The sequence below is a fragment of the Ruegeria sp. AD5 genome (assembly GCF_056542345.1).
The window spans coordinates 1297638-1351062 of record NZ_JBQFZR010000002.1; the positions used below are offsets into that span (position 1 = coordinate 1297638).

The 53425-nt window shown below is 58.9% G+C and carries 62 protein-coding genes and 1 tRNA gene (2 of these 63 only partly in view); 29 read left to right on the forward strand and 34 right to left on the reverse strand.

Annotated features, from left to right (window positions below):
* The 4 genes from ACR0JG_RS15020 to ACR0JG_RS15035 form a co-directional block, all read left to right on the forward strand.
* Nucleotides 1–643, forward strand: partial view of a hypothetical protein gene (locus ACR0JG_RS15020; RefSeq protein ID WP_480570777.1) — the 3' portion only. The gene continues 617 nt to the left of window position 1, outside the view; 643 of the gene's 1260 nt are visible here — the last part of the coding sequence; its start codon lies off the left edge, out of view; it ends in the stop codon at nt 641–643.
* 77 nt (nt 644–720) lie between these two features.
* Complete coding sequence (gene gatB, locus ACR0JG_RS15025) at nt 721–2232, forward strand: Asp-tRNA(Asn)/Glu-tRNA(Gln) amidotransferase subunit GatB (protein ID WP_170511261.1); 1512 nt, start codon at nt 721–723, stop codon at nt 2230–2232.
* A gap of 153 nt (nt 2233–2385) precedes the next feature.
* Complete coding sequence (pepT, locus tag ACR0JG_RS15030; protein WP_480570780.1) at nt 2386–3624, forward strand: peptidase T; 1239 nt, start codon at nt 2386–2388, stop codon at nt 3622–3624.
* Between the two features lie 98 nt (nt 3625–3722).
* Nucleotides 3723–4169: a DUF4177 domain-containing protein gene (locus ACR0JG_RS15035; RefSeq protein ID WP_170424178.1), complete on the forward strand. Its 447-nt coding sequence runs from the start codon at nt 3723–3725 to the stop codon at nt 4167–4169.
* Nucleotides 4170–4441: 272 nt separating this feature from the next.
* Here ACR0JG_RS15035 and ACR0JG_RS15040 read toward each other — a convergent pair whose 3' ends face one another.
* Nucleotides 4442–4684, reverse strand: a complete 243-nt coding sequence (locus ACR0JG_RS15040; protein WP_170397150.1) for a glycine zipper 2TM domain-containing protein — start codon at nt 4682–4684, stop codon at nt 4442–4444.
* Nucleotides 4685–5048: 364 nt separating this feature from the next.
* Nucleotides 5049–5124: transfer RNA gene (locus ACR0JG_RS15045), tRNA-Thr, on the reverse strand.
* Nucleotides 5125–5303: 179 nt separating this feature from the next.
* On the opposite strand from ACR0JG_RS15045, the gene ACR0JG_RS15050 reads away from it, so the two are divergent.
* Entirely contained in the window at nt 5304–6179 is an 876-nt protein-coding gene (locus tag ACR0JG_RS15050) for a hypothetical protein (protein ID WP_170733218.1), read from the forward strand.
* Nucleotides 6180–6189: 10 nt separating this feature from the next.
* Here the strand turns inward: ACR0JG_RS15050 and ACR0JG_RS15055 are convergent, their stop codons facing one another.
* A complete protein-coding gene (locus ACR0JG_RS15055; protein ID WP_170397751.1) occupies nt 6190–6456 on the reverse strand; it encodes a DUF2312 domain-containing protein in 267 nt (88 codons plus the stop codon).
* A gap of 147 nt (nt 6457–6603) precedes the next feature.
* On the opposite strand from ACR0JG_RS15055, the gene ACR0JG_RS15060 reads away from it, so the two are divergent.
* Nucleotides 6604–6822, forward strand: a complete 219-nt coding sequence (locus ACR0JG_RS15060) for a hypothetical protein (RefSeq protein WP_170397154.1) — start codon at nt 6604–6606, stop codon at nt 6820–6822.
* Nucleotides 6823–6831: 9 nt separating this feature from the next.
* Here ACR0JG_RS15060 and ACR0JG_RS15065 read toward each other — a convergent pair whose 3' ends face one another.
* On the reverse strand, nt 6832–7047 hold the full coding sequence (locus tag ACR0JG_RS15065) for a hypothetical protein (RefSeq protein WP_170397156.1): 216 nt from the start codon (nt 7045–7047) through the stop codon (nt 6832–6834).
* Between the two features lie 242 nt (nt 7048–7289).
* Here ACR0JG_RS15065 and ACR0JG_RS15070 point away from each other — a divergent pair, with 242 nt between their 5' ends.
* The 4 genes from ACR0JG_RS15070 to ACR0JG_RS15085 are packed head-to-tail and all read left to right on the forward strand — an operon-like array spanning nt 7290 to nt 9470.
* Nucleotides 7290–8153: an MBL fold metallo-hydrolase gene (locus tag ACR0JG_RS15070; RefSeq protein WP_170397158.1), complete on the forward strand. Its 864-nt coding sequence runs from the start codon at nt 7290–7292 to the stop codon at nt 8151–8153.
* Nucleotides 8154–8172: 19 nt separating this feature from the next.
* Entirely contained in the window at nt 8173–8601 is a 429-nt protein-coding gene (locus tag ACR0JG_RS15075) for a YeeE/YedE family protein (RefSeq protein ID WP_170511517.1), read from the forward strand.
* Nucleotides 8601–9032, forward strand: a complete 432-nt coding sequence (locus tag ACR0JG_RS15080) for a DUF6691 family protein (RefSeq protein WP_480570785.1) — start codon at nt 8601–8603, stop codon at nt 9030–9032. The genes ACR0JG_RS15075 and ACR0JG_RS15080 overlap by 1 nt, the downstream gene beginning before the upstream one ends.
* Nucleotides 9033–9041: 9 nt before the next feature.
* Nucleotides 9042–9470 carry a protein tyrosine phosphatase family protein gene (locus tag ACR0JG_RS15085; protein ID WP_170397163.1) on the forward strand — a complete coding sequence of 143 codons (429 nt, stop codon included), beginning with the start codon at nt 9042–9044 and terminating at the stop codon, nt 9468–9470.
* Nucleotides 9471–9475: 5 nt separating this feature from the next.
* On the opposite strand, the gene ACR0JG_RS15090 is transcribed toward ACR0JG_RS15085, so the two are convergent.
* From ACR0JG_RS15090 to ACR0JG_RS15110, 5 genes are all read right to left on the reverse strand, one after another.
* On the reverse strand, nt 9476–10570 hold the full coding sequence (locus ACR0JG_RS15090; RefSeq protein ID WP_480570788.1) for a FliM/FliN family flagellar motor C-terminal domain-containing protein: 1095 nt from the start codon (nt 10568–10570) through the stop codon (nt 9476–9478).
* A 77-nt stretch (nt 10571–10647) separates the two neighbouring features.
* The gene (locus ACR0JG_RS15095) at nt 10648–13329 is read right to left on the reverse strand and encodes an ATP-binding protein (protein WP_170397168.1); all 2682 of its coding nucleotides are present in this window, start codon (nt 13327–13329) and stop codon (nt 10648–10650) included.
* Complete coding sequence (locus tag ACR0JG_RS15100) at nt 13317–13637, reverse strand: hypothetical protein (protein WP_170397170.1); 321 nt, start codon at nt 13635–13637, stop codon at nt 13317–13319. Before ACR0JG_RS15100 ends, ACR0JG_RS15095 begins: the two co-directional genes overlap by 13 nt.
* Nucleotides 13634–14014 (reverse strand): response regulator transcription factor, encoded by a 381-nt coding sequence (locus ACR0JG_RS15105; RefSeq protein ID WP_170397172.1) that lies wholly within the window; start codon nt 14012–14014, stop codon nt 13634–13636. Before ACR0JG_RS15105 ends, ACR0JG_RS15100 begins: the two co-directional genes overlap by 4 nt.
* A gap of 78 nt (nt 14015–14092) precedes the next feature.
* A complete protein-coding gene (locus tag ACR0JG_RS15110) occupies nt 14093–15388 on the reverse strand; it encodes a helix-turn-helix transcriptional regulator (RefSeq protein WP_170511509.1) in 1296 nt (431 codons plus the stop codon).
* 176 nt (nt 15389–15564) lie between these two features.
* Here ACR0JG_RS15110 and ACR0JG_RS15115 point away from each other — a divergent pair, with 176 nt between their 5' ends.
* From ACR0JG_RS15115 to aat, 4 genes are all read left to right on the forward strand, one after another.
* Nucleotides 15565–16101 (forward strand): helix-turn-helix domain-containing protein, encoded by a 537-nt coding sequence (locus tag ACR0JG_RS15115; RefSeq protein ID WP_170397176.1) that lies wholly within the window; start codon nt 15565–15567, stop codon nt 16099–16101.
* Nucleotides 16102–16250: 149 nt separating this feature from the next.
* Nucleotides 16251–16745: an acetyl-CoA carboxylase biotin carboxyl carrier protein gene (gene accB, locus ACR0JG_RS15120; protein WP_170397178.1), complete on the forward strand. Its 495-nt coding sequence runs from the start codon at nt 16251–16253 to the stop codon at nt 16743–16745.
* A 9-nt stretch (nt 16746–16754) separates the two neighbouring features.
* Nucleotides 16755–18101 carry an acetyl-CoA carboxylase biotin carboxylase subunit gene (gene accC / locus ACR0JG_RS15125; protein ID WP_170397180.1) on the forward strand — a complete coding sequence of 449 codons (1347 nt, stop codon included), beginning with the start codon at nt 16755–16757 and terminating at the stop codon, nt 18099–18101.
* Between the two features lie 51 nt (nt 18102–18152).
* Nucleotides 18153–18785: a leucyl/phenylalanyl-tRNA--protein transferase gene (gene aat, locus ACR0JG_RS15130; protein WP_480570791.1), complete on the forward strand. Its 633-nt coding sequence runs from the start codon at nt 18153–18155 to the stop codon at nt 18783–18785.
* On the opposite strand, the gene ACR0JG_RS15135 is transcribed toward aat, so the two are convergent.
* The 6 genes from ACR0JG_RS15135 to ACR0JG_RS15160 all read right to left on the reverse strand — a co-directional run bounded on the left by ACR0JG_RS15135 (nt 18749) and on the right by ACR0JG_RS15160 (nt 22491).
* Nucleotides 18749–19108 (reverse strand): DUF2155 domain-containing protein, encoded by a 360-nt coding sequence (locus tag ACR0JG_RS15135; RefSeq protein ID WP_480570793.1) that lies wholly within the window; start codon nt 19106–19108, stop codon nt 18749–18751. The genes aat and ACR0JG_RS15135 overlap by 37 nt on opposite strands.
* A complete protein-coding gene (gene mlaD, locus ACR0JG_RS15140) occupies nt 19105–19557 on the reverse strand; it encodes an outer membrane lipid asymmetry maintenance protein MlaD (RefSeq protein ID WP_170397186.1) in 453 nt (150 codons plus the stop codon). Before mlaD ends, ACR0JG_RS15135 begins: the two co-directional genes overlap by 4 nt.
* 10 nt (nt 19558–19567) lie before the next feature.
* On the reverse strand, nt 19568–19951 hold the full coding sequence (locus ACR0JG_RS15145; protein ID WP_480570796.1) for an NADH:ubiquinone oxidoreductase subunit NDUFA12: 384 nt from the start codon (nt 19949–19951) through the stop codon (nt 19568–19570).
* A 79-nt stretch (nt 19952–20030) separates the two neighbouring features.
* Nucleotides 20031–20393, reverse strand: coding sequence for a RidA family protein (locus tag ACR0JG_RS15150; protein WP_170597022.1), 363 nt, complete (start codon nt 20391–20393; stop codon nt 20031–20033).
* A 62-nt stretch (nt 20394–20455) separates the two neighbouring features.
* On the reverse strand, nt 20456–21721 hold the full coding sequence (clpX, locus tag ACR0JG_RS15155) for an ATP-dependent Clp protease ATP-binding subunit ClpX (RefSeq protein WP_170397188.1): 1266 nt from the start codon (nt 21719–21721) through the stop codon (nt 20456–20458).
* A 137-nt stretch (nt 21722–21858) separates the two neighbouring features.
* A complete protein-coding gene (locus ACR0JG_RS15160; RefSeq protein ID WP_039534073.1) occupies nt 21859–22491 on the reverse strand; it encodes an ATP-dependent Clp protease proteolytic subunit in 633 nt (210 codons plus the stop codon).
* A gap of 309 nt (nt 22492–22800) precedes the next feature.
* On the opposite strand from ACR0JG_RS15160, the gene ACR0JG_RS15165 reads away from it, so the two are divergent.
* From ACR0JG_RS15165 to ACR0JG_RS15175, 3 genes are all read left to right on the forward strand, one after another.
* Complete coding sequence (locus tag ACR0JG_RS15165) at nt 22801–23142, forward strand: ArsR/SmtB family transcription factor (RefSeq protein WP_170397190.1); 342 nt, start codon at nt 22801–22803, stop codon at nt 23140–23142.
* 99 nt (nt 23143–23241) lie between these two features.
* A complete protein-coding gene (locus ACR0JG_RS15170; protein WP_010443271.1) occupies nt 23242–23379 on the forward strand; it encodes an entericidin A/B family lipoprotein in 138 nt (45 codons plus the stop codon).
* A 906-nt stretch (nt 23380–24285) separates the two neighbouring features.
* Complete coding sequence (locus ACR0JG_RS15175) at nt 24286–24636, forward strand: hypothetical protein (RefSeq protein WP_480570800.1); 351 nt, start codon at nt 24286–24288, stop codon at nt 24634–24636.
* Nucleotides 24637–24718: 82 nt separating this feature from the next.
* On the opposite strand, the gene ACR0JG_RS15180 is transcribed toward ACR0JG_RS15175, so the two are convergent.
* Nucleotides 24719–25168: a hypothetical protein gene (locus ACR0JG_RS15180; protein WP_480570803.1), complete on the reverse strand. Its 450-nt coding sequence runs from the start codon at nt 25166–25168 to the stop codon at nt 24719–24721.
* 130 nt (nt 25169–25298) lie between these two features.
* The gene (locus ACR0JG_RS15185) at nt 25299–25619 is read right to left on the reverse strand and encodes a hypothetical protein (protein ID WP_170397195.1); all 321 of its coding nucleotides are present in this window, start codon (nt 25617–25619) and stop codon (nt 25299–25301) included.
* 187 nt (nt 25620–25806) lie between these two features.
* Here ACR0JG_RS15185 and ACR0JG_RS15190 point away from each other — a divergent pair, with 187 nt between their 5' ends.
* A complete protein-coding gene (locus ACR0JG_RS15190) occupies nt 25807–26754 on the forward strand; it encodes an aldo/keto reductase (RefSeq protein WP_170564802.1) in 948 nt (315 codons plus the stop codon).
* A 28-nt stretch (nt 26755–26782) separates the two neighbouring features.
* Here the strand turns inward: ACR0JG_RS15190 and lepA are convergent, their stop codons facing one another.
* Both lepA and ACR0JG_RS15200 read right to left on the reverse strand, forming a co-directional pair.
* Nucleotides 26783–28582, reverse strand: a complete 1800-nt coding sequence (gene lepA / locus ACR0JG_RS15195; protein ID WP_170397199.1) for a translation elongation factor 4 — start codon at nt 28580–28582, stop codon at nt 26783–26785.
* 87 nt (nt 28583–28669) lie between these two features.
* On the reverse strand, nt 28670–29224 hold the full coding sequence (locus ACR0JG_RS15200; protein WP_480570806.1) for an RNA ligase family protein: 555 nt from the start codon (nt 29222–29224) through the stop codon (nt 28670–28672).
* Nucleotides 29225–29468: 244 nt separating this feature from the next.
* Here ACR0JG_RS15200 and ACR0JG_RS15205 point away from each other — a divergent pair, with 244 nt between their 5' ends.
* The gene (locus ACR0JG_RS15205) at nt 29469–29777 is read left to right on the forward strand and encodes a hypothetical protein (protein ID WP_170404173.1); all 309 of its coding nucleotides are present in this window, start codon (nt 29469–29471) and stop codon (nt 29775–29777) included.
* Nucleotides 29778–29842: 65 nt separating this feature from the next.
* Nucleotides 29843–30784, forward strand: coding sequence for a LysR family transcriptional regulator (locus tag ACR0JG_RS15210; protein ID WP_170404783.1), 942 nt, complete (start codon nt 29843–29845; stop codon nt 30782–30784).
* Nucleotides 30785–30890: 106 nt separating this feature from the next.
* Here ACR0JG_RS15210 and ACR0JG_RS15215 read toward each other — a convergent pair whose 3' ends face one another.
* Nucleotides 30891–31697: an FkbM family methyltransferase gene (locus ACR0JG_RS15215; RefSeq protein WP_170664615.1), complete on the reverse strand. Its 807-nt coding sequence runs from the start codon at nt 31695–31697 to the stop codon at nt 30891–30893.
* A 417-nt stretch (nt 31698–32114) separates the two neighbouring features.
* Nucleotides 32115–32564 (reverse strand): low molecular weight protein-tyrosine-phosphatase, encoded by a 450-nt coding sequence (locus ACR0JG_RS15220; protein ID WP_170612177.1) that lies wholly within the window; start codon nt 32562–32564, stop codon nt 32115–32117.
* A gap of 28 nt (nt 32565–32592) precedes the next feature.
* Between ACR0JG_RS15220 and ACR0JG_RS15225 the strand changes: the two genes are divergently transcribed.
* The gene (locus ACR0JG_RS15225) at nt 32593–33291 is read left to right on the forward strand and encodes an NAD-dependent deacylase (protein ID WP_480571131.1); all 699 of its coding nucleotides are present in this window, start codon (nt 32593–32595) and stop codon (nt 33289–33291) included.
* Between the two features lie 61 nt (nt 33292–33352).
* Nucleotides 33353–33961 carry a DUF308 domain-containing protein gene (locus tag ACR0JG_RS15230; protein ID WP_170511483.1) on the forward strand — a complete coding sequence of 203 codons (609 nt, stop codon included), beginning with the start codon at nt 33353–33355 and terminating at the stop codon, nt 33959–33961.
* Nucleotides 33962–34029: 68 nt separating this feature from the next.
* Here the strand turns inward: ACR0JG_RS15230 and ACR0JG_RS15235 are convergent, their stop codons facing one another.
* From ACR0JG_RS15235 to meaB, 5 genes are all read right to left on the reverse strand, one after another.
* Nucleotides 34030–34494: a copper chaperone PCu(A)C gene (locus ACR0JG_RS15235; RefSeq protein ID WP_480570811.1), complete on the reverse strand. Its 465-nt coding sequence runs from the start codon at nt 34492–34494 to the stop codon at nt 34030–34032.
* Nucleotides 34495–34539: 45 nt separating this feature from the next.
* Complete coding sequence (locus tag ACR0JG_RS15240; RefSeq protein ID WP_170397210.1) at nt 34540–34890, reverse strand: glycosyltransferase family protein; 351 nt, start codon at nt 34888–34890, stop codon at nt 34540–34542.
* 405 nt (nt 34891–35295) lie between these two features.
* Nucleotides 35296–35583: a 50S ribosomal protein L28 gene (rpmB, locus tag ACR0JG_RS15245; protein ID WP_008756960.1), complete on the reverse strand. Its 288-nt coding sequence runs from the start codon at nt 35581–35583 to the stop codon at nt 35296–35298.
* Between the two features lie 119 nt (nt 35584–35702).
* Nucleotides 35703–36896 (reverse strand): Hint domain-containing protein, encoded by a 1194-nt coding sequence (locus ACR0JG_RS15250; protein WP_480570814.1) that lies wholly within the window; start codon nt 36894–36896, stop codon nt 35703–35705.
* 170 nt (nt 36897–37066) lie between these two features.
* Nucleotides 37067–38044: a methylmalonyl Co-A mutase-associated GTPase MeaB gene (gene meaB / locus ACR0JG_RS15255; RefSeq protein WP_170663846.1), complete on the reverse strand. Its 978-nt coding sequence runs from the start codon at nt 38042–38044 to the stop codon at nt 37067–37069.
* Between the two features lie 120 nt (nt 38045–38164).
* Between meaB and hrpB the strand changes: the two genes are divergently transcribed.
* The 3 genes from hrpB (at nt 38165) to ACR0JG_RS15270 (ending at nt 42824) form a co-directional block, all read left to right on the forward strand.
* The gene (gene hrpB / locus ACR0JG_RS15260; RefSeq protein ID WP_480570817.1) at nt 38165–40603 is read left to right on the forward strand and encodes an ATP-dependent helicase HrpB; all 2439 of its coding nucleotides are present in this window, start codon (nt 38165–38167) and stop codon (nt 40601–40603) included.
* 194 nt (nt 40604–40797) lie between these two features.
* On the forward strand, nt 40798–41256 hold the full coding sequence (locus ACR0JG_RS15265; RefSeq protein ID WP_170404203.1) for an NUDIX hydrolase: 459 nt from the start codon (nt 40798–40800) through the stop codon (nt 41254–41256).
* A gap of 89 nt (nt 41257–41345) precedes the next feature.
* Nucleotides 41346–42824 (forward strand): inorganic phosphate transporter, encoded by a 1479-nt coding sequence (locus ACR0JG_RS15270; protein ID WP_170397220.1) that lies wholly within the window; start codon nt 41346–41348, stop codon nt 42822–42824.
* A 61-nt stretch (nt 42825–42885) separates the two neighbouring features.
* On the opposite strand, the gene ACR0JG_RS15275 is transcribed toward ACR0JG_RS15270, so the two are convergent.
* Together ACR0JG_RS15275 and ACR0JG_RS15280 are read right to left on the reverse strand one after the other, a co-directional pair.
* Nucleotides 42886–43860 (reverse strand): 2-dehydropantoate 2-reductase, encoded by a 975-nt coding sequence (locus ACR0JG_RS15275; protein ID WP_480570820.1) that lies wholly within the window; start codon nt 43858–43860, stop codon nt 42886–42888.
* A 65-nt stretch (nt 43861–43925) separates the two neighbouring features.
* Nucleotides 43926–44891 (reverse strand): pirin family protein, encoded by a 966-nt coding sequence (locus ACR0JG_RS15280; RefSeq protein WP_170424227.1) that lies wholly within the window; start codon nt 44889–44891, stop codon nt 43926–43928.
* Nucleotides 44892–45147: 256 nt separating this feature from the next.
* Between ACR0JG_RS15280 and ACR0JG_RS15285 the strand changes: the two genes are divergently transcribed.
* Both ACR0JG_RS15285 and ACR0JG_RS15290 read left to right on the forward strand, forming a co-directional pair.
* Nucleotides 45148–45636, forward strand: coding sequence for a peptidase associated/transthyretin-like domain-containing protein (locus ACR0JG_RS15285; protein WP_170397223.1), 489 nt, complete (start codon nt 45148–45150; stop codon nt 45634–45636).
* Nucleotides 45637–45642: 6 nt separating this feature from the next.
* Complete coding sequence (locus tag ACR0JG_RS15290; RefSeq protein WP_370644448.1) at nt 45643–46239, forward strand: ferric reductase-like transmembrane domain-containing protein; 597 nt, start codon at nt 45643–45645, stop codon at nt 46237–46239.
* Nucleotides 46240–46266: 27 nt separating this feature from the next.
* Here ACR0JG_RS15290 and ACR0JG_RS15295 read toward each other — a convergent pair whose 3' ends face one another.
* The 3 genes from ACR0JG_RS15295 to ACR0JG_RS15305 are packed head-to-tail and all read right to left on the reverse strand — an operon-like array spanning nt 46267 to nt 48809.
* Entirely contained in the window at nt 46267–46611 is a 345-nt protein-coding gene (locus ACR0JG_RS15295) for a 5-carboxymethyl-2-hydroxymuconate Delta-isomerase (RefSeq protein ID WP_170647577.1), read from the reverse strand.
* 56 nt (nt 46612–46667) lie between these two features.
* Nucleotides 46668–47594 (reverse strand): ornithine carbamoyltransferase, encoded by a 927-nt coding sequence (gene argF, locus ACR0JG_RS15300; RefSeq protein ID WP_170404219.1) that lies wholly within the window; start codon nt 47592–47594, stop codon nt 46668–46670.
* A gap of 27 nt (nt 47595–47621) precedes the next feature.
* Nucleotides 47622–48809: an acetylornithine transaminase gene (locus tag ACR0JG_RS15305; RefSeq protein ID WP_480561180.1), complete on the reverse strand. Its 1188-nt coding sequence runs from the start codon at nt 48807–48809 to the stop codon at nt 47622–47624.
* A 294-nt stretch (nt 48810–49103) separates the two neighbouring features.
* On the opposite strand from ACR0JG_RS15305, the gene ACR0JG_RS15310 reads away from it, so the two are divergent.
* The gene (locus ACR0JG_RS15310) at nt 49104–49994 is read left to right on the forward strand and encodes a DMT family transporter (protein ID WP_480561179.1); all 891 of its coding nucleotides are present in this window, start codon (nt 49104–49106) and stop codon (nt 49992–49994) included.
* Here ACR0JG_RS15310 and ACR0JG_RS15315 read toward each other — a convergent pair.
* On the reverse strand, nt 49976–50779 hold the full coding sequence (locus ACR0JG_RS15315) for an ABC transporter permease (RefSeq protein WP_170511463.1): 804 nt from the start codon (nt 50777–50779) through the stop codon (nt 49976–49978). The two genes, ACR0JG_RS15310 and ACR0JG_RS15315, sit on opposite strands and share 19 nt — an antisense overlap.
* A 126-nt stretch (nt 50780–50905) precedes the next feature.
* Between ACR0JG_RS15315 and ACR0JG_RS15320 the strand changes: the two genes are divergently transcribed.
* On the forward strand, nt 50906–51475 hold the full coding sequence (locus ACR0JG_RS15320; RefSeq protein WP_170397240.1) for a GcrA family cell cycle regulator: 570 nt from the start codon (nt 50906–50908) through the stop codon (nt 51473–51475).
* Between the two features lie 53 nt (nt 51476–51528).
* On the opposite strand, the gene ACR0JG_RS15325 is transcribed toward ACR0JG_RS15320, so the two are convergent.
* Nucleotides 51529–52620, reverse strand: a complete 1092-nt coding sequence (locus ACR0JG_RS15325) for a Hint domain-containing protein (RefSeq protein ID WP_480570823.1) — start codon at nt 52618–52620, stop codon at nt 51529–51531.
* Nucleotides 52621–52730: 110 nt separating this feature from the next.
* A protein-coding gene (locus ACR0JG_RS15330) for a DUF2235 domain-containing protein (RefSeq protein WP_480570826.1) crosses the window boundary here: on the reverse strand, nt 52731–53425 show its 3' portion. It continues 382 nt past the right edge of the window; the window shows 695 of its 1077 coding nt (coding positions 383–1077); its start codon lies beyond the right edge, outside the window; its stop codon occupies nt 52731–52733.

Here is a 53425-nt window from a genome sequence, read left to right on the forward strand (position 1 = left end):
TTTGCTGGCAGGACACATTGATCCGCGCACCCGCGTTGCTGATAAATACGAGGCCCTGATCACGCTGGATCCCCGGAACCATCGCCACATGCGTGCGATGGGCAGCCACCTGCTGCCGCGCTGGTTCGGCAGCTATGAACAGCTTGAGGTGCAAGCCTTGCGAAACGCCGCACGGACCCAGAAAAATTGGGGTGCGGGTGGGTATACCTGGGTGCAATTCGACGCCATCGCGCTGGATGACGAGGCCTGCGCGCGGGTAGATGTCGAGTACTTCCTTGAAGGTTTGCGCGATATCGTTGCACGTCGTCCGGATCAGCAGACAATCAACCTGCTGGCGGCCTATTGCTCGGTCACATTGCAGAACAGAATGGGCCAGAACCCGCGCGCCGATATCGCCCGCAAACAGATTTGCGAGGCCGCAAACTGGCTGATCCGCGATCACATGACCGAACTGCATCCGCTGATCTGGGCCCACGCGGCGAACGGGTTCAATAACAGCCTTCGCGTCAACTCGGCCGAGCGTTTTGCCGCCCGTGGCCGCCGCGATGCGCTGAAGGCAATCGCCAATCTGTTGCGGGATGAGTTGCGCAGTGGGCAGAGTGTGACCTTTACACCGTCGGGTCTGCAGTTCTCGGGGAACTAAAGCGCCATTGCCCCTTGCCCCTTTGGCGCGCCGGGCCTAATACGCAGGCTTAGACTTCTGCGGAAATGAGGCGCGCCATGCTCGACCTGACATACGAAATGCCTAAACCCAAAACCATAGCCGGGGCCAAGCACGATTGGGAACTGGTGATCGGGATGGAGGTGCACGCTCAGGTCTCATCCAATGCTAAGCTGTTCTCGGGTGCATCAACCCAATTCGGGGCCGAGCCGAATTCGAACGTGGCCTTCGTGGACGCCGCAATGCCGGGGATGCTGCCGGTGATCAACGAGTATTGCGTTGAACAGGCCGTGCGCACCGGGCTGGGTCTGAAAGCGGATATCAACCTGAAATCGGCCTTTGACCGCAAGAACTATTTCTATCCCGACCTGCCGCAGGGCTACCAGATTTCCCAGCTTTATCAGCCTATTGTAGGTGAAGGAGAAGTTCTGGTCGAGATGGGTGACGGCACCGCGCGCATGGTCCGCATCGAACGCATCCACATGGAGCAAGACGCGGGCAAATCGATCCACGACATGGATCCGCATATGTCCTTTGTCGACCTGAACCGGACCGGCGTCTGCCTGATGGAGATCGTTTCGCGCCCCGATATTCGCGGGCCGGAAGAGGCCGCGGCATATATCGCCAAGCTGCGTCAGATCATGCGTTACTTAGGCACCTGCGACGGCAACATGCAGAACGGCAACCTGCGGGCGGACGTAAACGTTTCGATCTGTTTGCCGGGTGCTTACGAGAAGTATCAGGAAACACAGGACTTTTCGCATCTGGGCACGCGCTGCGAGATCAAGAACATGAACTCAATGCGCTTTATCCAGCAAGCGATCGAGGTCGAAGCCCGCCGTCAGATTGCCATCGTTGAAGGCGGCGGCACGGTTGATCAGGAAACCCGTCTGTACGACCCGGACAAGGGCGAGACACGCTCGATGCGGTCCAAGGAAGAGGCGCATGATTATCGCTACTTCCCCGACCCTGACCTGCTGCCGCTGGAGATCGAACAGGCATGGGTGGATGACATCGCCGCCAATCTGCCCGAGCTGCCAGACGATAAAAAAGCTCGTTTTATCAGTGCGTTCGGCCTGACCGACTATGACGCATCGGTGCTGACCGCCGAGGTGGAATCAGCGGCTTATTTCGAAGAGGTCGCCAAGGGGCGCAGCGGCAAGCTGGCCGCGAACTGGGTCATCAACGAACTGTTTGGTCGCCTAAAAAAAGAAGACCACGACATCACCGAGTCTCCGGTGTCTCCGGCTCAGTTGGCGGGTATCATTGATCTGATCTCGTCAGATGCCATCTCGGGCAAGATCGCCAAGGATCTGTTCGAAATCGTCTATACCGAAGGCGGTGACCCGGCGCAGATCGTTGAAGACCGCGGCATGAAACAGGTGACAGATACCGGCGCGATCGAGGCCGCTTTGGACGAGATCATCTCGGCCAATCCGGCACAGGTTGAGAAGGCCAAGGTGAACCCGAAACTGGCCGGATGGTTCGTCGGTCAGGTGATGAAGGCCACCGGTGGCAAGGCCAACCCGAAGGCCGTTAACGAATTGGTCAGCAAGAAGCTGGGTTCGTAAATCTTCCGAGTTGTACAAACCCCGGACAGGGGTTTGTTCGACTTGTACATAACGAAAACTTAATTTCAGAGCGCTCAAATCGGACAAGCCATCGGCTTGACTCCCTGCCCGAATGCGCATTCTCATCTCGCCAAGTCAGAGAGGTGAGCATCTATGAAAAATCGTTTCGATCAGGAACTGGAAACCCGGCTGGTGCGCTATGCCGCCATCGACAGCCAGAGCGATGAGACCTCGCCATCGACCCCCAGCACCGAAATCCAGTTCGACATGCTGAACCTGCTGAAGCAAGAGCTTACCGAAATCGGTGCGCAGGATGTTGAGATGACTGGTGACAGCGTCGTGGTGGCAACCATCCCCGGTACGGCCGAAGGACCGACCATCGGGTTTCTGGCGCATGTAGACACCGCGCCTCAGTTCAACGCAACCGGGGTCAAGCCGCGGGTGATCAAGGGGTATAATGGCGGCGAGATTACTTTCCCTGATGATCCCGATCTGGTGCTTTCGCCCGAAGAACACCCCTATCTGGCCGAGAAGATCGGGCATGACCTGATAACCGCCTCAGGCACCACGCTACTGGGGGCTGATGACAAGGCGGGCGTTTCGATCCTGATGACGATGGCGCGACACCTGCTTGAGAACAAGGACATGCACCATGGTCCGATTCGCATCGCCTTTACCCCGGATGAAGAGATCGGGCGCGGTGTTACCGAACAGTTGCCCAAAGATCTGGGCGCCGATTTCGCCTATACGCTGGACGGACAGGAACTGGGTGAAATCGAATACGAAAGCTTCTCAGCAGACCGCGCGGTGATCAAGATCACCGGTGTTTCGATCCACCCCGGACTGGCCAAGGACAAAATGGTAAACGCGGCGCATCTGGCTGCAAAGATCGTGCAGACCCTGCCTCAGGCAACGATGACGCCCGAGGTGACGGATGGGCGCCAGGGGTTCATCCATGTCACCGATATGAACGGCGGCTCGTCCGAGATGGAGATAAAACTGATCCTGCGCGATTTCGAGATGGATGCGCTGGAAGCCCAGCGCGAGATCGTCCGACAAGTCTGCGCCGCCGTACAGGCCACCGAGCCGCGTGCGACCATCACCTGCGACATCTCCCATCAGTATCGCAACATGCGCTATTGGCTGGAAAATGACATGACGCCGGTTGATCTGGCCCGCGATGCCTGCCGTGAACAAGGGATCGAGCCGGTCTCGGTGCCGATCCGGGGTGGCACCGACGGCTCGCGCCTGACCGAATTTGGCACACCGACACCTAATATCTTCACGGGCATGCAGTGTATTCACGGACCACTAGAGTGGATTTCGGTGCAGGACATGGCGGTCGCGACAGAAACCTGCTTGTCACTCATAGGCAAAGCAGCGCGGAGCTAAGGCCACAGTGCGGGCCGAAATTCGCCAATGCGCGATCTTGGCTTTCGCCCGCCCGTCAAAATGTTAATTTGCCCCGACACGGCAATCAGGACCAGTTGATGCAGCGCTACGAATACAAAGTTGTCCCCGCTCCGCAAAAGGGCACCAAGGCGAAGGGCGTGAAAACGCCCGAGGGCCGGTTTGCCACCTCGATCGAGCAACTGCTGAACCAGATGGGACAGGATGGCTGGGAGTATCAGCGCGCCGAATTGCTGCCCAGCGAAGAACGTTCGGGGCTGACCGGGTCAACCACCAACTGGCGCAACGTGTTGGTTTTCCGCCGGGCTCTGGCGTTGGAAAAACCTGAGCAGTCCGAACCCGTCGAAGAGGACACCGCCCCAACCGCGCGCGCAGTCCCGGGACCCGAAGAGGTTCTGGCCAAAACTCCTGCCGCCCCTGCCCCAATCTCGGAAGAGCCCGAAGACCCGCCCTTGTCTTTGAAACCTTCGGACGAAGTGGCGGATGACGAAGTGCGCCCCGAGCAAGCACGCCCAGCCGAGCCGTGATTGGATAACAATCAATCGAATGATACCGCGTGAAGGGGCAAGGCCCTTATTCCCTGCCCCATAACGGTTATGCTTTGTCAGTTCCGACCCGCGAACCCCATCGGCGAGAAACGACGCAGTAATGGGATTGCTGCTGAGCCAGTTGGCCTTGAATTTGGCACATCCAGGAAGCTAGGCGCGCAACCGCCAGACAGGGCAACTAAATGACCTGCGAAACCAATATTTGCGGAGCCAAAAACGAGCTTGGGGTAAGAGGGTTTATTGCAAGGTTGTCAATTGCAAGCTGATTGCCCTGCATACATCCCAGCGCCTGCACCTGCTGCAGTCGCGAGTGTCTTGCCTGTACCGCCACCGAACCGATTTCCAACCACTCCCCCAAGGGCAGCGCCACCAAGGATTCCCGCAGCGCAGCGGGCGTCTTGCTGTACCTGCGCCTGAGTTGGCGTCGTCGGAGCCCCGCAAGCAGCCAAGAGCAGTGAGGTCGCAAGCGCACAGGTTGTCAGTGCTTTGTTCATCTCGATTGCCTCTCAAATACCAAATAGTTATCTGAGTAAGTGGCTCTGGCGCGTCTAGCGTACAAGAGATCAGCGTCTGTTTGATTCGAGATTAATCAAAACTTAATAAAGAAGACTAAGGGTCGAGCGCTTAATACGATATTTGCTGGTTTCCGATGGTTGCGGGTGCCGGGTTCCTGGTAAACCCCGACATTGGACGGCCGCGTTTTTATTGTAGAAAACGGGCGATGAGCGCGGAGCATCACAGTAAGATTTGACGCACAATAAAGCGCGACTACTGAATCTTCTGTTCCCCTATATTTGCCCCCAAGACCACATAGGTCGCGAGCCAGATCGAGCAAATATACATAGATATCTGAAGAGATGGTGCCCCCACACGGACTCGAACCGCGGACCTACTGATTACAAATCAGTTGCTCTACCAGCTGAGCTATAGGGGCACTGGGTGTCGATTAATATCTCGGAACAGGGACTGCAAGCCCGAAATTTCGGGTCATCTTAACTTTGTGCTGGTTTGCCTTAGGATAACAGTAATAACAGGCCTCATCCGAATTTGACTGCACCGGGGACAGGTTGTAACCCAAGCGGCGATCCCGACCGAGGTGAGGACAATTCCGATATGCAGATGGTCATCCAAGCCGGAGCGCACTTTACCGACCATGATCACCTGCTCAATCTACTGCAGGTGAATGCGGATCTGGTTGCGGGAAATCATACTGCCTTCTGGGGGCTTCGTCCGTTCAGAAAGATCTTTCGACCTGCGCTGAAACCCTCTGCCGACCGGCCATCACATCAGGATACACTGGCGCGATTTCATAAACTGTTCCCCAACGGGCAGCAGGTTGACCGGGCGATCTTGTCGAGCGCGCTTTACCTGGGGGAACGACCTTCCATCATCATGGATGGGCAATTTTACGCGAATGCCGGTCAAAGGTTGGCCTATCTGGATAATCTGTTCAGCGATTCGACGGTTGAGCTATTCGTGGGGCTACGTAATCCCGGCAGCTTTATTCCCAAGGTGCTGATGCTGCTGTCGGCGCCTGAGCGCGAGCATATCATTGCCACCACCGATCTGAGTTGCCTGAGTTGGCTCGCCATGATCGAAGACATTCGCGACCTAGCGCCAGATGTCAAAATCACATTGTGGAGCAATGAGGATTCGCCGCTGATCTGCGGCGACATCGCGCGCGCGCTAGTGGGGCTACCCGAGGACACGCCGCTGGAACAGGAATACGCGCTGCTGTCCTCACTTGTCTCAGACATGGGTAAACAGGAGATTCAGAGCTTGTTAGAGCATCAAGCGGCCCCCAATGATCCCGTGCTCAGGGGCAGGCTGGCGCAGGTGTTTCAGCAGCATGCACTGACGGATGAAATCGAAGAAGAGGTGGAGCTGCCTGGCTGGAACGAAGATATCGTTACCGCCTTTACCGAGCTTTATGAGCAGGATCTGGCACGGCTGCAGACCATGCCAGATATCCGTTTCTTGAATCCGTGAGCGGCCGACGCTACATGCCCAGCGCTTCCTTGTACATTTCCAGTACCGCCTCTTCCTCGGCGATGTCGTCCTTGTCGCGCTTGCGAAGAGCGACGACCTTGCGCATGACCTTGGTGTCGTAGCCGCGGGCCTTGGCCTCGGCCATGACCTCTTTCTGCTGGTCAGCGATGTCTTTCTTTTCGGCCTCAAGACGCTCGAACCGTTCGACGAACTGGCGCAGCTCGCCTGCGGTCACTCGGTAGTTGGCTGCGGCCTGATCTTCGGTGATGTCTTCCATCTGCGTCTCTCCCAAGGGCTGAAAATAAGGTGCCGGATACATCGGCACCGACCCGACCGCAAGCGTGCATTCTGCACGGCGGGCTTGTCTGACCTGCGCCGATCCGATAAGCGCGGTCACGGATTCAAAGGGTGAGCGTAAACAACCATGTTCGACATTATCGTCTGGGGCGGGGCCGCCCTGTCTGTGGCCGGGCTGGTCGGTCTGGTCTGGTGCATCCTGCAAGTGATGAAAGCGCGCAAAGCCAACCTGACGGATGACGAGTTGCGCGCTGCAGTTCAGGGGGTTCTGCCTTGGAATCTGGCGTCGCTTTTCCTGTCGGTACTTGGGCTGATGATGGTTATCCTGGGCATTTCGCTGGGATAACCAGATCGATCAGATCGGCATATTGTCGAACCGCGCTTCAAGCACGTCTTCGCATAGCGCAGCATCCAGCCGACGCAGGCGCGATGGGATATGAACCCCCTGCGCGCGCATTTTATCCAGAACCATGCTGACATGTGGCTGAAGCTCTAGCCGGGTCTCAAGACACGCACCATTCAGCTTTTGTTCAAGCCGTTCCGCTTCGGTAAAAAGATCCTGAGCAGTCATTTCCTTCCTCCCATATGGTGCCAATGTGCCTGATATAGGTAACGAGTATAAGACGAGCACGAGACCGGAACAAAACATCGCGAATTCTTGCCTAGTCAGGCAAAAAACCGTCAATATGTCCGTGGTCGCCTAAAGCATACGCTCAAATTGCGGAGATTGCTTTGACAGACATCAACTCGTGATTAGGGGCTTTAAACATATTCCACTATTGTTATATGTATACAAGCTGAACGGAGGAACCCATGACGCCCAGTGTGAAAGCTTTTTTCGACCCGCAGACCTTCACCGTCTCTTACGTTGTGCAGGAACCTCAGGGGCAGGCCTGCGCCATCATCGACAGTGTATTGGATTTCGATCACGCCTCGGGGCGGACCGACACCAGCTCGGCCGACCAGATTGTCGACTATGTGACGGCACAGGGACTGAAGGTGGAATGGATTCTGGAAAGCCATGTCCATGCCGACCACCTGTCAGCAGCCCCTTACCTACAGGAAAAGCTGGGTGGTCAGATCGGGATTGGCGAGAATATCGTGGTCGTTCAGGACACGTTCGGCAAGGTCTTCAACGAAGGCACCGAGTTTCAGCGTGATGGCAGCCAGTTCGATGCACTGTTTGCCGAAGGGTCCAGCTTTCACATCGGCCAGATGCGCGGGGACGTTTTGCACACGCCAGGCCATACGCCCGCCTGCATGACCTATGTGATCGGCGATGCGGCCTTTGTGGGCGATACGCTGTTCATGCCGGATTTCGGAACTGCCCGATGCGATTTTCCCGGCGGGTCATCGGCGGACTTATATGCCTCGATCCAGAAAATCCTGTCTCTGCCCGACGAGACGCGGATTTTTGTAGGCCATGATTACAAAGCGCCTGGTCGCGATGAATACGCGTGGGAGACCACGGTTGGCGAACAGAAGGCGCTGAACGTTCATATCGGTCAGGGCCGCAGCGTCGAAGAATTTGTCGAGATGCGCGATGCGCGGGATGCAACCCTTGCGATGCCGCGCCTGATTTTACCCTCGCTGCAGGTCAATATGCGGGCCGGTCAGATGCCACCAGCGGATGAGCAGGGCGACGTTTTCATGAAAATCCCAGTCAATAAGCTTTGATACGAGGGCAGACGAGACAATGAATATCGAATGGATTTCGGGTCTGGCTGGTGGTCTGCTGATCGGGCTGGGTGCCAGCGTTTATCTGCTGTGTAATGGGCGGATCATGGGGGCGAGCGGCATATTGGGCGGGCTGTTGGAACGCAGCGACCGGAGCGTATTAACGGAACGCCTGGCTTTCGTCGCTGGCTTGATCGGGATGCCCTTATTGCTGCGCCCATTGATTGCGCCGCAGGCCGAGACCCATTTGACCCCGGATCTGGCGATCGTGATCCTTGCTGGGCTGCTGGTGGGGGCTGGAACACGGATCGCCAATGGCTGCACGTCGGGTCACGGCGTTTGTGGGATTTCTCGCTTCTCGTTGCGCGGGATCGTCGCAACGGTGTTCTACATTCTTGCAGGTGGCCTGACGGTTGCGCTGTTTCGCCATGCTTTGGGGGTGATCTAATGCGCGCAGTGTTTGCTTTTCTCGCCGGATCGCTGTTCGGCATCGGGCTTTTGATCTCAGGCATGACCGACATCACCAAGGTGCAGGGGTGGCTGGATGTGTTCGGCAATTGGGACCCGACGCTCGCCTTTGTCATGGGCGGGGCGATCCTGCCGATGCTGGTGGCGTGGCGATTGACACGGAACAGGGTCCCTGTTGTGGGCGGACAGTTCCCCGCCCCGCCCCGTGTTGAACTGGATCGCCGTCTGATCGTCGGGTCGGTCCTGTTCGGCGTCGGTTGGGGATTGGCGGGTTTGTGCCCGGGTCCGGCGATGGCCTCGCTTGGATATGGGGGCGTTGGCGGGATTGTGTTCCTGATTGCGATGATCGCGGGCATGTTTGCGGCACCAAAGCTGGGTGCGCAACTGGACAGGATCGCCGACGCAGCCTAAGCAATTGCCATGGAGATTCGACCGATAACCCCCCGCTACGCCGTCTCACCTCAGATCTCGGTGGAGGACGTGCCAGCCATTGCCGAGGCCGGTTTCGTCAAGGTGATCTGCAACCGTCCCAATACCGAAGTTCCGCCGGATCAGCAGTCAGACGCCATCGGTCAAGCCGTTCGCGAGGCCGGGATGGAATATGAGGTTCTGGAGTTGACACACCAGACGATGACACCGGAAAACGTGGCGCTGCAACGCGATCTGGCCGAAAGCTGCAGCGGGCCGGTTCTGGCCTATTGCGCCTCTGGCACACGATGCTCGGTGGTCTGGGCGCTGGGACAGTGCGATCGGCTAAGCACGGATGAAATCCTCGATGCAACCGGAAAAGCGGGCTATGCGCTCGACGGGTTGCGCCCGGCATTGGAACAGCTGCGAGGGCGCGGATAAGCCTCCTAGTCGCGGCCATTGCCTTCGGGCGCTGGCAGACCGGCGAGGTGCGAGATTTCCGTGACACGCTGTTCGGAACTGGCAGGCAACAAGTCGTCGGGTTCCAGGAGGGAATCCTCGGTCGTCAGATCATGCGCTACAATATCGTCATCAAGCGGGGACGACATCTCGTCATCCGGGGCCGAGGGCGTCAAGCTTGATTTGCTGGCCAGAAATCCGGCGCAGTCCTTGGCGGGCAACGCAGTAGGAGGGCCTTGTTCGTTGATCCGTACCGCACGCATTCCGCCGCACTGACCCAGACGTCCGATGGCGGTTCGGGCACGATCGATTGACAGAACTTCAACCCGATCCACCCGCGCGCCCTGCAGCGGCAGGACATCCCCGACGGACAATTCCGAAAGCGCTGTCAGCGGCAAAGACAGGCGGCAGATCACGGTGTTCAGCTCAGCCCGAATTACCCCGGATGCCTGATCCAGATTCACCCCCGATTGGGTGATAACCGCAACCTGTTCCTGATCCGAGAGCGGGCGCTCGGGCAGCAGGATACAGACCTCGCCCTGACGCGGACCACCGGCAAGTTCGACCGTCAGATCAAACATGCGATAGACCTCATCCACCAGCGCCAGGTTCAGTGCGCGCCGACCTTCGGCGCGTGAGGTGAACTCATACCCGGACAGGCTGGCCATTTCTGCCGGGGACTCAACCAGTTTCAGCGCCCGGCTCAGCATATCCTCGATCAGAGGGGCGACCATGGCAGCGTCGGTGTCGGTAAACGCACGCTCGGGTGGTGGGTCAGAGGTGACCATGGCAATCGTTTGCTGCTGGACGATAGCAGAGACGCAACCCGGGTCCAGACAGGCCGCAGCCAGGCCGCCCTGATCCGAGGTAAACAGCAGCATCAACCACCCCTCATTCAGCCGGTCGGCTATATCTTCCTGCGCACGTACGGCCTGCTTTGCCCCGATGACCGACAGCGCCAGCCCCATGCTTTCGCCGGAGGCGCGTGCCAACCCCAGCCGCAAGGCGCGCAGGACCGAGCGGGGCGTGTCGGCACCGCATTGCCCCGCTGAGAGCTTTCGTGCCAGTGCTGATGTGGTCATGGCCCCGTTCCGCCGTTTGTCGATGCGATGACAATTTGTCTAACCCGGCGGAGGTTACGAATGTCTTTATGACGCCCTCATTGCGCGGCCTGACGAAAAGCCAGCGGAAGGCTGACGCGGAAGGCCGCCCCTCCCTGCCCCGGCAGATAGGCAACTTCGCCGCCCAAGCGCTGCATAATCTCTCGGCAGATCGCCAGCCCCAACCCTGCCCCGCCTGCCTTGTCCGAGCCGACGCGGGCAAATTTCTCGAATACCATCGATTGCGCCTCGGCCGGGATACCACCACCGTTGTCGATGAAATCGATTACCACTTGCCCGCCGACATCATGGGCCGAGATGGTCAGCACCGGTTCAATGGCGTCGCAATATTTCTGGGCGTTGGAAATCAGGTTGATGAACACCTGCCCCAGCCGATCGAGATCCGTGTGCAGCGGGATACGTTCACTTGCGCGCACCCGCCGTACGCCAATCTTTCGATCACTGCCCGCCAGCGCGCTTGAAACGGCGCGGTCCAGAACTTCGCTTAGGGTGGCTTCGCCCATGTTCAGGCTAACCTGGCCGCTTTCCAGCACGCTAAGGTCGAGCAGATCATCCAGTAGCCGGGTCAGACGCAGCGATTCATCATGTATGATCGCAGCATAACGGATTTGTTCCTCGGCGCTGAGGCCATCGGTGTCGCGCATAATTTCAGAAAACGCCCGAATCGAGGTCATGGGCGTGCGCAATTCGTGGCTGACCTGGCTAAGAAACGCGTCTTTCTGTTTCGAGACTTGCGTAAGCTTGGCATTCGCCTCGCGCAATTGCCGCGCTGTGCGGCTGAGCTCAGTCGATTTCGCCTCAAGCTGGCTGGAATATTCCAACATCTGCGCGGACTCGTCGGCAACGGCCAACAGGTCTTCGACAGACACAGACGCCCCGCCAACGATCTGACCGATCATCGCATGGGCGGTTGCGGCCCCGACCGAGCCACTGAGTTCACGTTCCAGCCGTTCCAGAAACTGCGGCGTGGGCTCGGGCAGTCGTCCGGGGCGACCATTCTGGCGCTCGGCTTCGGCTTGAAAGAACTCTTGCGCGGGAATAGTGCCCAGAATCCGCTGGGTCATGATCATCAGGTCTTCGCTTTGCGCAACCGAACCGGTCCAGCCACGGGCTGAAACCGAATGGTCAAATACATTTACGAATTGCGCACCCTGAAGGCGTTCCAGCGGGCTGGGGAAGCTGAGCATCGAGGCGACACAGAAGGCGATTGTATTCAGCGACAGCGACCACATGACCGTATGCACCATCGGGTCGATCCCTTCGATCCCGAACAACGCCTGCGGGCGCAGCCAGCCCCAGCCGAAGGGTCCGTTTTCAATCACTGATGCCGGGACAATGCCGCCACCCATGCCAGGCAGCAGCAGTGTGTAAATCCAGAGAAAGAACCCGACGCTGAGCCCGACCAACGCCCCAGTTCGGGTCGCGCCGCGCCAGAACAGGCCGCCCACCAGTGCGGGCAGAATCTGGGAAATCCCGGCAAAGGCCACCAGCCCGATCGAGGTCAGGGCAGCCCCGCCCCCCGAAAGCTGGAAGTAGAAATAGCCCAACGCCATGATCGCCGCGATCGAGACGCGCCGCGCCATCAGCACGACTGTTCGCACATCACCAGAGACCGACGCGGTGCCTTCCTGCGTATTCAGCCAGATCGGCATTACCACATGGTTCGAGACCATGGTTGACAGCGCCATCGCGGTAACGATCACCATTGATGTGGCCGAGGAAAACCCGCCGATGAACGACAGCATCGCCAACCAGTCATTACCCTGCGACAGCGGCACGGTCAGCACAAACAGGTCGGGGTTCGAGCCTTCGGGCATCAGGTCCAACCCAACGACGGCGATGGGCACGACAAACAAGCTCATCAGCAGCAGGTAGAGCGGAAAGGCCCAGGCGGCGGTGCGCAGGTGGCTCTCATCGTCGTTCTCGACCACCATGACCTGAAACATCCGTGGCAGGCAGACAAAGGCCGCTGCCGAAAGGAAAATGAAAGTGGTCCAGCGCCCAGCATCCACATGCCATTGGCCAATTTCCGAGGCATCGATCTGATCCATCATCGGCCCCAAGCCGCCAGCGACGCCCCAGACAACAAAGATGCCAACGGCCAGAAGGGCGAAGAGTTTCACCACAGATTCCAACGCAATAGCGGTAACAACGCCGTGGTGGCGCTCATTGGCATCCAGATTGCGCGTCCCGAAGAGGATCGCAAAGACGGCCAAGCCCGCCGCGACCCAGAACACACTGGAGCCTTCGCGATAGAGACCTGAGGGATCGGCCTCGGCAAAGATCGAAAAGGACAGCGTGATCGACTGCAATTGCAGCGCGATATAAGGTGTGCCGCCCAGAACGGCTAGAATGGTCACGCACACCGCCAGTGTGTTGGACTTGCCGTATCGTGACGAGATCAGGTCAGCGATCGACGTCACGCGCTGGCTGCGTCCGATGCGCACGAGTTTGCGCAGGCCCCACCACCAGCTGATCATCACCAGTGTAGGACCCAGATAGATGGTTACGAATTCAAGCCCAGAACGCGCGGCGTTGCCAACCGCGCCATAAAACGTCCATGCAGTGCAATAGATCGACAGTGACAGGGTGTAGATCAGCGGGGAACGCAACCATTTCCCGCCGCCACGCGCAGCCAGCCGGTCCGCTGCGAAGGCGACGCCGAACAGAAGAACCACATAGCCCAGACAGACCAGAATCAGGACATTCAGGGTTGCCATGTCTCGGCCTCGGGCTCGGCAGTCTCGCGCGCGGTCATGCGTTTGGCGACGAAGCCGAAGATCACGCTGATCAGGATCAGAACACCCCAGCACGCAAAGATGTAGAACATGGCCGTCGATAGCGACAGAGCCTCGGCGCCTGCGCTATCATCCGGCCATAGAAGCGGCAGCGCGAGCATTGCGGCACCTAGAAACGGCAGCAGCCGCGCTGCATCCGCCAGCCTGCGCCGACGATAGCTTTGCCGTTCCAGAAACAGGGACGGACGAACTGGCGAGGGCCGATCTTTGCCGTCGCCCGCGGAGCTCATAACTGAGACGCCTGCGCATGCAGGTCGCGCACCGCTGTCAGGACTTCGGTGTTCGAAAACGGCTTGGTCATGAATCGGCTGACCCCTGCCTGCTCGGCCATTTCACGATCGCGGGATTGCCCGCGCGCGGTCAGCATCAAAACCGGCAACGCCTTCATATCATCATGTTCGCGCAGATCACGCAGCACATCCATCCCGCTTTTTCCCGGCAACATCACATCCAGAATCACCAGATTCGGCCGCGCGGACAGAATCACCTGCACCGCATCCGTTCCCTCGGCATGGGTTTCAACCTGCCACCCCTCGCGTGTCAGCAGAAACCGGATCGCCTCGGTGATGTTGGGCTCATCCTCGATCAACAGAACCTTGCGGCTCATATTTGCATATCCTCCCCATGACGGATTGCACGTCCGGCCACCCGTCCAGCCCAGATTAAGCGCTGCGTCACGAAACTGTCAAAACCCTTCGCTCAGGATCGATGGCTCGCGCCGCGCGCTGCATTCGCGTTTCGGGCATATCCGACAACTGGCTCCGGCTTGCGCCGCGTTTTCCGCAGGCTGCACCGTGTCTTCGACCGGCAGCACCAGCATGACCGAACGATAGACCGGCTCGGCCCCGAATTCCTTAGCTGGCTGAGGGGTTGCGATTGCAAAACACTCAAACTCAGCAGCAGTTCGACCAAGCTGAACGACCCGTTTCCGGATCGGGACCAAGGGCCGATTCAAGGCGGTGAACAAGGGCCAGAGCGGACAGGCCTCGCCATGGCGCGGCAGGGCAAACCCCGGCGCGGGTTTAAAAAACAGAACGCTGCCGGAGGCGTCGCAAATCACCAAGCCAGCCGGACGCGCCAGCGTGCCTTCAGGCAGAAAGGCCAACCGTCGCAGCACCGTAGCAAGGTCCACTGAAAACACCGTCGCCAACGCCAGAGGATCGGGGTTTGCTGCATCCAGCGCGGCACACACCTGATCCAGCGGCATAGCGCGCGCGTCGGCGGCATAAAGGTCCAGCAACCCCGAAGCCACAGTGTTGGCCGCAGCGGAATCGAGCCCATCCAGCGGCACTTCGGTCAATTGCCCACCGTCTTCGAGTTCCGGGAAATGATATCCTTGCTCGGCAAAAAACGCCTCGACCGCGTCCAGTGGGATACCTCGCAGATCGCGCTGCCCGTCACTGTCGTCCAGATAGGTCACCAGCGCTTTGGAGCTTTCGGCCAGTCGTTCGGCATCCTGATGCAAGTTGCGATGGAAACGGTCGCGCCATTCCGGTTCGATCTCTCCCGGTTCAGCCAAGATTGCAGCTGTTGAGCGGATGGCGGCGGCGGTCGACAGCACCTCGTGCATTGAGGCCGCCAGATGCGGGTCATGGGTCAGTCGGTCGGAAAGAACTTCGACAGTGCGCTCCAGCGACACTACGCGGCGATGCATCTGCGCCAGAACACCCGACCAACCGGGAAAGCGGCCGGCGAATTCTTCCAGCCCGTCCACCTCGGCCTTTTGACCGACTGCATCCGCCGCGGCTTCGCGCAGAGCGGCGATGAGCGTCTCTTCGATACCTTGTGTCAGCAGCGACGGCTCGACGGACAAAGCCGCCGCGATATCGACAAGCAGTTTGCCCCCAATGCGGCGGCGGTTGTGCTCGATCAGGTTCAGATACGATGCCGAAATCCCCACCTGCCGCGCCAGCTCCGCCTGTCGCAGCCCAGAGATTTGCCGTCTTTCGCGTATCCGGCTGCCGGTCAGCGTGTCGCGCATGGCGTTTATATCCTTGGCTACTGCGGCTGGATTTGCAGATTAACTAAGTATTTATTATCTGTTGCTGACTAATTTTCAAAGAAGATTTACAACTTTGACAACAGCAACAGAAAGAAACCCGCCCTTTCCTACCGCCCACCCTTCTCTTTCGACGCAATACCCGTCACCATAAGAACATGAGCGATCCCGCCTTTGAATACGCCCCCATCGGCCTTGTTGAGCTTGAGAACCGGATCATCCGAAGGTGCAATCTGCAATTTGCGCGGACCTTTGGCGGGGATGAGGTTGACTATCGCAACATGCCCCTGCTGCATCTTTATCCTTCGGTCGCCGATTGGGAACGGATCGGCGCGCGTAGTCTGCAGGTGATGCGCGATACAGGCTATTACACAGACGAACGGGTGATGCGGCGACGCGACGGTGACCTGTTCTGGTGCCGCGCGCGGGGGCGTTCGCTGACGCCAGACGATCCGTTCCGGCACGGGATATGGAGCTTTTCGGACATCTCGGAAGAGCGCCCCTTGGTGCAATTGACAACCCGCGAACGCGAAGTGGCCATCCTGTCATGCCGGGGTTTATCCGCGAAGGAAATTGGCGTTGAACTTGGGCTAAGTTACCGCACGATCGAGGCCTATCGCGCCCGACTTTTGGAAAAATACGGAGCCCGCAAGCTACCAGAACTGGTCGCAAAATTGTCTGGAACGCCGCTGTAATCGCGACAGCCCTCGTAATTCGCGCAAAAACCCCCATTTGGCAGGCTTAGACGGCGCTTTTCATGGCCGTCTGCATGGCTTATAACCCTGCGTAATCAAACCAAGCCCGCAGCAAACAGACGGGCATAGGGGAACCTTCGAGGACACTCATGACAGATACCAAACACGAAGCGGATGTCGCGTTTATCAAGGCACTGGCCGAACTGCTGCGCGAGAATGACCTGACCGAATTGCAGGTCAAGCGCGAATATGGCGAGGAAGACAGCCTGAATGTCCGTGTCAGCCGCATGTCGCAGACCGTGGCCGCTCCGGTTCAGGTTGCGGTTCCTGCGGCTGCACCGGTTGCCGCACCTGCTGCCGCCCCGGCCGCTGCCGAAGCGCCCGCTGCCGTGGATGATCCCGCCAGCCATCCAGGCGCTGTGACCTCGCCCATGGTGGGTACGGTTTACATGCAACCGGAACCGGGCGCGCCTGCGTTTATCTCGGTCGGTGCATCGGTCTCGGAAGGTGACACGCTATTGATTGTCGAAGCCATGAAGACAATGAACCACATCCACGCACCCAAGTCGGGCACCATCAAACGCATTCTGGTCGGTGACGGTGACGCTGTGGAATTCGGCACGCCTCTGGTCATCGTTGAGTAAGGCGGGCCCATGTTCGACAAAATCCTGATTGCCAACCGAGGCGAGATCGCCCTGCGTGTGATCCGTGCTGCGCGCGAGATGGGGATCAAGACGGTTGCCGTGCACTCCACCGCCGACAGCGATGCGATGCATGTGCGCATGGCGGACGAATCGGTCTGCATCGGCCCCCCGCCCAGCCCGCAAAGCTATCTGTCCGTGCCCGCGATCATCTCGGCCTGTGAAATCACCGGCGCGCAGGCGATCCATCCCGGCTATGGCTTCCTGTCCGAGAATGCCGAGTTCGTGCAGATCGTCGAAGATCACGGCATTACCTTCATCGGACCCACCGCCGAACATATTCGTGTCATGGGTGACAAGATCACCGCCAAGGACACGATGAAGGAACTGGGTGTACCTTGCGTTCCGGGTTCTGACGGCGGTGTGCCAACGCTGGCCGACGCCAAGCGCATTGGTGAAGAGTTCGGCTATCCCGTCATCATCAAGGCAACCGCCGGTGGCGGCGGTCGCGGCATGAAGGTGGCACAAAACGCCGATGAGATGGAAAGCGCCTTCATGACCGCACGCGCCGAGGGCAAGGCCGCCTTTGGCAATGACGAGGTCTATATCGAGAAATATCTGACCACCCCGCGCCATATCGAGATTCAGGTCTTCGGCGATGGCAAGGGAAAGGCAGTGCATTTGGGCGAACGCGACTGTTCGCTGCAGCGCCGCCACCAGAAGGTGTTCGAAGAAGCCCCCGGCCCCAGTATCACGCCGGAAGAACGCGCCAAGATCGGTAAGATCTGTGCCGATGCGGTCGCCAAGATCAACTATATCGGCGCAGGCACCATCGAATTCCTTTATGAAAACGGCGAGTTCTATTTCATCGAGATGAACACGCGTCTACAAGTGGAACACCCCGTGACCGAAGGCATCTTCGGCGTCGATCTGGTGCGCGAACAAATCCGCGTCGCCGCTGGTGAGGACATGTCATTCGGTCAGGACGATCTTGAGATCAATGGCCACGCCATCGAGGTTCGCATCAACGCGGAAAAACTGCCGAACTTCTCGCCCTGCCCGGGCAAGATTACGGCCTATCACGCGCCAGGTGGTCTGGGCGTGCGGATGGATTCCGCGCTCTATGACGGCTATTCGATCCCGCCGTATTACGACTCGTTGATCGCCAAACTGATCGTTCAGGGCCGTGACAGGGCTGAAGCTTTGGCCCGTCTGGAACGTGCTTTGGGCGAGTTGATTGTCGACGGTATCGACACCACCGTGCCGCTGTTCCACGCGCTGCTGCAGGAACCTGACCTGCACAGCGGCGAGTACAACATCCACTGGCTGGAGCACTGGCTTGCGGAGAATATGGCCTAATCTGACCAAAGGGCCGAAGGACAAACCCCCTTCGGCCCCGAGGCACCCGGCATGAGCCTTTCCCCTGAACTTCTGCTCCATGGCTATTCCATAGGCATTTTTCCGATGGCCGAGCATCGCGACGACCCCGAGTTGTTCTGGGTCGACCCGAAGTTTCGCGGCGTGTTCCCACTGGATGGGTTCCACATCTCCCGCAGCCTAGCGCGGCGTATCCGGACCTGTGGGTTTTCGGTAAGCATCAATCGCGATTTTGCGAGCGTCGTGGATGGCTGCGCCGACCGATCGGATACTTGGATCAATCCCGAACTGCGCCGTCTGTATCAGGAACTACACCGGACCGGCCGCGCGCATTCCCTCGAAGTCTGGGACGGCGCTTCACTGATTGGCGGCGTTTACGGTGTAGTCCTCGGAGCGGCCTTTTTTGGCGAAAGCATGTTCTCGCGTCGCACTGACGCATCGAAGATTGCACTTGCCTATCTGGTGGATCGACTGCGCCAAACCGGGTTCACGCTGTTCGATACGCAGTTTCTGACGGCGCATCTGGCCTCGTTGGGCGCGATCGAGATCCCGCGTGCGGTTTATCATAGCGAATTGAAACAAGCGCTTGACCTGAAAGCAGATTTCACCACTGATCTGCAACAGGCCCCTCAGGGTGTGATACAACGGATCACCCAGACATCGTAGCGGGCGTGATCCAACGCGTTCAGCGCGGGTGAGGTCGCAATCATCCAGCCATCAAACAGCTGCTGCGCCTTACCCTGTTCCCAGATGGTCAGATAGGCAAAGGCGTCACCTGTCGGGTTTTCGGCTGGATAGCGACAATCACCCAGCGCGACATCCAGACCAAAGACCGACGTGGTCTCGCCGTTCTGCATTTCGATGTCCACCGTCTGCCCGTTGACCTTGTCCAACCCGCGCAACATTGCGCCGGGGCCGGATTCGACCTTTTGCTGCGCAGCAGCTCCGGTTGCGGTGACTATCAGAGCCACCAGTGCAGCGCGGATCATTCGCTTCCGTCCCCGGCCACGAATTTGACCAGCAACGAGATCAGGCTGACCGCGCCTTGCGTATCGGTAATCTCATCACCCGCCTCAAAATAGAACGGGGAACCGCCCGGCATAACCTCAACAAAGTTGCCACCCAGCAAGCCTTCGGAAGAAATCACAGCGGCGCTATCGTCTGGAATAAGAATACCATCTGCCACGGAAAATCGGGTGTCCGCACGGTACGTATCAGAGTTTAGCGTAACGCCGGTCACCGTCCCAATCTTGACCCCGGCAAGGCGTACATCCGTACCAACGCCCACACCTTCGAGCGAGCGGAAAGACGCGCCCAGCTCGTATCCTGCGCCGGATTGAGACAAGCCTGTGGATTGGCTGGCGTAGACACCGAACGCAATGGCGCAGGCCAGCACGGCACCGCCGACGATAACTTCGGTCTTCGTATGAGTAGACATCTGGCCTCGCTTATTCCGGGCTCCACGCCTCGTAATCGCTACGTTCAACCGGATCGGCACGACGCAGAGAACCGGCAGGTGCATAGGCCAGCGCGGTGCCGGTCAGATTCTCCTGATGCGGTTTTTGCCAGGACTTGTGCGCCAGAGGTTTATCGGTTGGCGGTTCATCCCATGTGCGGTGCAGCCAGCCATGCCAATCGGGATCGATCCGGCTGGCCTCGGCTTCGCCATTGAAAATCACCCAGCGCTTGCTGTCGTCGGCATTGCGATAGAACACGTTGCCCTCGTCGTCCTCACCGACCTTGATCCCCTTGCGCGCAGTGTAGAACTGCGTGTTCAGGGTGGCCCCGTTCCACCAGGTCACGGCCCGCAAAAGACTGTTCAGGATTCCCATCGGCTGCCTCCGGCATTTCTGTCCCAGAAGATATGGACCAAAGGCACGCTAAGGTCCAGTACTGCCAGCGCTACCTGCGTCATTCCGGCAGGATAGCGGTGACTTCAATTTCAATCCGGTATTTCGGATCGATCAATCCGCATTCGATCATCGTCGCTGCAGGAGGGTTCGCACCAAAGGTTTTGGCCAGAATGGGCCAGCAAGGTTCAAATTCGGTTCGATCCGGCAGCATATAAGTGATGCGCACGACATCAGAGAATGAAGCACCCGCCTCGGCCAGCGCGTTTTCGATGATAGACAGCGCCGAGCGGCATTGCTCCACGACCGTTTCACCTTGCCCAACAGTTCCCGAAACATGAACCCAACCACCCGCGACAACCGCGCGGCAATAGCCAACCTTGGCTTCAAACTCACCACCCGAAGAGATACGTCTTACTGTCATCGTGTCCTCAAACGAAAACGGCGCGGACATTGCCGCGCCGTGTGTGCATTAATCTATGCGGTTCAACCCGCCGAAGCCGATTCCGCTGCGTCTGCGTAGATGATCAAAGGCTGAGAGTCCGACGTCACAGCCTCTTCGTTGACCACAACTTCGGTCACGTTCTTCATGCCCGGCAGTTCGAACATTGTATCCAGCAGGATGTCTTCCAGGATAGAACGCAGACCGCGCGCACCAGTCTTGCGCTCGATCGCTTTCTTGGCGATCGCCTTCAGCGCATCATCGGTAAAGGCCAGTTCCGCATCTTCCAACTCAAACAACCGCTGGTATTGCTTGACCAGAGCGTTCTTCGGGCTGGTCAGGATGGTGACCAAAGCGTCTTCGTCCAGATCTTCCAGCGTCGCCAGAACCGGCAAACGGCCGACGAATTCGGGGATCAGGCCAAATTTCAGCAGGTCTTCGGGTTCCAGATCCTTGAAGATCTCGCCCACGCCGCGCTCGTCATTGTCACGCACGTCGGCACCAAAGCCCATGGCCGAGCCTTTGCCACGCTGTGCAATGATCTTGTCTAGTCCGGCGAATGCACCGCCACAGATGAACAGGATGTTCGTGGTATCCACCTGCAGGAATTCCTGCTGCGGATGCTTGCGGCCACCTTGCGGCGGAACGCTGGCCACGGTGCCTTCCATCAGTTTCAGCAGGGCCTGCTGAACACCCTCACCCGACACGTCGCGCGTGATCGAAGGGTTTTCAGACTTGCGGGTGATTTTGTCGACCTCGTCAATATAGACGATGCCGCGCTGAGCGCGCTCGACATTGTATTCGCTGGCCTGCAGCAGTTTGAGGATGATGTTCTCGACATCCTCACCCACGTAACCGGCCTCGGTCAGCGTGGTTGCGTCCGCCATAGTGAACGGTACATCCAGAATCCGTGCCAGCGTTTGCGCCAGCAGAGTTTTACCGCAGCCGGTGGGACCGATCAGCAAAATGTTGGACTTGGCCAACTCAATATCGCTTCCCGCTTTCTGGGCATGGTTCAGACGTTTGTAATGGTTGTGCACGGCAACCGACAGAACCCGTTTGGCAGTGGCCTGACCGATCACGTAATCGTCCAGAACCTCGCAGATATCCTTGGGCGTCGGCACACCGTCCGAGGATTTCAGGCCACTGGCTTTGGTCTCTTCACGGATAATATCCATGCAGAGTTCAACACACTCATCACAGATGAATACGGTCGGGCCCGCGATCAGCTTACGCACCTCATGCTGGCTTTTGCCGCAAAAGCTGCAATAGAGCGTGTTCTTGCCGTCACCGCCTGAATTCGTCGCCATGCTTTACCCCTCGGGCTCCGTCTCGGCGACCCCATCCAAGGGGTCGCGTTTGCCGTCATTGCCTGCAGCTTAGGCCAGCGTTCTGGCAGCTACAATCTCAAAATCAATCCTCACGCCGGACGCGCGCGGTTTTGAACTTAGTCTTCGTCACCATCCATCTTGGCGCGGTTCTCGACGATCTCGTCGATATGGCCCCAATCCTTGGCTTCTTCCGGGCTCATAAAGTTGTCACGATCCAGCGCCTTTTCAACCGCCTTTTTGGTCTGCCCGGTATGGCGTACATAGATGTCATACAGGCGATCTTTCAGCTTTTGCGTCTCGGCCGCGTGGATCATAATATCGCTGGCCTGGCCCTGATAGCCGCCGCTAGGCTGGTGCACCATGATCCGGCTGTTGGGCAGCGAAAAGCGCATTCCCTTCTCTCCGCCGGCCAGCAATACCGAACCCATCGAGGCCGCCTGACCGATTACCAATGTGGAACATTTCGGCTTGATATACTGCATTGTATCGTAAATCGACAAACCGCTGGTCACCACGCCGCCGGGCGAATTGATGTAGATCGAGATTTCCTTGTTCGGGTTTTCCGCCTCAAGGTGCAGCAACTGCGCGACCACCAGATGGCTCATGCCGTCATGGATCGGGCCGTTAATGAAAATAATCCGCTCTTTCAGAAGGCGCGAGAAGATGTCGTATGCGCGCTCGCCCCGGCTGGTCTGCTCGACGACCATGGGGACGAGTGTGTTCATATATGTATCAACTGGATCGAACATTCGGAACCTGCCTGTTTTGCGATGGATCGGGACATTACCCGAAGAGTAGTTACCCGAGTCTTAGTGCCGCCACAGGGGGGCTGCAAGGGGGGCCGAACGTTCCCACGAATTCCGTCTACCTGCACGACCCGAATGCACACGCCGCTACAGGTCGGTTGACGGATTGCGCGGAAACGTGCTGGTTACATCACGCTATTTTGATCCATGCATATGGAAATACATGCCTGGAAATTGTACCAAGAGTTCTCGCTGCGGATGCGGCGCCGGTCAGGCGTCGGGATTCGGCGGCACTAACGAGGGAATACGATCATGGCTTTTCCGCAAATGACCGAGGATATGTCACCCGGCGACCTTGACCGGATGGTTGAAAACGCAACGCGCGCGTCGAACTTTCTGAAAGCCATAAGCCACGAAGGGCGTTTGATGATCCTGTGTCACCTCGTCTCGGGCGAGAAATCCGTTACTGAACTGGAACAATTGCTATCGGCCCGCCAAGCCGCCGTTTCTCAGCAACTGTCGCGGCTCAGACTTGAGGGGCTGGTTGTTCCTCGTCGCGAAGGCAAGGCGATATACTACCGGCTGGCAGATGATCGACCAGCCCGAATACTGGAAGTGGTGTACGAACTGTTTTGCGCTCAGGATGCGACCTGAGTCTAGTTTTTAGCCCTTCGAAATCGGCCATGCAAAACCTGTAGCTATGGCCCGGGAAAGCTGCTAGTCAATTCGAAACAAGCACTTATGGAGCAACCTATGATCCGCGCAATTCTGATTGGCCTGGCCCTGTTCACCTTGACCGCATGCGAAACCGCAAAGGGCGCTGGCAAAGATATCGAAAACGCCGGAGATGCCATCCAGAACGCGGCCGAGGACGTTCAGGAAAACATCTGATCGTGACGGGATGTTGCGTTCAGGCAACGCTTACCCGCAATATGTAGTTGCCACACCGACCCAACCCGAGTAGTGTGCCGGTACAGGTGCATAGACGCGGCATTGCATTTCTGACACTCTGACGGGGTTCTTTTGCGCAAGCGAAAGAACCCCGTTCTGGTCCGGAGGGTGGTGCGTGGTAGCCTGTATGAACCTTGGGTTCTCAAAAAGGAAAAGGCGTCAGGTGCTCAGACGCGGTCTTTGCATGCATCCTTGCGGACACTCCTGACGCCTTGCCGGTCCGTTCCGCCCGAGGGGCTTCCCGGTCCAGTTGCCTCGGCCCCCGAAGGGACTTTGGCCACTGCCACACGCGCTATGTCGCGTCGCAGTCCGCGCGGACCTTCTGATAGGCTGAGCATCTAACCCGAACCGAAGCCCAGATCACTTGCTCCACCACCGGTAAGCCATTGCAACTAAAAACAAATCCTAAAATCCGCCTTAGCTGCCGTGGCCCCCTTGGCCCTTGCGTCCCGCCCCTGTTCCGAAGATCAGAAGCAGTAACCAGACTGTTACATCAGCGTCATGATCCGGCAAGAAAATAGCACTGCAGCATAAAAATTAGACGGGGATAAGCTGTTGATATCCGCCGGGAGAGCCATGTGGATAACCCGAGAATTCGCGTCATCGCGCGGGCTTGGGGATGGAAAAAGTCAAATATGGATCGCCGGCCAGAATTCGCTTGGTTTCTGCACCTGCGAAGGTCCCGCGCGCTGAATTAGGGGGGTATTGTCCGAGTTGTACAACACTCAAGCCCCCAATCTTTCGAATCGTACAACCGGAGATTCGCCTATGCGCCTGACCATTTCTCAAGCTCGCGCCCGTTTGGGCGAACTGGCCACCTTGTCGCAAGACCCCCGGCAAGTGATCGTGCTGACCCGTTATGGCAAACCGATCGCCGCACTGGTGTCGATGAACGAGGCGCAGCGGATTTGGGAGTTAATGGATGATGACACCATCGGACGCAAACACCCGCTCAGCGGGGTGCGCGGGTGGTGGTCGAAGGGGCGTGGTATTCCGGGGATGGAACCTGGGCCGGACGGTTCTTACCTCACCGCGCGCGACGCCGCGCTGAAGGTCCGCGAGATCCAGATGACCCGTGCCGAGGAACGCCGCATTCTCAAACGCGGGGGTCTGGACCCTGTCGCGGGCGGCGAGATCGCCGCCCGGCCCGTCGCCTCCCTGTGGAGACTGTTGTTTATGAGAAGCGCTCCGACCTGAACGGGGTACCTACTACTCCTGCCGCAGTCACAAATCTCAGCGGCATTAACCCCCTTTAACATCCGATCGGGCCGGAAACGCTTCAGTTCACCTGACGTTCCAGAACTGTGCTGTAGGTCGTTCCGTTTCGCAGGCTACGGAAATCGGCAAAGATCTTGCCGTCCTCGTACCGCGCATCGATCAACGCATTGGCGCCAATCACCAGCGGGGATGTTTCAACGATGCCGATCGAGCCAGACCCATCGAGGCTGATGGTTCCGGTGGCCTCGTATTCATTCCATTCAGTGTCGCCATCCCGACGCCACTTGCTGGGCCCCCAGAAGACATTGTCTTCCTGCATCTGGACGTCGAGCATCCATTCGGCCTGATTAAAGCGGGGCTGATCCCCCTTGTAATAATGGCTGGGCTGCACGGTCGTATAACTTCCCAACCACGTGCCGCGCAGATCCGGTGTGGTATCGGCCAGTGCTGCGGTTCCGAGGGCGAGGGACGTGGCCAGAGCGGCGGCTCCGGCAGTCATGTATCTGGTCATGAGAATCTCCTCCTGAAAGCGACCCTTTGGAGTTCAAAAGCGAACATCCTTGCTGTGGGATACAGATTGGGCGGAGGTGCGCCGGTTACAACTTACCTAAGGGAAACTTCATGAACCGGTAATGTTTGCGTCAGGCCCAGGCCAGCGCAGTGCCGAGGATGACCAGACCGATACCTGCCGCCTCGCGATACGAGAAGTTCTCGCCGAACAGAAAGAATGAGGCGATGGCGATCAGAACCACTTCGGCCCCAAGAATGCCGGTATAGATGATGCCCAGCCGTTCCTCGCGCAGAGCGGCGAGTTCGAGCGTGGCCCCGGCCAGCAGGGTCGCGACGATCAGTAGACCAAGACCCACGCCGGGGAGTTTCCACCAGAACTTCATCGCGATCATGGCAACGGAATAAAGGCCTGCTGATCCAAAAGCGATAAGGGGAACAAGCGATGTAGACATAAGGGCCTCCTGCAAAGGTTGCCGTTAGGTCAACTGTAGCAGATGGGCTGATTTAGGGCTGTGAGGTGGGTCACAGTTTCAGGTTCCATTCTCGCTTTTCTTCTTGTGTTTTTTTGCCCCCGAACTTGCAGTGATGGGTCGACCTGTTCAAAATTCAATTATTCATATGCGACTGGGGAGGGGTGCAATGACAACACTTTGCGAAATAGGTCAAACCGGAGTGCGAATCCCACGAATTGGCTTTGGATCAACCGGTATAGGCAACATTCCACAGATTTACGGTTACGAAGTTGATGAGAATAGGGCGCACGAGACCATACGTGCCATACTTGCCCGGCCCGACGGGTTTATCGACACCGCCCGAGGCTATGCGTTGGGGCGTAGCGAGGAGCGCATCGGGAGTGTCATCCGTGAACTCGGTGGCTGGCCGAAGGGCCGCGTTCTGTCCACAAAAGTAGACCGTGACATGGAAACGAATGTTTTCGACGCCGCCCAAGCGCGGCGGTCCTTTGAACAAAGCCTCAAGGCTCTTGAGGTAGATCGCGTGGACATCCTTCATCTGCACGACCCGGAATACGCTGGTGACGTAACTGAGATTACCCGCAGCGGAGGTGCGCTGGACGAATTATTCAAAATTAAAGAGGAAGGATTGGCAACTGCAGTTGGTCTGGCGGGCGGGCAGTTGGATGTGTTGATGCCAATGCTGCGCGAACGGGATTTCGACGTGGTGATGACTCACAACCGGCACACGCTTGTAAACATGAATGCGGCGCCGCTGATCGAACTGGCCAACTCGAAGGACGTTACGGTGTTGAACGCAGCGCCTTACGCCGGCGGAATCTTGGCCAGAGGCAGCGCAATCCATCATTTCTACGTCTATCGGCCAGCAACAGAAGAAACGCTCGCACCCGTGCGCGCGGTTGAGGAAATCTGTGCCCGCTATGACGTGCCCTTAGGCGCCTTAGCGCTGCAATTCTCGATGCGGGACGCAAAAATTGCGTCAACGGTGTGTGGAGTGACTTGGCCACAGCATATGAGACAAACACTCGAATGGGCGGATTGGGATATCCCAAGAGCGGTTTGGAGTGAACTCGCGGAACTTGGTCAGAGTGACGCTGATCCTGAGGCCGTATAGAACCGATCAACGGAGAGGAAGGACAGCCTTAGCTGTCCATCTTCAACGCTGAAATAAACGCCTCCTGCGGGATATCCACTTTCCCGAACTGGCGCATCTTCTTCTTACCCGCCTTCTGCTTGTCCAGCAGTTTGCGTTTCCGCGTGGCGTCGCCTCCGTAGCATTTGGCGGTCACGTCCTTGCGCAAGGCCGAGAGGGTCTCGCGGGCGATGACCTTGCCTCCGATGGCGGCCTGGATCGGGATTTTGAACATGTGGCGCGGGATCAGGTCCTTGAGCTTTTCGCACATTGCACGGCCCCGCATCTCGGCCCGGTCGCGGTGAACCATGGTCGACAGCGCGTCGACCGGTTCGTCATTCACCAGCACCGACATCTTGACCAGATTGTCCTCGGTGTAGCCGGTCATCTGGTAGTCGAACGAGGCATAGCCCTTGGTCACCGATTTCAGGCGGTCGTAGAAGTCAAAGACGACTTCGTTCAGCGGCAGGTCATAGACGACCATGGCGCGGGTGCCGGCATAGGTCAGGTCCAGCTGGATGCCGCGGCGGTCTTGGCAGAGTTTCAGCACGTCGCCGAGGTATTCATCCGGAACCAGAATGGTCGCCTTGATGCGCGGTTCCTCGATATGGTCGACCTTGGACGGATCAGGCATGTCGGCGGGGTTGTGCAGCTCGATCATCTCGCCGTCTTTCATGTAGACGTGATAGATCACCGACGGCGCGGTGGTGATGAGCTCGATATCATATTCGCGTTCGATGCGGTCTCGGATGACCTCAAGGTGCAGCAGGCCAAGGAAGCCGCAGCGGAAGCCAAAGCCAAGCGCGGCCGAGGTTTCCATTTCAAAGCTGAAGCTGGCGTCGTTCAGCGCCAGCTTGTCGATCGCATCGCGCAGGTCTTCGAATTCGGAACTGTCGACGGGGAAGAGGCCGCAGAACACCACCGGCTGCGCGGGTTTGAATCCCGTCAGGGCCTCTTCGGTGCCGTTGCGGTCATTGGTGATGGTGTCGCCGACGCGGGTGTCGCGGACCTGTTTGATTGAGGCGGTGAGAAAGCCGATCTCACCGGGGCCAAGCGAGTCGACCATCTCCATCTCGGGCCGGAAGACACCAACGCGGTCGACATGGTGCAGGGTGTTGTTCGACATGAACTTGACCCGCATGCCCTTTTTCAGCGTGCCGTCCATGATGCGGACCAGAACGATGACGCCGAGATAGGCGTCGTACCATGAATCCACCAGCATCGCCTTGAGCGGCGCGTCGAGATTGCCCTGCGGCGCGGGCAGCTGCTGCACAATGGCCTCAAGTGTTTCGTGGATGCCCTGCCCCGTCTTGGCACTGACCTGAATGGCGTCGGTCGCGTCGATGCCGATCACATCCTCAATCTGCTCCGCGACGCGGTCACAATCGGACGCTGGCAGGTCGATCTTGTTGAGCACCGGCACGATCTCATGATCGGCGTCGATGGCCTGATAGACATTCGCCAGCGTCTGAGCCTCAACCCCTTGGGTCGAGTCCACGACCAGCAGCGAGCCCTCGACCGCACGCATGGACCGGCTGACCTCATAGGCAAAGTCCACGTGGCCGGGCGTGTCGATCAGGTTCAGCACATAAGCCTCGCCATTGTCGGCGGTATAGTCGATGCGAACCGTGTTGGCCTTGATGGTGATGCCGCGTTCACGCTCGATATCCATGCTGTCGAGCAGCTGTTCCTTCATGTCGCGATCCTTAACCGTTCCGGTCTCTTGGATGAGCCGGTCAGCAAGGGTGGATTTGCCATGGTCGATATGCGCGACGATGGAGAAATTGCGGATATGAGCGAGGTCTGTCATGGGTTGGGGATATGCGTCGGAAATGGGCTGTGGTCAAGGTGGGACGAAGCCCCAGCGAAACCCTTTGTTTGCGAGGCCTCTGACCGTTCAGAGCAACCTGTTTTTGACCAACTCCGCGTTCATCCAATGCGTATCACTCTGCACGTGACCCTCGCGCACGTATTTCGCGTGGTGAGTGGGCATGTCTTCTTCGTTAAACGCTGCAGTTGTGCGAACGACAAAACCCTCCTGAGTATCCAGATCCAGGCCCGCGATCACATCTGCCAGAACCTTAACAGAGAACCGTCCGCGATAGAGTTCGGGAACGGCAGCAATCCCCAGCTCGAGAAAGCGTGAAAACGTCGCGTCCCACGATTGCACGCGCTTTGCCTTGATCCAGGCGAAGCCCAGGAAATAAGTCGGCAACGCCGAGTACGCTATCGAGTGGCGCGCAAACAGATATTCACCGACTATGCGCTCATCTTCGTCAAGCTGTGGCGAAATTCCGGTAGCGAAGGCCTTCATCCAATCTCGGGACGGGTGGTAACGCGCGTCAATACTGCGGGGGTGGCAGCCCTGACTATGAATCGTTGTATTCTCACCGTCCAGTTTTTCGGTGAAGACGACCTCATCAGCCGAAGCCAGTTTATCAACGCTGGACATGATCTTATCATCGCTGGTCGCCCCGGGAGACTCCGGCAGATGGAAGTGCGCCCGTATTTCTTAAGCATAGTGGTCTCATGAAAGAGATTTAAACAATGTCTGGCCAGAAAACGCGACATCCCAGCCGCGTGCAATCACTTTTTCGAACCACCCAATTGATCCCGAATCCACTTTGATTCATACTCCGCCGCAGACCGAGAGGGGCATAAGACCCGTCCGGGCAGGCAAAAAACGAGGCTCGAGTATGAAACAGTTCCTCTTAATCGCATTTTGTGCGGCATCGCTGACGTCGGTGGCCCACACAGTGGACGCGGCGCAGATCAAGCGGGCGTGTCTGGCATCAGACCGTGAAGCGGCGACGCGGGCGCGGTGCCGGTGTATTCAGCGCGTGGCGGATCAGGCGCTGACGCGTAGTGATCAGAAGACCGTCGCCAAGTGGTTCACCAACCCGCATCAGGCGCAGGAGTTGAAGATGTCGCAGACCGCGCGCGATGATGCGCTGTGGGATCGGTATCAGAACTTTGGCCAGATGGCGCAAGCGATCTGCAACTGAGCCCTGTCAATCCTTGACCTGATGCCCGCTGCGCCTCAGAAATGGCGCAGCGAAAGGTATGTGCGATGGTGATGAAAGGGCTGACCCTGCGGGGCCTTGAAGTGTTCGAGGCGCTGGCGCGGACCGGATCGGTGGCGCAGGCGGCCGAGATCACGGGGCTCAGCCAGCCCTCGGTTTCCCAGCAGTTGCGCAATCTGGAAAAGGCTTTGGGCACCGATCTGGTGGATCACGGGCGGCGACCGATGCGACTGACGCAGGCCGGCCGCAGTTTCCTGGCGCGGGCCGAGGCAGTGCTGGCCGAGTTGCAGATGGCGCAAGGCGAACTGGCAGTGATGGATCTGGGGCATCTGACCACCCTGTCCATCGGCTTGATCGACGATTTCGACAACGACCTGACGCCGCGATTGGCGACGTTGCTGGCCGACAGTCTGACCCGGTCGAAATTCAAGCTGATCACGCTGCCCAGCCTGGACCTGTTTGCCGAGCTGGAAGCGCAGCGCCTGCACATGGCGGTCTCGGCCCATTCTGGCGAGGTGCTGGAGGGCGTGGTCGAATATCCGCTGGTGCAGGATCCGTTCATTCTGGTCGCTCCTAAGGGCGTTGCGCAACCAGTGCAGGATCTGCCCTTTCTGCGCTATGCCCGCGAGCAGTTGATCAGCCGTCAGATCGAAAGCCATCTGGCCCGGCAGCAGCTGGAGTTCGAGGAACGGTTCGAAATCGGCTCACACCTCGCGCTGATGGCGATGGTTGCGCGCGGCCTCGGCTGGGCGATCACCACGCCGCTGGGCTATATGCGCGCCGCCCGCTTCCACGACGGGATGGAGGCGCACCCTGCCCCGTTCGGTGAATTCGCGCGCACCATTTCCTTGTTTACACGGACCGACTGGTCCGATCAGGTACCGCAGGAGGTGGCCGACATGATCCGACGCCTGATGCGCAGCCAGATCGTTGATCCAGCGATTGCGCAATTGCCGTGGTTAGCTGGTCAGTTGAAGGTGGTGGGGTGAACCGGAAAGTGAGCATCCAGGCTCTTTTATTTGAGCCATGCGTGATCCGTCCTGCAAACCAAAAGACGTTTAATGAGCGTTAGTATGTCCGGAATAAAGGCTGTTCTTACCTGCTGAATTCAGCTTCTACTAACGCCTCGTAGGCGTCCAGTTCAGCCTCTTTGACAACGTCGCGATCAGCCAGCACTTCCAGAGCCATAAGTGCGACATCGGGGCTTTGAAACACTGCGTCCGCCAGGATCGCAAGATGTTTCAAGCTTTCTGTCGGTATGTCCTCAAGTGCGAAGAACCTTTTCAGGAACACGGCGTCGCCATCAATGGCCTGATTGCGCATAGCGCGCATCTTCAGGCGGGACGAGGCACGGGTCTTGACCGCCATAGACTTTAGAAAAAGAAACTTGTGGAAATGAAATCCCTGCGCAGACAACTCGCTCATTTGTGAGTCAAGCAGTGGCTGACCCTTGTAAAGCGGAACCATGGCGATTTCGGATATCACAGCGACCGCATTCTTGAGTTTTTCGCGCGCATTCCTGAATACGTCCAATTCTCCGCCCTGCACGTCAATCTTCAGCAGATCGAACTCTGGCAGCTCTTTCAGGTCGTCCAGCCGATGGGTGGTTATTGGTACAACTTCTTCGACCCGCATTTGCCTGGGCCACCTTCCCATAACTCTGATGAAGTCGGGGTTGGGCTCGAATAGCGAAGTGAAGCCACTTCCCTTGCAAACATGAAGGCGCTCACTTCCTCCTCTGCCGATCGCATAAGGAAGATAGGTTTCATTTTCTCCTCCCTCTTCAGAGAGCCGTGCAAATGCATCTTGCTGTGGTTCGAAACCCCAGACATCGCATATGCGGTTCTTCAGGAGGGTTGAATATGGGGTAGCGCCAAGAGGATTGGCACCCACATCCACCACCCGCGTCAGTCTTTCCGGTGACAGAACTTCGTGCAGGAACAGTGCGCGCTCGTCATTCATTTTTTGTCACTAACCTTTGGGGTATTCAGCTGGTTAATCGTGCCTGTGATCATATGTCTAACTCAGTTGGATTAACGGGCTGCAGTCTCTCTTGGAGCTTGGAGATTTATGTGTGCTGATGACAGCCTCGTGCGTGCATCAGGAATTGGTATCATTCCATCAAATGACCATTGGGGATCGGATTACTATTCCATGCACTTAATGCGACTATCTGCATAGGCACAAGGGTATGCGCTTAGAAGGCGGATGGTTTGACCCCTGTCGCTGATTGCGATGCAGCCTGCGGAGGCCGCATAAACGTTGGTTTTGGGCTCAAACATGCTGTCGCTCTGGATTGATTGAATACGCAAGGCAAAACTACCACTGAGCCCGTACATGCGCATCCAGCCCCGCCACGGCCTCTTCGATCAGGTCCAGAACGCCGTCGAAATCCCGGGTGTAGTACGGGTCAGGCACATGGTCGGCACCGGTATGGGGGGCGAAATCGGTCAACAGGCGGACCGGGGTGTCGTTGCCGTCAGGGCGCAAATCTTCGATGTTCGCGATGTTTTCTGCGTCCATTCCGATGATCAGGTCGAAGTGGTTGAAATCCTCGGCCACGAACTGGCGCGCGCGTAGGTCGCTGAGGTCGATATCACGCGCGCGGGCGGCCTTTTGCATCGGGCCATAAGGCGGGCTGCCGATATGCCAGCCCGAGGTTCCGGCGCTGTCGGTGATATGCCCCGGCGCCCGGGCGCGGAACACACCCTCGGCAGCGGGTGAGCGGCAGATATTGCCCAGGCAGACGAAAAGGATACGGTGTGTCATGGGAACGGGTGTAACGCGTGAGGCGGGTATGGAAAAGATCGTCATTCTGACCGGCGCCGGGATTTCGGCCGAAAGCGGACTGGGCACGTTCCGCGATGAAAGCGGCCTGTGGGCGCAGCACCGGATCGAGGATGTGGCCACGCCCGAAGGTTTTGCCCGCAATCCGGCACTGGTGCATCAGTTCTACAATGCCCGCCGGGTGCAGGCCGCCGCGGCGCAGCCCAACGCGGCGCATCAGGCGCTGGCCCGGTTGCAGCAGGGCTGGCCTGGAGAGGTGATCCTTGTCACCCAGAATGTCGACAGCCTGCACGAGGCAGGAGGGGCCGCGCATGTGATCCATATGCATGGCACCTTGGCTGGGGCTTTGTGTGCGGCGTGCGGATATCGTTGGGCTTCGCCACCCGAAATGGATGTGGGTGAGCCCTGCCCGTCCTGTCACCAGCCCTCGGCCCGGCCCGACGTCGTATGGTTCGGCGAGATGCCATATTTCATGGATGAGATCTACGACCATCTGATGGAAGCATCGCTGTTCGCCTCGATCGGCACCTCGGGGCAGGTTTATCCGGCGGCAGGGTTTGTACAAGAGGCGCGGGCCGTGGGCGCGCGGACGATCGAATTGAACCTTGAGCCATCCGCCGGAATTTTTGATGAAACCCGGCTGGGGCCAGCCTCGGAGGCAGTACCGCGCTGGGTCGAAGAGCTGTTGGCGCGAGGCAGCACGCGATAGGGGCAGACAGCGGCGCGTCTTCCCGTCTATGGTGCAGAAAACGCAAACCCGAGTGAGTGACATGACCGATCTACCGCCCAAAGACGGAGAAATCCTTGACGACAGCAGTATCGACGCGCGCGATACGTTAAGTACCAATCTGGCCAGCCTGTGGTGGACCTTTCTGCTGCGTGGAATTCTCGCAGGTCTGATCGGGATTGCAGCGCTGTTCTGGCCGACCAGCAGCATCTCATTATTGCTGCGATTGGTAGGGGCGCTGCTGATTCTGGATGGCGCGCTGACCTGGCTGGGTTTTGGGCGGCGCGGGCTGATCGGAGGCGTCGGGATCGGTGCCGCGCTGATCGGTTTGGTGTTGCTGATCTGGCCACAGGGCGTGGCCTGGCTGGCCTTCACCCTCATGGGGGCGATGGCGCTGTTCGTTGCGATCGGCTCGTTCATGGCGCTGCCGCAAATGCATCCACAAGACCCCGAGCGCGCAACGGTGCGTAATTCAGGTATCTTCGCACTCATCGTCGGGCTGGTGCTGATCTTCTGGCCCGGCAGCGGCATGGTGGCGTTGGGCTGGGCAATTGCCTTCTTCGCGCTGACCTCGGCGGTGGTGATGTTCTTTCTGGCGGCACGGTTCAAAAAAGCGGGCGATCGATTGGGGATGAAAACCGTCAACAGATGACGCAACAGGCCGGGCATTGCCCGGCCTGACGTATGGATGATGGCTGTACCACAGCCTGAAGACAGGCGTTAGTTCGAATGGCCGCCTTTGTCCTGGCGCTCAAGATCGACCGGGATCTCGACCGCGACCTCTCCAGCATTTTCGAAGATCAGAGTGACGGGAACGGTTCCGCCCTGTTCGAAAGGCGCGGTCAGGCCCATGAACATGACGTGATCACCGCCGCGTTTCAGCATGTGGGTTTCGCCCGCCGGAATGGCGAAGCCTTCCTTCACATGCACCATCTTGGCGACACCGTTTTCGTCAACCTTATGAGTGTGCAGTTCCACTCGGGCAGCCGCATCCGAGGTCACGCCGATCAGGCGGTCATCGGTATCGCTTTGATTCTGGATCATCATGAAGGCGGCACCCGCCTTCGCGGTTTTGCCCGAAGACCGTGCATAAGGGTCTTCGACCGAGATGGTATCGGCAGCCAGCGCCGCACCGGTCAGCGAAAAGGTAGTCAGGACTGCAAGCAGGCTGGATTTGAGGGTCATTGTGCCTCTCCTTGGTAACTGTCTGATAGAATTTAGAAACTGGAATCAGGCAGAAACCGGCGGGGCACGAGCTGGGTGTCGCGGCAGCGGCGCGGCAATCAGATGCTGGGAAAGGAGCGACGGCGCGGGGAGCGCGCGCGACGGAGCCGGAGGTACGGCAACCGAGGCTTCATGGATCGCGCCCAGCAGGTTGAGCGCATAGTCAGGGCAGTATTGCGGTGCGCGGGTCGGTTGGCCGTCTTCGTCCATATAGACGACGACCGGCCCGCTGCCGGTGCACAAAACCATCTGCCCGACCGCGCGCTCCATACCCCGCGACACGGCCAGTCCCTGCCCGGTGAGGATCACCATCAGGGACAGCGTATAAGGCAGAAATGTGCGGAAAAAGCCTGTCATGTCAGCTTGGTATATACGCCGCCCACTGAACCGGCTTCAAGCGCAAAGCAGTGGCTGAGACAGTATGGCCTAGCTCAGCTTTTCGGCGGCCTGAACGCCTCGGCATTCATCCCTGTATGCAGTCGGTTTACCCGGCGCTGCATCCGGGTGCAGCGGATCACGGCTTTTGCAATTGATCGTGGCAGTAAAAACAGAAAATTCTTTGCTTTGAGTGACATGGTAACCCCCTCAACATGAATATGCATAAACATATGCGATATTCAGCAGGCGTTCTGTGAACAACGTCACGAAGCGGGGCGTTTTATTACCATTTCAGAGACAATCATTCGCACAGGGGCAGCGAATGCAAAAAAGAAAAGCCCCACACCGCAGGGTGCAGGGCTGAATTCTTGCGTGAGAAAGCGCTTAGGCCGAGGCTTGCGCCTTGGCGATTTCTTTCTTCACTTTCAGGGCGTTCGCTGACAGCTCGTCATCCTTGGCTTTGGCCAGGAACGCGTCCAGACCACCGCGGTGGTCGACCGAGCGCAGGGCAGCTGCCGAGATGCGCAGCTTGACGCCACGACCCAGAGTTTCCGACTGCAGGGTAACGTCGTTCAGGTTGGGCAGAAAACGGCGACGAGTTCTGTTTTTGGCGTGGCTGACATTGTTGCCAGTCATCGGGCCTTTTCCGGTCAGTTCGCAACGGCGCGACATGGTTTCTTCCTTTGTTTCTGGAGGCCGGGTACAAGACCCGCGGCCAAATCACAAGGGGCGCAACCCGAAGTCGCGCCCGAAAACTGGTTGGATGCGTTTAGTGGGAATCGCGCGAAGGGTCAAGACGGCTGCGGCGAAATCTTTGCACCCGAGTTGAATTCATTTGAGGTCAAGATCGGGGACATCCGCAACAGCGGCTTGTTATTCTTCAAATGCCGCGTGATCAACTGCGCTTGCAGCCGCCCGCCGGGGATCATGCGGGCCGGGTCGGCGCGGTAGTCAAGGTCTGTCAGTTCGGGAAAAATCTCGAATATCTCGCGACGCGACGCGGCGCTCAGCATTTTCAGCGCTTCGGGGCCGGTATAGAGGCTTTCGGTTGGCGCATCCTCGGCAAAGATCACCTGATGGCGGTCGAACAGCAGGTGGTAATACTCGACGCTTTCCACGCTTTCATCAATGTAGATATCCGGCATTGCAGTGAGTTTGATGGCCGGAATCAGAACCTCGGTCGTGCCGAACATGCGTTGGGCGATCTTTGAGTGCACCAGCATCCGATGCTGGCGCGAGACCAGCAGATCGCGATGCGGCAGCCCCTCGCCCAATGCCCCTGCAAGGATACGCACAGGCCAGAGTCTGGGGTTGGCTTCAAGCTGGAAGCGATCAAATTCGCGCCGCCCGATCCAACGGATCGGGTGTAGGCCCTGCCCAAGTGTGTGGACCAGATCACCGGTGCGCAACGACTGGATCAGGGATCGCCCATCCTGTGTCGTGATCAATGTATCGCGCGTGAAACAGGGCATACCCGACCCGTTCTCGAACGCTGAATACGTGACGGTGATGCCTGAAGGCAGGGTAAATGTGCCGCTAGAGACTGAATAACCAACCCCGTCTTCGACCGTAATCACCCCGAAAGTATCGTCCGTGATAACAGTGCCCTCAGGGAGGTTCAGCGTGTCGGTTCCGCTGCCGCCGCGAATGTCACCCGACACCGTGGTGCTGGTGAAATTCAGCGTGTCATTACCGGCACCAAGCCGGATATCGCCGACGGTTGACCCGCTGATATCAACCGTATCCGCATCGGACCCGCTAGCGATGCGCCCGCCAACCGTACTGTTGGTGACAATGATCGTGTCGGTGCCTGCATTGCCCAGGACATTGTTGGCAATGGTGCTATTGGTGATGGTGATATCGTCATCGCCGCCACGGCCGCGGATACCGGTCACCGGAGGCGTCGCCGGGTTTCCGTTCAGAGTACCGCTGTCATTTGTGACATCGATATCGTCGTCGCCGTTGGTACCATTGATATTGGGCATTCTGACGTGTCCCGTTCCTCGGAGAATCCGGGCACGATCCGAGCTGACCAAGCCCTTTCTCAACCCGGTTCAAACGCAGTGACTTACACTCAAACACAACAATATATGTAGCTTTAATACACGATTAGCGGTCAGCGCACCAGCCGCGCACGCATCATACCGCCAGAGTGTTACGCGTCGGACAGCCCGGAGAGGATTTGCTCGGCCGCCGCCGATGGGCTGAGGTGGCCCGCACTGACCTGAGCGCCAAGATCGCTCATCCGACTGCGCATCTGTGGCGTTTCGAGACGCGCAAGCAATGCGTGGCGTACCTCTTGCTCGAACCAGTATTGTGCCTGTGTGGCGCGGTTCAATACCCAATGCCCGGCTTCGCGCCGCCAGGTTGTCAGGGCCTGCATCTCGTCCCAGGCCTGTTCCAGCCCATGCTCTTCAACCGCTGAAACGGTCATGGCCTTGGGAAACCCTTCGGGGTCCTGCGGACGTTTGCGCAGCAGACGCAGCGCGCCCGCGTAATCGGCGCAGGTGCGGGTTGCAGTCGCTTTCAGGTCGCCATCGGCCTTGTTGATCAGGATCATGTCGGCCATCTCCATGATGCCGCGCTTGACGCCCTGCAACTCATCTCCACCCGCCGGGGCCAGCAGCAGCAGGAACAAGTCAGACATCTCGGCCACAACGGTTTCCGATTGGCCCACACCCACGGTTTCAATCAGCACGACGTCAAAACCAGCCGCCTCACAAAGTGCAATCGCTTCGCGTGTGCGGCGCGCCACGCCACCAAGATGGCTCTGGCTGGGGGACGGGCGGATAAAGGCGTTTTTCTCGCGGCTCAGCCTTTCCATGCGGGTCTTGTCGCCCAGGATCGAGCCCCCCGAACGGGCCGAGCTGGGGTCAACTGCAAGAACCGCAACGCGCAGCCCCAGCCCCGTCAGCATCATGCCGAAGCTTTCGATAAAGGTCGATTTGCCCACACCCGGCGTGCCCGACAGGCCGATCCGCAACGCCTGGCGTCCGGCGCCGCTCAATTGATCCAGCAGCGCGGTTGCCTGCGCCCGATGATCTTCACGCCCGCTTTCGACCAGTGTGATCGCACGGGCCAATGCCCTGCGCTCTCCGTTCAAGATCCTGTCGCCAAGCTCGGCAATGTTCATCGGTAAGTCCCCGGCTGGAATTTGCCCTAGATGAGGGGGGATGACCCGGTTTGTCCAGCCCCAACCGGAGCCGAGTTTGGCGACGCTGGACCTTGGCCGAGGCTTTGGCGATAAGGCGATATGACCCGGTTGCCCATTGATGACGCCATTCCCGATCTTCTGAACGCCTTGCGAACGCATGGGCGCGCGGTACTGCAGGCGCCGCCGGGTGCGGGCAAGACAACCCGCGTGCCGCTTGAGATGCTACAGGCCGGTCTGTGCGAGGGCCGGATCGTCATGCTGGAACCCCGGCGGCTGGCCGCCCGCGCCGCCGCCGAACGCATGGCCGAGACGCTGGGTGAACCCGTGGGCCAGACCGTGGGCTATCGTGTCCGTGGAGACGTGAAAGTTTCAAAGGCGACGCGCATCGAGGTTGTGACCGAAGGTATCCTGACACGGATGCTGCAATCCGAACCCGATCTGCCCCGCGTGGGTGCGGTGATATTCGATGAATTCCACGAACGGTCCCTGAACGCCGATCTTGGGCTTGCACTGTGCCTTGAGGTGACTGGAGCGTTGCGCGATGACCTGATCTTGCTGGCGATGTCCGCGACGCTGGATGCTGAACCGGTGGGCCAGCTGATGAACGCGCCTCTGGTGACATCCGAAGGGCGCAGCTATCCGGTCGAGACCCGCTGGTTGGACCGGCCTTTGGGGCCGCAGGCGCGGCGACTGGATGCGCTGATCGATCTGGTGGTGCGAGCCGAACGGGAAACCAAAGGGGGCATGCTGGTGTTCCTGCCCGGTGAAGGTGAAATTCGGCGGGCCGAGGCGGCTTTGGCCAGCCGTCTACCCGACACCTGTTCAGTGCGGCCTTTGTTCGGAGCACTGCCCTTTGCCGCCCAGCGCGCGGCGATTGCGCCGGTTAAGCAAGGTCGCAAGGTGGTTCTGGCGACGTCGATTGCCGAAACCTCGCTGACTATTCCCGATATCCGCGTGGTGGTCGATATGGGGCAAGCCCGGCGGGCGCGGTTCGATCCGGGATCAGGCATGTCGCAGCTGGTGACCGAGCGGGTGACGCGGGCCGAAGCGACGCAGCGCGCAGGCCGCGCGGGGCGTGTGGCCGAAGGTGTATGCTATCGGCTGTGGTCGAAGGGCGAAGAAGGTGCGCTGGCCGCCTACCCGCCTGCCGAAATCGAGGCTGCCGATCTGACCGGGCTGGCGTTAGAATTGTCGCTCTGGGGCGCAGAACCGGGTGATCTTGCATTTCTGACCGCGCCGCCCGAAGGCACGCTGGCTGAGGCGCGCGCGTTGCTGGCGATGCTGGGTGCCCTGGATGGCAAAGGTAGGATCACCGAACATGGGCGGGCGCTGGCGGCGCTGCCGCTGCATCCTCGGCTGGGGCACATGCTGCTGCACGCGGGACCTGAGGCCGCGACACTGGCGGCGCTGATGGCGGAACGCGATCCGCTAAGGGGTGCTCCGGTCGATCTGTCTTTGAGGCTTGAGGTGCTGCGGGACGTGCGCGCGTTTCAGCGCAATCGGGTCTGGCAGGTCAACATGGGCGCGCTGGATCGGATCAAGGGCGAAGCAAAGCGGTTGCGCGCGCAATCTAAGGATGCGGGCGGTCTGAGCCCGGCAGCGATGGCGGCGCTGGCCTATCCTGATCGCATCGGACAGCGACGCAAGGGAGATGTCCCGCGTTATGTCCTGTCGGGTGGCAAAGGCGTCGTGCTGGAAGCCGGTGATACGCTGGCGGGTGCACCTTATCTTGTGGTGACGGATACGGATGGGAACCCGCGTGAAGCGCGCGTGCGCATGGCAGCGCAGATTTCCGAGGGGGAAATTCGCGATCTATTCGGCGATCAGATCGCGTGGGTCGACAGCTGCGACTGGTCGAAACGCGAACGCCGTGTCGTGGCGCGCAGGCAAGAGCGGTTCGGAGCAATCACGCTGGACGACCGCATCTGGAAAGATGTCCCCGAGGATGCATTGGCGCGGGCGATGTTGGACGGGGTGCGCGATCTGGGTGTGCGGCTGAACGGGGCCGCAGCGCGATTGGCCGCTCGGGTCGAGTTGATCCGCGCGGAAGGCGCTGATTTGCCGGACTTCTCGGAAACCGGGCTGATGGATACGCTGGAAGACTGGCTGCTGCCGATGCTCTCGGGCGTGCGCAATGCCGATGACTGGAAGCGGTTCGACCTGCTGCCCGCGCTGCGTGCCCGGCTGGACTGGGACCAGATGCAGGAACTGGATCGGCGGGCGCCGGGCTCGTTTGTGACTCCGTTGGGCCGCAAGCTGCCAATTGACTATGGCGGTGCGGTGCCCGAAATCTCGGTTCGGCTACAAGAGGTATTCGGCGTTACGCAACATCCGGTGGTTGGGGGCGAGCCTTTGAAGATCACGCTGCTGTCACCGGCCCAGCGACCGATCCAGATCACCCGTGATCTGCCCGGATTCTGGGCCGGGTCATATGCCGATGTGCGCAAGGACATGCGGGCGCAGTACCCAAAACATCCCTGGCCCGAAGATCCAACTCAGGCGGATCCGACGCTGCGCGCGAAGCGGCGCAAAGGCTGAGTTGATCAGGTGGGCGTAAATAAGCCTCATTGGCGGAAACAGTGCAAAGCGCACAAATTGCTGCAAAAATACACGAAACACCGAAAGTTCAGGCCATATTTTGCGGTTATCCGAGGGCGGTATTGTTAACTCAGCAATACATGATTATGTAACTTCTTCGAATTACAAAAAGAACACGCCCGAGCAGGCCTGACATGACGACATGGATACGCAACATCTGGGAAGAGGTCGCGCGACCGCTGATCCAGCGCCCAAGCCGGGTGCAGGTTGCTGCGTTGTGTACCCGCAAGGCAGGTCCCGGTGACGACGTTCTGTTGATCACCAGTCGGGGCACCGGACGCTGGATTATCCCCAAAGGCTGGCCCATTGATGGGCTCAACGGGCCGGAAACCGCATTGCGGGAAGCCTGGGAAGAGGCTGGGGTGCGCGCGACCGAGGTGCAGAAAGATCCCGTTGGTCATTACTCTTACGACAAAAGGTTGGATGACGGCACGGCGTTGCCGGTTATCACCAGCGTTTATCGGATCGAGGTGACCGATCTGGCGGATGTATTCCCCGAGTCAGATCAGCGCAAGCGCTGCTGGGTGTCCCCGAAGGTGGCCGCCGAACGCGTGCAAGAGCCGGAATTGCGCGACTTGCTACTGCAATTGTAACAATATTGTAAAAAACTGATGACAAAGGTTGCCGCGCCCATTGGAACCGTTTAGCGGCGGGCATCATTCAAAACAGCCGTTGTGAACCGATGTCAGACCACCCCACCAAAGCCCGTTGGCACGCACTGGACCGTGACCTACAGCGTATCTCGCGCGTTGAGCACGCCAATGCCCAAGTATCGCGTCCTCTGTTGGCCCCCGGAATTGCACTGGCCTTTATCGCGCTGGCAGGTTTGGCTGCAGCGCTTCTGTTCGGACGGGCCGATGGTGGCGTGATCGTTGTCGCAGCTGCGGCATTCGGCGCTTACATGGCGATCAATATCGGTGCCAACGACGTGGCCAACAATATGGGCCCGGCAGTGGGGGCCAATGCTCTGACCATGGGCGGAGCCATCCTGATTGCCGCCATCGCAGAAAGCGCAGGTGCGTTGCTGGCAGGGGGGGATGTGGTTTCGACCATCTCTAAGGGCATCATCGATCCGATGTCGGTGCAGAACAGCAATGTGTTCATCTGGGCGATGATGGCGGCCCTGATATCGTCGGCACTGTGGGTCAATCTTGCTACCTGGGTCGGGGCACCGGTTTCGACCACGCATTCGGTGGTCGGCGGCGTGATGGGTGCCGGCATAGCTGCGGCGGGCCTGAGCGCGGTGAGTTGGGGCACGATGAGCGCGATTGCCGCCAGTTGGGTGATCTCACCCGTTTTGGGCGGGATGATTGCAGCCGCCTTTCTGGCATTGATCAAACACAAGATCCAGTATCAGGACGACAAGATCGCGGCAGCGCGGCGCTGGGTGCCCATTCTGGTTGCCGTGATGGCAGGGGCGTTTGCCACCTACTTGTCGGTCAAAGGCCTGAAGCGGATCGTCAAAATTGATCTTCAATTTGCCCTTTTGATCGGTCTGACCTTTGGCGGCCTGGTCTGGGCTGCGACGGTACCGTGGGTCAAGCGCAAGTCTGAAGGGTTGGAGAACCGGACCCGGTCGTTGAAGACGTTGTTTGGCCTGCCTTTGGTGATTTCGGCCACATTTCTGAGCTTTGCGCATGGGGCCAATGATGTGGCCAATGCGGTGGGTCCACTGGCGGCGATCGTGCATGCGGCCGAGTTCGGAGATTTTGCCACGAAAGTCTCGATCCCGACATGGGTCATGGTGATCGGCGCGTTTGGCATCTCGTTCGGACTATTCCTGTTCGGTCCCAAGCTGATCCGTATGGTCGGCAGCCAGATCACCAAGCTGAACCCGATGCGGGCGTTCTGTGTCGCGCTATCGGCGGCGATCACGGTCATCGTCGCCAGTTGGCTGGGTCTGCCGGTCAGTTCGACTCATATCGCGGTTGGGGCCGTCTTTGGTGTTGGCTTCTATCGGGAGTGGCATGCAGAACGGCGGTGGAAATACTCGAACCGCCAGCGGCCGGCGGAGCTGCGACTGGCGCGCGAGGAACGGCGGCGGCGCAAGCTGGTGCGGCGGTCGCATTTCATGACCATCGTAGCGGCCTGGGTGATCACGGTACCGGCAGCGGCAGTGATGTCGGCGCTAATTTTCTGGGTTTTGACTGCGTTCGCTTGATCGGAATTTGCGAGGCTCTGCCTCGCGCTCCGAGGTATTTTAGGCCAGATGAAGAGACGGATCAGGTTATGATCTGGTCGACTGTGAGCGGCGTGTCCGGTGATTGGTGGATGAGTTGAGAGACTCGGCTATTGATCGGGGTTGCGATCGCGTACTGTTGGCCGAGTTTGATGATTTCGCCCTGTAGACTGTCGATTTCGGTCGGGCGACCCGCCGTCAGATCATAAGCCATCGAGGTGCGCGCATTGGGGTCGATGGTCAGCATTTTTGCCGCAATTCGTGTAAAAAATGGCGTTGGCAGACGTAGAATGTGCGGTGTCATCCATGCGGGTAGTGGCGTTGTGGAGGTGGCCTCGATCTCGGCGACTTTCAAAACACGCTGCGCCTCGGCCATCTGATCAGCCATCAGGCGACGCCAGTTTCGGTCGAGCAGTTGGTTTTGCAAGGTCAGGCCGGACAATGCGTTCAATGCATTGTTGAGGTTGATCACCAGCTTACCCCATTGCACCGCCTCGATCTGGTCGCTTTCGCTGACGGGTAGATCTGGGGCGCTTAGGCGTTCAGCCAGAGACCGGGAGCCACGCTCGATGACGATCTCGCCCGATGTGGCGCGGTGATAGGTTGCCGGGCCCGTCGGCACCACGTTGAAGGGCACCATTCCAGCCCGAACGTCGCGTCCGGGAAGAGCGGTGCGCAGGGTGCGGGCGTTCTCGAGCCCATTCTGCCAAGACAGAACCGGGGCCGTTTCCGTGGCGTGTGCGGCGATCAGCGCTGCCATCTCGGCGGTCGCGCCTGTTTTTACCGTGACGATGACTAACTCGGCATCCCCAAGACAGGCAGGGTCTTCGCTGAGCGTGAGTTGTGAGGCGGCGACGTGGCGATGCAGGTTCGAGAAATCTGTCACCGTCAGCCCCTGTCCCCGGATGGCGTCCAGCACCCGCGCGCGGCCCAGCAGCGTCATGCTGTATCCCGCTGCGGCCAGCAATGCGCCGCAAAAGCAGCCAATGCTGCCTGCACCGGCGATGACGATATTCATGGCTTACCTCCGCTGTGCCTCCAAGGATCGCCGGGATCGTTCAACGGAGCCAGCGTGACGTGAGGTCAGACGCGGGCGCGTCTGGGTCGGGTGCGTTCGAGGTCTTCCGAGATCGGAATGAACTCCTGATCATCACCGGGCGGCAGGTGGAAGGCGCCGTTCGCCCAGTCGGCAGTTTTCCATTCGCGTGTGGCCGTTTCTATCTTCTCCTTCGAAGAGGAGACGAAGTTCCACCAGATGTAGCGATCTTCGTTCAAGGTCGCGCCGCCCAGCAGCAACAGCCGCGCACCCAGTGGTCCGGCCTTCACGGACAGGTGATCGCCGGGGCGGAAGACCATCATGCGACCCGCCTCAAAGCTGTCGCCTGCGATCTCGACCGAGCCTGTGGTGACATAGACACCGCGATCCTCGTGATTGTCGGGCAGCGGGAAGGAGGCACCCGGTTCTAGCTGGACGTCGAGATAAAAGGTCTCGGACAGCATGGTGACCGGGCTGGTTTCGCCATAGGCGGAACCAAGGATCAGGCGGGCGCTGACGCCTGCATCCTGAATATGAGGCAATGCGCCCTGTTTGTGGTGTTCGAAATCGGGGGCCATATCTTCGTGCGTTTCGGGTAAGGCGATCCAAGTCTGGATGCCAAACAGGCTGTGTTTCTTGCCGCGTGTTTGGTCACTGGTACGTTCGGAATGGGTCACACCACGCCCAGCGACCATCCAGTTGACCTCGCCGGGATAGATCATCTGATGCGTGCCGAGACTGTCGCGGTGTTCAAACTCGCCCTGATATAAATAGGTCACGGTACCAAGTCCGATATGGGGATGCGGCCGTACGTCAATACCGCCTTCGGTGATGAATTCGGCCGGACCCATTTGGTCGAAGAAGATGAAGGGGCCGACCAGTTGCCGTTTGACCGAGGGTAGCGCGCGGCGCACCTCGAACCCGCCCAGATCACGGGCACGGGGGATGATCAGGCTGTCTAGCGCCGGGTTCTCGGACCGGCAGTCGGGGGTATGGGTCGGATTCCAGCTCATTCTCGCTCTCCCTTAGGTCAGGATCTGGCTTGGGCTTCAATATGTTTGATAATGTGGAATATAGTATGATTTATTATCTGGCATAGCGCATGAGTGCACATATACAGTGCACGATGGGCGGAAACGGCGGCAACGCTCACGTGACGGTGATGAAATGACCCGATCTTCAGACCAGCTTAACTCGGCTTTCGCAACAAACGTGCTAGATTGAGTGTCAGGCCAGACACCATGCCCGTTATCGAAAGGAGCCCTCTCGATGTCGCACGTTCTTCTTACCCGCCGCAGCGCGTTGGTTACGGCGGGCTGTTTTGCAGCGCTAGGCACGGCCGGGCTGACCACGCCCGCGCGGGCGCAGGGCGTTGCACCGACCCCGTCCATGCGGGGCGGATCGAACAACTATCGCCCCGGCGCCCCTATTGTGCAGCGCATCGGCGGCGGAGGTTTCTGGATGACCGGCACCGTGCGCCGCGCAGGCGACGGAGCCCCCTTGCCCGGACAGCGTATCCAGATCTGGGCGCATACGACCGAAGGGCACGAGCGCGACCAGCGCAGCCATGGGGCGACGCTGACGGATGCGAACGGTGAATTTCGGCTTGAGATGCCACAAATCGTGCCCGCCTTTGGCCAACCGCACGGGCATCTCGCCTATGACAGCGGCGAATTCGAAACGGTTTTCCTACGCCCGGTGATGTCGAGCGCGAAGGATAAAACGCTTGCCGCGCATTTCGTCTTGCAGCCTGCCTGATACGTGTTGAGGCGCATACTGATCTGGGCAGCGTTGATTGTCGCCCTTCTGGTGCCGGTTATCGCGGCAGCATTCAGCCCTTATCTGGCGTGGCGCGAGCCGATCTACATCCTTGCCGGGTTTGCGGGCATCGTCGGGATGTGCCTTCTGCTGATGCAACCCTTGCTGGCCGGACGCTGGTTGCCTGGGCTTTCACCTGTGCGCAGCCGCTTATGGCACAGGCGGTGCGGTCTGGCCCTTGTCGCAGCGATCGTAATCCATGTGGGCGGTTTGTGGATTACGAGCCCGCCGGATGTCGTGGACGCGCTTCTATTCGTATCAGCCACACCCTTTTCCGTCTGGGGTGTGATCGCGATGTGGACGGGTTTTGCTGCAGCAACGATGGGCGTTCTGCGCCTACGCCTGAACCTGCGATTTCGGCTCTGGCGTCTGGGGCACACAGGACTGGCGCTGGTAACCATTCTGGGCAGTGTCGTACACGCCCTGCTGATTGAGGGCACGATGGAGATCATGACCAAGATCGCATTGTGTGTGCTGGTAGTTCTGGCGTGCGTCGCTACGCTCGCCAGATTACGGGTCTGGGAAGTGTCCCGACGCGTTTAGTCCTCCCATACGCATACCGGGGCCGCGTCAGGCTGACAGGCGTTTGGCATAGGTCGCGCGATCTATTTCAACATCCCGCACGGTGATGCTGCCGACCGTGGGCGCAGACGCAGCCAGAACATTCAGAATGATCGCGTTCAACTCGGCGCGCGTTGCCTCATCTCGGCCTTGCAACAACAAGAGCGTGGCATGAATGAAGGTCTGCGGTTCGGTCCCGATGCGGAAATACGGAAACGAGGTGGCACGGATTTTGAGTGTTGGGGCATCGAATACTTCATGCGCGGCGAGCTCGGAATAGAGCTGCTCACAGATGGCTTGAAAATCATGAGTTTTTTCGAGCCCGGCAGAGAATTCCAGAGTGATGTGTGGCATTGGTTGCTCCGAGATTTAAGAGAGCCATCTATCGCTCTCCCAGATTGCTGTCGGCCTCAGACGCCCAGACACCAGCGCATCACGGCTTTTTGCGCATGCAGGCGGTTTTCGGCCTCGTCAAAGATCACCGAGTTCGGGCCGTCCATGACCTCGGATGTGGCCTCTTCTTCGCGGTGCGCAGGCAGGCAGTGCATGAACAACGCGTCTGGCTTGGCATGCGACATCAGCTCGGCGTTGACCTGATAGGGGCGCAGCATGTTGTGGCGGCGCTCCTTCGCGGATTGAGAATCGTGCATTGAGACCCAAGTATCGGCGACCACGAGGTCGGCCCCTTCAACAGCTTTGTGCGGGTCCCGTTCGATCACGATTTTCGAGCCCTTCTGGCGTGCAAGCCCCATGAATTCTTCTTCCGGGTCCAGCTGCGCCGGGCCGGTGAATGTCAGGTCGAAACCGAATTGACCGGCGGCATGCAGAAATGAAGCGCAGACATTGTTGCCGTCGCCGGTCCAAACGACCTTTTTTCCTGCGATGGGGCCGCGATGCTCTTCATAGGTCAGCACATCGGCCATGATCTGGCAGGGATGTGTACGATCGGTCAGACCATTGATGACGGGAACGTCCGAGTATTCGGACATCTCGGTCAGGATGGTTTCATCAAAGGTCCGGATCATGATCATGTCGACATAGCGCGACAGGACCCGGGCGGTGTCGGCGATGGTCTCGCCATGGCCCAGCTGCATGTCCTTGCCGGACAGCACCATGGTCTGCCCGCCCATTTGGCGCACGCCAACATCGAAGGACACGCGGGTCCGCGTTGATGGCTTTTCAAAGATCAGCGCAACCATGCGGCCTGCCAGAGGCTGCTCGTCGTCGGGGGCGGCTTTGGGACGCCCAAGGCGCGCCTGTTTCATCGCGCTGGCCTGATCGATCATGTTCCGCAGATCACCTGCGTCAGTTTTGTGGATATCAAGGAAGTGGTTCATTTTAATTCACTTTTTAATCAGGCGAGTTCAGGCCGAAGCCATTGCGTTTTCGACTTGTGCCGCAGTTTTCTCGAGGCGGATCAGGGCTTGTGCGATGTCATCCTCGGTGAGGGTCAGCGGCGGCAGCAGGCGGATCACGTTATCTGCGGCGGGAACCGTTATGACCTCGTTGTCATAGCCAGCGTTGACCACGTCGATATTGGTGGGCTTGCATTTCAGGCCTAGCATCAGGCCTGAGCCGCGCACCTCCTCGAATACTTCGGGGTGGTCCGCGATCAGGCCTTCGAGCTTCTGACGCAGCAGGCCTGCCTTGCGATTCACACCTTCGAGGAAGGCCGGAGTAGCGACCTGATCAATCACCGCGCAGCCAACGGCACAGCCCAAGGGGTTGCCGCCATAGGTCGAGCCGTGGGTGCCTGCCGTCATGCCGCTGGCGGCCTCTTCGGTGGCCAGAACCGCACCCAGAGGAAAACCGCCGCCGATGCCTTTGGCGACCATCATGATATCCGGCGTGATGCCGGCCCATTCATGGGCAAAGAGTTTGCCGGTCCGCCCCACGCCGCATTGGACCTCATCGAGGATCAGCAAAAGGCCGTTATCATCGCAAATCTGGCGCAGGGCTTTCAGCTCTGCATCCGGAACGGGGCGGATGCCGCCTTCGCCCTGAACCGGTTCGATCAGGATGGCCGCCGTGTTGTCGGTGATGGCGTTGGTGACACCGTCGAGGTCTCCGAATGTCAGATGGACAAAGCCTGGCAGCAGCGGGCCGAAACCTTTGGTCATTTTCTCTGACCCGGCGGCGGCGATACCCGCCGATGACCGGCCATGGAATGAGCCGTCGAAAGTGATGATCTCGACCTTCTCGGGCTGACCTTTGTCATAGAAATACTTGCGGGCCATTTTGACGGCCAATTCGCAGGATTCGGTGCCCGAATTGGTGAAGAACACCGTATCGGCAAAGGTGTGTTCCACCAGCTTGTCCGCCAGTGCCTGCTGTTGCGGGATGTTATAGAGGTTTGAAACATGCCACAGCGCATGCGCCTGTTCTGTCAGGGCCGCCACCAGCGCCGGATGCGCATGACCCAGCGCGTTTACCGCTATGCCCGCGCCCAGATCCAGAAAACGTCGGCCATCCGCCTCGGTCAGCCAGGCGCCTTCGCCCTTCACGAATGTCAGGGGCGCGCGGTTATAGGTCGGCAGAACGGACGGGATCATCGGATCATCCTTTTCGAATAGCTTGAGCCCTGTGAGTGATACACTGGGGCCATGGTCGTCAACTGATTTGGTGGGGTTTGCGCGGATTTGGACAGCGCAAATGGATCAAACGGGCCGATTATGCGGTCAGGCGTCGGCGTCGGAGGCGCAGGATATGTGCGGTATTGATCATGTGAAGCCATATAGCGGGGCGCACCGGGTCTGAAAACCCCGTTTTTGCGATCGGGGCAAAAATCATTCTGAGACCGGGATTTACCGCTTGTCATTTACCCGACGCTGGCGCACGGCTGAACCATGACACCGATACGTCAGAATCCTGCCCTTGCGGCCCTGCTGATCCTTGCGGCCAGCGCCCTTCTCGCAGGGACCACATTGCTGGCGAAAGCACTGGGGACGGATGTGCTTGGCCCTGCCCTGCATCCGATGCAGATCAGCCATGGACGGTTTCTGTTTGCCTTTCTGGTAATCGTGACAGCCGTCGGCATCATGCGCCCCCGTCTGAGCCGCCCGCATTGGGGTCTGCATATCGGACGGACAAGCTTCGGCTGGCTGGGGATCACGCTGATGTTTGCATCCGTTGCTTTCATACCGATTGCGGATGCGACGGCGATCTCGTTCCTGAACCCGGTCTTTGCCATGATGTTGGCGATCCCGCTGCTGAAAGAAGGTGTCGGCCCGTGGCGCTGGTTGGCCGCCATCGTGGCCTTGATCGGTGCCTTGGTTCTGTTGCGTCCAACGCCCGCTAGCTTTCAACCCGCTGCATTACTGGCCCTGACCGCAGCAGTGATAATTGGGATGGAACTGATCTTTATCAAAAAGCTCTCGGGCCGAGAAATACCGATCCAGATTCTGCTGATCAACAATGCGATGGGTCTGACCATTGCGACAGTCGCGGTAAGTTTCATTTTCCAGATGCCGACGCCTCAGCAATGGGCGGCGCTGGCCTCGATTGGTGTGCTAATGGCCTGTGCGCAGGCTTGTTTCGTCAACGGAATGGCGCGGGCGGATGCCTCTTTTGTGGCTCCGATCAGCTACGCTACCCTGATCTTCGCTGCCTTCTACGATTTCGCGGTATTCAAGGTGATACCGGATGGGATCAGCCTGATCGGCTCGGCCATCATCCTGACCGGAGGTCTGATTCTGGTCTGGCGCGAGGCGATACACCGTCAGGCCTTGAGCCGGTAGCCGGTGCGCAACATCTGCCAGGTCAATCCTCCAACCAACAACGTCGCGCTGGCGCAGATCGCCATGCCCAACCAAGGAGAGCTGTCGGACACGCCGATCATCCCATAGCGCAACCCGTCAATCAGATAGAAGACCGGGTTCGCATGGCTTAGCCGATTGAGCACTGGCGGTAGCGCCTGCACAGAATAGAAAGTGCCGGACAAGAAAGCCAAAGGCGTGACGATGAAATTGGTGATCGCCGCCATCTGGTCGAACTTGTTGGCAAAAATCCCGGCAAAAAGCCCAAGCGCGCCCATGAACGCGCCGCCTAAAACCACGAATATCAGTGCGATCATCGGGTTCTGCGGCACGATGCCCAGAACCAACGCCAGAGCGATTGCGACAACAAGGGCGATCAGGATACCGCGGGCGATGCCTCCGGCCAGATAACCCAACAGGATTTCCAGCGGCGATAGCGGCGGCATCAGCGTATCGACGATATTGCCCTGAACCTTGGCGATCACCATCGATGACGATGTATTGGCAAAGGCGTTCTGAATCACGGTCATCATCATGATGCCCGGTGCCAGAAAGGTCAGAAACGGCACCCCCATCACATCCGGTCGGCTGGGACCAATAGCAATGTTGAAGATCAGCAGGAACAGGCCTGCCGTCACCAGCGGTGCCAGCAGGGTCTGCGTCCACACGGCCAGAAAGCGCAGGGTTTCGCGCTGCGCCAGTGTATAGAGACCCATCCAATTCACCGCGCCAAAGCGGCGTGCGTCGTGATCCATGAGATTATGCATGCTCTGCCCCATACCTGATTCGAAGACCGCTTGTAACTCGGGCCGCAGTGTTTAGAATAGGGCGCTGAGATGATTTCCCAAGGCGGCCCGAATCCGGGGCCGCTTTCCGCTTTTGAAAGGCAAATGATGTCCTGGACTGACGAGCGTGTAGAGCTGCTGAAAAAGATGTGGGGCGAGGGCCAGTCGGCCAGCCAGATCGCCAAGGAACTGGGCGGCGTGACCCGCAATGCGGTGATCGGCAAGGTGCACCGTCTGGGTCTGTCGAATCGCGCCACCGGTGCAAGCCCGGCAAAGGCCGAACCTAAGGAAAAACCGGCCCCCGCGCCCAAGGCCGAGGCCAAACCGAAACCGACACCCAAGACTGAACCGGCCCGTCCGGTGCCAGCCCCCGAGGCCAAACCGGTCACCCCGGCCCGTCGCCAGATCATACCCGCCGGCCAGCCGCTGCCTCCGCAACCGTCGGCCAATGAGATCAGCCCCGAGGCTTTGGCCAAGGTCAACGAGATTGAAAAGAAGGCCAAGAAGCTGTCTTTGATGGAGCTGACCGAAAAGACCTGCAAATGGCCCGTCGGCGACCCCGCGACCGAGGATTTCTGGTTCTGCGGCCTGCCCGTCGAGGCAGGCAAACCCTATTGCGAAGCGCATGTGGGCGTGGCGTTCCAGCCGATGAGCTCGCGCAGAGATCGTCGGCGGTAATTCTTAGACATGACAGCGGGGGTTGGCCTTGATTGGCCGGCGCCCGATCGACATTAGTCTGCGGAACGGGTGCTTTCCGTATAGTCGGATAGCAATGATCGGGCGTGTTGAGCGTGGCGCGACACCAGCTGTTTCTGACGAGCGTTGTCCGGCACCAGATAACTGGTATCCGAGAGGCCCCCGGTCGAAATGCCCGAAAACAATACAGTAAGTTCCTCGACCATTGCAGGAGGGAGTGAATTCAACGCTTCCTGTCCTATCAGCAAGCTTTCGGTCGGGGCACCCTCGGCGATAATCACTTCGTGCGTCGCCAGGACCAGATGGAAATACGTGACGCTGTCTACGGTTTCATCGACATAAATCCCCGGCAGATCGGTCAGCCTTATCGCGGCGACCAGAACCTCAGAACGACCGAACATGCGTTTCACAATCGCCGAGGACACCAGCATGCGATGCTGACGCGAGACAAGCAGATCACGTCGGGGCAGGCCTTGTCCAAGTGCGCCCGCGCAAATTCGCACTGGATAGAGTTTCGGATTGCGGCGCAACTCGCGCGCAGTGAGTGAACGGCGCAAGATCTGCAGCAAAGGCTGGTTGCCACCCCGCGCCCGCAAAAGCAGCTGGCCAGGCTTCAGATCTTCTACCGGCACCGGACCCAAATCAGTGGATACGAGTGTGCCCGCAGTCAGACAGGGGATGCTGCCCGGGGTGGGATCGGTATTGACTGTATATGTGCCGCCATTGTCGGTCGAAATCAGGGAATCGCCAGCGCCGGCCTGCCCGATGACTGTGGATTGCATACCATTGGCCGGGCCAGTGTTCGCAGTGATCGGGCCGGGACTTGGAGGATCGCTGAAAGAACTAAACTGATAAACCGTTGTCCCTTCGGAAAGCGAGATACCATTGGTTTTACCCAATCCGTTAAATGTCCCGGAACTTGTCGTGTCGATGACATAGATATCGCGACCGGTAACCGTTGTCGGCGTGATACCGGCCAGAGTATTGGTGGTTCGGATCGAGCCATTGCTCATATAGATCGTCACGACCAACCCCGAGACATCCGTACCAGCGTCAACCGCGACCTCGATAAAATCCAGGGTCGGGCCACCTAAGTATTTGAGCTCAGAAAAGTATGGATCCGGCATAAATCACATGTCTTTCGATGATACTAAGACGTCCACCCGGCACTGACGGGACAGAAATGCTGTGGCTGCTGTTGATACATCTTTCGTAGGAAGGCAAGCTGTTGCTTCTGTCACTGCGCCGGATGCGAAGGCAGATTTGGCATCGGCACCCATCGGGGCAATTCCTCGGGCGAAACCGAGACATGCAGCTTCTCTGACCGGTCACGCCCTACTTTGCGATGCTTGCGCAGCAGGAAAATCTTACCCCAGCCACGCCAGGTGCCCACGGATTGCGCATGCGGATCACTAGGGAAACGGTCGCGCCAGCCCTCGGGCAATGGCAGGCCGTGCAGTTCGGCCTTGTCCAGCATCCAGATCAGCGAGATGTTGCTGAGGGGGCGGGCCTCTTCGAACCCGTTCAGCTGGCCGCCAACATCGCCGTGGGTGCCGCGGAACCAAACCTGCTCGATATGGCCTTTGAAGTCAGGCGTGCATTTCCACAGCACCGGCTCGAACACTTCGCGGGTCTCGTCCAGCGCCATGGCGTGATAGCCGTGGCGGGTGGCAGGGCCAAGCTGGTGGTTGTGGAAGGCATGGCGTTCCTCGGCCCAGCGCCAGAGCAGCGGAAGGCGCAGGCCCAGCGCCTTGACCGTGTCCCAGACGCCGACCATCTCGATGGCGACATCCTCGTGACAGAACTCCCGACGAAAGACCGCCGCAGCTTCGCCATTGGCGTTACATTCATAGTGTCGATAGGCCTGTTTGATATTGCGGACAGTGGCGTGTTCGGCCTTGAGCAACCCGATAGCATCGATCACGCCCGCAA

Excerpts from the sequence above, each read along its gene's own strand:
- gatB (WP_170511261.1), top strand. The coding sequence starts at position 721 with ATGCTCGACCTGACATACGAAATGCCTAAACCCAAAACCATAGCCGGG.
- pepT (WP_480570780.1), top strand. The coding sequence starts at position 2,386 with ATGAAAAATCGTTTCGATCAGGAACTGGAAACCCGGCTGGTGCGCTAT.
- ACR0JG_RS15035 (WP_170424178.1), top strand. The coding sequence starts at position 3,723 with ATGCAGCGCTACGAATACAAAGTTGTCCCCGCTCCGCAAAAGGGCACC.
- ACR0JG_RS15040 (WP_170397150.1), bottom strand. The coding sequence starts at position 4,684 with ATGAACAAAGCACTGACAACCTGTGCGCTTGCGACCTCACTGCTCTTG.
- ACR0JG_RS15050 (WP_170733218.1), top strand. The coding sequence starts at position 5,304 with ATGCAGATGGTCATCCAAGCCGGAGCGCACTTTACCGACCATGATCAC.
- ACR0JG_RS15055 (WP_170397751.1), bottom strand. The coding sequence starts at position 6,456 with ATGGAAGACATCACCGAAGATCAGGCCGCAGCCAACTACCGAGTGACC.
- ACR0JG_RS15060 (WP_170397154.1), top strand. The coding sequence starts at position 6,604 with ATGTTCGACATTATCGTCTGGGGCGGGGCCGCCCTGTCTGTGGCCGGG.
- ACR0JG_RS15065 (WP_170397156.1), bottom strand. The coding sequence starts at position 7,047 with ATGACTGCTCAGGATCTTTTTACCGAAGCGGAACGGCTTGAACAAAAG.
- ACR0JG_RS15070 (WP_170397158.1), top strand. The coding sequence starts at position 7,290 with ATGACGCCCAGTGTGAAAGCTTTTTTCGACCCGCAGACCTTCACCGTC.
- ACR0JG_RS15075 (WP_170511517.1), top strand. The coding sequence starts at position 8,173 with ATGAATATCGAATGGATTTCGGGTCTGGCTGGTGGTCTGCTGATCGGG.
- ACR0JG_RS15080 (WP_480570785.1), top strand. The coding sequence starts at position 8,601 with ATGCGCGCAGTGTTTGCTTTTCTCGCCGGATCGCTGTTCGGCATCGGG.
- ACR0JG_RS15085 (WP_170397163.1), top strand. The coding sequence starts at position 9,042 with ATGGAGATTCGACCGATAACCCCCCGCTACGCCGTCTCACCTCAGATC.
- ACR0JG_RS15090 (WP_480570788.1), bottom strand. The coding sequence starts at position 10,570 with ATGACCACATCAGCACTGGCACGAAAGCTCTCAGCGGGGCAATGCGGT.
- ACR0JG_RS15095 (WP_170397168.1), bottom strand. The coding sequence starts at position 13,329 with ATGGCAACCCTGAATGTCCTGATTCTGGTCTGTCTGGGCTATGTGGTT.
- ACR0JG_RS15100 (WP_170397170.1), bottom strand. The coding sequence starts at position 13,637 with ATGAGCTCCGCGGGCGACGGCAAAGATCGGCCCTCGCCAGTTCGTCCG.
- ACR0JG_RS15105 (WP_170397172.1), bottom strand. The coding sequence starts at position 14,014 with ATGAGCCGCAAGGTTCTGTTGATCGAGGATGAGCCCAACATCACCGAG.
- ACR0JG_RS15110 (WP_170511509.1), bottom strand. The coding sequence starts at position 15,388 with ATGCGCGACACGCTGACCGGCAGCCGGATACGCGAAAGACGGCAAATC.
- ACR0JG_RS15115 (WP_170397176.1), top strand. The coding sequence starts at position 15,565 with ATGAGCGATCCCGCCTTTGAATACGCCCCCATCGGCCTTGTTGAGCTT.
- accB (WP_170397178.1), top strand. The coding sequence starts at position 16,251 with ATGACAGATACCAAACACGAAGCGGATGTCGCGTTTATCAAGGCACTG.
- accC (WP_170397180.1), top strand. The coding sequence starts at position 16,755 with ATGTTCGACAAAATCCTGATTGCCAACCGAGGCGAGATCGCCCTGCGT.
- aat (WP_480570791.1), top strand. The coding sequence starts at position 18,153 with ATGAGCCTTTCCCCTGAACTTCTGCTCCATGGCTATTCCATAGGCATT.
- ACR0JG_RS15135 (WP_480570793.1), bottom strand. The coding sequence starts at position 19,108 with ATGATCCGCGCTGCACTGGTGGCTCTGATAGTCACCGCAACCGGAGCT.
- mlaD (WP_170397186.1), bottom strand. The coding sequence starts at position 19,557 with ATGTCTACTCATACGAAGACCGAAGTTATCGTCGGCGGTGCCGTGCTG.
- ACR0JG_RS15145 (WP_480570796.1), bottom strand. The coding sequence starts at position 19,951 with ATGGGAATCCTGAACAGTCTTTTGCGGGCCGTGACCTGGTGGAACGGG.
- ACR0JG_RS15150 (WP_170597022.1), bottom strand. The coding sequence starts at position 20,393 with ATGACAGTAAGACGTATCTCTTCGGGTGGTGAGTTTGAAGCCAAGGTT.
- clpX (WP_170397188.1), bottom strand. The coding sequence starts at position 21,721 with ATGGCGACGAATTCAGGCGGTGACGGCAAGAACACGCTCTATTGCAGC.
- ACR0JG_RS15160 (WP_039534073.1), bottom strand. The coding sequence starts at position 22,491 with ATGTTCGATCCAGTTGATACATATATGAACACACTCGTCCCCATGGTC.
- ACR0JG_RS15165 (WP_170397190.1), top strand. The coding sequence starts at position 22,801 with ATGGCTTTTCCGCAAATGACCGAGGATATGTCACCCGGCGACCTTGAC.
- ACR0JG_RS15170 (WP_010443271.1), top strand. The coding sequence starts at position 23,242 with ATGATCCGCGCAATTCTGATTGGCCTGGCCCTGTTCACCTTGACCGCA.
- ACR0JG_RS15180 (WP_480570803.1), bottom strand. The coding sequence starts at position 25,168 with ATGACCAGATACATGACTGCCGGAGCCGCCGCTCTGGCCACGTCCCTC.
- ACR0JG_RS15185 (WP_170397195.1), bottom strand. The coding sequence starts at position 25,619 with ATGTCTACATCGCTTGTTCCCCTTATCGCTTTTGGATCAGCAGGCCTT.
- ACR0JG_RS15190 (WP_170564802.1), top strand. The coding sequence starts at position 25,807 with ATGACAACACTTTGCGAAATAGGTCAAACCGGAGTGCGAATCCCACGA.
- lepA (WP_170397199.1), bottom strand. The coding sequence starts at position 28,582 with ATGACAGACCTCGCTCATATCCGCAATTTCTCCATCGTCGCGCATATC.
- ACR0JG_RS15200 (WP_480570806.1), bottom strand. The coding sequence starts at position 29,224 with ATGTCCAGCGTTGATAAACTGGCTTCGGCTGATGAGGTCGTCTTCACC.
- ACR0JG_RS15205 (WP_170404173.1), top strand. The coding sequence starts at position 29,469 with ATGAAACAGTTCCTCTTAATCGCATTTTGTGCGGCATCGCTGACGTCG.
- ACR0JG_RS15210 (WP_170404783.1), top strand. The coding sequence starts at position 29,843 with ATGGTGATGAAAGGGCTGACCCTGCGGGGCCTTGAAGTGTTCGAGGCG.
- ACR0JG_RS15220 (WP_170612177.1), bottom strand. The coding sequence starts at position 32,564 with ATGACACACCGTATCCTTTTCGTCTGCCTGGGCAATATCTGCCGCTCA.
- ACR0JG_RS15225 (WP_480571131.1), top strand. The coding sequence starts at position 32,593 with ATGGAAAAGATCGTCATTCTGACCGGCGCCGGGATTTCGGCCGAAAGC.
- ACR0JG_RS15230 (WP_170511483.1), top strand. The coding sequence starts at position 33,353 with ATGACCGATCTACCGCCCAAAGACGGAGAAATCCTTGACGACAGCAGT.
- ACR0JG_RS15235 (WP_480570811.1), bottom strand. The coding sequence starts at position 34,494 with ATGACCCTCAAATCCAGCCTGCTTGCAGTCCTGACTACCTTTTCGCTG.
- ACR0JG_RS15240 (WP_170397210.1), bottom strand. The coding sequence starts at position 34,890 with ATGACAGGCTTTTTCCGCACATTTCTGCCTTATACGCTGTCCCTGATG.
- rpmB (WP_008756960.1), bottom strand. The coding sequence starts at position 35,583 with ATGTCGCGCCGTTGCGAACTGACCGGAAAAGGCCCGATGACTGGCAAC.
- ACR0JG_RS15250 (WP_480570814.1), bottom strand. The coding sequence starts at position 36,896 with ATGCCCAATATCAATGGTACCAACGGCGACGACGATATCGATGTCACA.
- meaB (WP_170663846.1), bottom strand. The coding sequence starts at position 38,044 with ATGAACATTGCCGAGCTTGGCGACAGGATCTTGAACGGAGAGCGCAGG.
- hrpB (WP_480570817.1), top strand. The coding sequence starts at position 38,165 with ATGACCCGGTTGCCCATTGATGACGCCATTCCCGATCTTCTGAACGCC.
- ACR0JG_RS15265 (WP_170404203.1), top strand. The coding sequence starts at position 40,798 with ATGACGACATGGATACGCAACATCTGGGAAGAGGTCGCGCGACCGCTG.
- ACR0JG_RS15270 (WP_170397220.1), top strand. The coding sequence starts at position 41,346 with ATGTCAGACCACCCCACCAAAGCCCGTTGGCACGCACTGGACCGTGAC.
- ACR0JG_RS15275 (WP_480570820.1), bottom strand. The coding sequence starts at position 43,860 with ATGAATATCGTCATCGCCGGTGCAGGCAGCATTGGCTGCTTTTGCGGC.
- ACR0JG_RS15280 (WP_170424227.1), bottom strand. The coding sequence starts at position 44,891 with ATGAGCTGGAATCCGACCCATACCCCCGACTGCCGGTCCGAGAACCCG.
- ACR0JG_RS15285 (WP_170397223.1), top strand. The coding sequence starts at position 45,148 with ATGTCGCACGTTCTTCTTACCCGCCGCAGCGCGTTGGTTACGGCGGGC.
- ACR0JG_RS15295 (WP_170647577.1), bottom strand. The coding sequence starts at position 46,611 with ATGCCACACATCACTCTGGAATTCTCTGCCGGGCTCGAAAAAACTCAT.
- argF (WP_170404219.1), bottom strand. The coding sequence starts at position 47,594 with ATGAACCACTTCCTTGATATCCACAAAACTGACGCAGGTGATCTGCGG.
- ACR0JG_RS15305 (WP_480561180.1), bottom strand. The coding sequence starts at position 48,809 with ATGATCCCGTCCGTTCTGCCGACCTATAACCGCGCGCCCCTGACATTC.
- ACR0JG_RS15310 (WP_480561179.1), top strand. The coding sequence starts at position 49,104 with ATGACACCGATACGTCAGAATCCTGCCCTTGCGGCCCTGCTGATCCTT.
- ACR0JG_RS15315 (WP_170511463.1), bottom strand. The coding sequence starts at position 50,779 with ATGCATAATCTCATGGATCACGACGCACGCCGCTTTGGCGCGGTGAAT.
- ACR0JG_RS15320 (WP_170397240.1), top strand. The coding sequence starts at position 50,906 with ATGTCCTGGACTGACGAGCGTGTAGAGCTGCTGAAAAAGATGTGGGGC.
- ACR0JG_RS15325 (WP_480570823.1), bottom strand. The coding sequence starts at position 52,620 with ATGCCGGATCCATACTTTTCTGAGCTCAAATACTTAGGTGGCCCGACC.